Origin of the sequence: Phaeobacter sp. B1627, assembly GCF_006265095.1 — a bacterium.
Lineage (GTDB): Bacteria > Pseudomonadota > Alphaproteobacteria > Rhodobacterales > Rhodobacteraceae > Epibacterium.
Map to the genome: position 1 here is coordinate 57,213 of NZ_VCNK01000025.1, position 57,671 is coordinate 114,883.

General features: G+C 62.9%; 45 protein-coding genes (2 of these 45 cut by a window edge). 30 read left to right on the forward strand and 15 right to left on the reverse strand.

Going from position 1 to position 57,671, the window contains the following annotated elements; translation table 11 throughout:
* A protein-coding gene (gene polA / locus FGE21_RS14205; protein ID WP_139663963.1) for a DNA polymerase I crosses the window boundary here: on the forward strand, positions 1-2,241 show its 3' portion. 579 nt of this gene lie to the left of the window's left edge; 2,241 of the gene's 2,820 nt are visible here — the last part of the coding sequence; the start codon falls outside the window, past its left edge; it ends in the stop codon at positions 2,239-2,241.
* Between the two features lie 145 nt (positions 2,242-2,386).
* Here the strand turns inward: polA and FGE21_RS14210 are convergent, their stop codons facing one another.
* Together FGE21_RS14210 and FGE21_RS14215 are read right to left on the reverse strand one after the other, a co-directional pair.
* Entirely contained in the window at positions 2,387-3,154 is a 768-nt protein-coding gene (locus FGE21_RS14210; protein WP_139663964.1) for a hydroxypyruvate isomerase family protein, read from the reverse strand.
* 262 nt (positions 3,155-3,416) lie between these two features.
* Complete coding sequence (locus FGE21_RS14215) at positions 3,417-3,998, reverse strand: DUF1285 domain-containing protein (protein WP_139664015.1); 582 nt, start codon at positions 3,996-3,998, stop codon at positions 3,417-3,419.
* A gap of 64 nt (positions 3,999-4,062) precedes the next feature.
* On the opposite strand from FGE21_RS14215, the gene FGE21_RS14220 reads away from it, so the two are divergent.
* The 4 genes from FGE21_RS14220 to FGE21_RS14235 are packed head-to-tail and all read left to right on the forward strand — an operon-like array spanning position 4,063 to position 10,830.
* Positions 4,063-5,070 (forward strand): MoxR family ATPase, encoded by a 1,008-nt coding sequence (locus FGE21_RS14220; protein WP_139663965.1) that lies wholly within the window; start codon positions 4,063-4,065, stop codon positions 5,068-5,070.
* A gap of 50 nt (positions 5,071-5,120) precedes the next feature.
* Positions 5,121-5,975, forward strand: coding sequence for a DUF58 domain-containing protein (locus tag FGE21_RS14225; RefSeq protein WP_139663966.1), 855 nt, complete (start codon positions 5,121-5,123; stop codon positions 5,973-5,975).
* Complete coding sequence (locus FGE21_RS14230) at positions 5,972-8,743, forward strand: DUF4159 domain-containing protein (RefSeq protein WP_139663967.1); 2,772 nt, start codon at positions 5,972-5,974, stop codon at positions 8,741-8,743. The genes FGE21_RS14225 and FGE21_RS14230 overlap by 4 nt, the downstream gene beginning before the upstream one ends.
* A 44-nt stretch (positions 8,744-8,787) precedes the next feature.
* Complete coding sequence (locus FGE21_RS14235) at positions 8,788-10,830, forward strand: hypothetical protein (protein WP_139663968.1); 2,043 nt, start codon at positions 8,788-8,790, stop codon at positions 10,828-10,830.
* A gap of 123 nt (positions 10,831-10,953) precedes the next feature.
* Here FGE21_RS14235 and pbpC read toward each other — a convergent pair whose 3' ends face one another.
* Both pbpC and FGE21_RS14245 read right to left on the reverse strand, forming a co-directional pair.
* The gene (gene pbpC, locus FGE21_RS14240) at positions 10,954-13,131 is read right to left on the reverse strand and encodes a penicillin-binding protein 1C (protein ID WP_139663969.1); all 2,178 of its coding nucleotides are present in this window, start codon (positions 13,129-13,131) and stop codon (positions 10,954-10,956) included.
* Positions 13,128-18,593, reverse strand: coding sequence for an alpha-2-macroglobulin family protein (locus FGE21_RS14245; protein WP_176695446.1), 5,466 nt, complete (start codon positions 18,591-18,593; stop codon positions 13,128-13,130). Before FGE21_RS14245 ends, pbpC begins: the two co-directional genes overlap by 4 nt.
* Positions 18,594-18,745: 152 nt before the next feature.
* On the opposite strand from FGE21_RS14245, the gene FGE21_RS14250 reads away from it, so the two are divergent.
* Positions 18,746-21,031: a response regulator gene (locus FGE21_RS14250; RefSeq protein WP_139663970.1), complete on the forward strand. Its 2,286-nt coding sequence runs from the start codon at positions 18,746-18,748 to the stop codon at positions 21,029-21,031.
* Positions 21,032-21,167: 136 nt separating this feature from the next.
* Here the strand turns inward: FGE21_RS14250 and FGE21_RS14255 are convergent, their stop codons facing one another.
* The 3 genes from FGE21_RS14255 to FGE21_RS14265 all read right to left on the reverse strand — a co-directional run bounded on the left by FGE21_RS14255 (position 21,168) and on the right by FGE21_RS14265 (position 24,628).
* Positions 21,168-21,923: a YaaA family protein gene (locus FGE21_RS14255; protein WP_139663971.1), complete on the reverse strand. Its 756-nt coding sequence runs from the start codon at positions 21,921-21,923 to the stop codon at positions 21,168-21,170.
* A gap of 204 nt (positions 21,924-22,127) precedes the next feature.
* Entirely contained in the window at positions 22,128-24,167 is a 2,040-nt protein-coding gene (gene recQ, locus FGE21_RS14260; RefSeq protein WP_139663972.1) for a DNA helicase RecQ, read from the reverse strand.
* A gap of 173 nt (positions 24,168-24,340) precedes the next feature.
* A complete protein-coding gene (locus FGE21_RS14265) occupies positions 24,341-24,628 on the reverse strand; it encodes a YggT family protein (RefSeq protein WP_139663973.1) in 288 nt (95 codons plus the stop codon).
* 132 nt (positions 24,629-24,760) lie between these two features.
* On the opposite strand from FGE21_RS14265, the gene FGE21_RS14270 reads away from it, so the two are divergent.
* From FGE21_RS14270 to FGE21_RS14320, 11 genes are all read left to right on the forward strand, one after another.
* Positions 24,761-25,339, forward strand: a complete 579-nt coding sequence (locus FGE21_RS14270; protein ID WP_139663974.1) for an acyl-CoA thioesterase — start codon at positions 24,761-24,763, stop codon at positions 25,337-25,339.
* 45 nt (positions 25,340-25,384) lie between these two features.
* Positions 25,385-26,767, forward strand: a complete 1,383-nt coding sequence (locus tag FGE21_RS14275; protein WP_139663975.1) for an MFS transporter — start codon at positions 25,385-25,387, stop codon at positions 26,765-26,767.
* A complete protein-coding gene (gene mepA, locus FGE21_RS14280; RefSeq protein WP_139663976.1) occupies positions 26,764-27,684 on the forward strand; it encodes a penicillin-insensitive murein endopeptidase in 921 nt (306 codons plus the stop codon). Before FGE21_RS14275 ends, mepA begins: the two co-directional genes overlap by 4 nt.
* Entirely contained in the window at positions 27,657-28,592 is a 936-nt protein-coding gene (locus FGE21_RS14285) for an esterase-like activity of phytase family protein (protein ID WP_139663977.1), read from the forward strand. Before mepA ends, FGE21_RS14285 begins: the two co-directional genes overlap by 28 nt.
* Before the next feature lie 148 nt (positions 28,593-28,740).
* The gene (locus FGE21_RS14290; protein WP_139663978.1) at positions 28,741-29,373 is read left to right on the forward strand and encodes a queuosine precursor transporter; all 633 of its coding nucleotides are present in this window, start codon (positions 28,741-28,743) and stop codon (positions 29,371-29,373) included.
* Between the two features lie 333 nt (positions 29,374-29,706).
* On the forward strand, positions 29,707-30,126 hold the full coding sequence (gene arfB, locus FGE21_RS14295; RefSeq protein ID WP_139663979.1) for an alternative ribosome rescue aminoacyl-tRNA hydrolase ArfB: 420 nt from the start codon (positions 29,707-29,709) through the stop codon (positions 30,124-30,126).
* Between the two features lie 82 nt (positions 30,127-30,208).
* Positions 30,209-30,955, forward strand: coding sequence for an SDR family oxidoreductase (locus FGE21_RS14300; protein WP_139663980.1), 747 nt, complete (start codon positions 30,209-30,211; stop codon positions 30,953-30,955).
* Between the two features lie 123 nt (positions 30,956-31,078).
* Entirely contained in the window at positions 31,079-32,098 is a 1,020-nt protein-coding gene (locus FGE21_RS14305) for a P1 family peptidase (RefSeq protein WP_139663981.1), read from the forward strand.
* A gap of 204 nt (positions 32,099-32,302) precedes the next feature.
* Positions 32,303-32,752: a cytochrome c family protein gene (locus FGE21_RS14310; protein ID WP_139663982.1), complete on the forward strand. Its 450-nt coding sequence runs from the start codon at positions 32,303-32,305 to the stop codon at positions 32,750-32,752.
* Positions 32,753-32,931: 179 nt separating this feature from the next.
* On the forward strand, positions 32,932-33,486 hold the full coding sequence (gene idi, locus FGE21_RS14315; RefSeq protein ID WP_139663983.1) for an isopentenyl-diphosphate Delta-isomerase: 555 nt from the start codon (positions 32,932-32,934) through the stop codon (positions 33,484-33,486).
* Positions 33,487-33,545: 59 nt separating this feature from the next.
* Positions 33,546-34,802 carry a flavin-dependent oxidoreductase gene (locus FGE21_RS14320; RefSeq protein WP_139663984.1) on the forward strand — a complete coding sequence of 419 codons (1,257 nt, stop codon included), beginning with the start codon at positions 33,546-33,548 and terminating at the stop codon, positions 34,800-34,802.
* A gap of 250 nt (positions 34,803-35,052) precedes the next feature.
* On the opposite strand, the gene glpK is transcribed toward FGE21_RS14320, so the two are convergent.
* From glpK to panB, 3 genes are all read right to left on the reverse strand, one after another.
* Positions 35,053-36,537 carry a glycerol kinase GlpK gene (gene glpK / locus FGE21_RS14325; protein ID WP_139663985.1) on the reverse strand — a complete coding sequence of 495 codons (1,485 nt, stop codon included), beginning with the start codon at positions 36,535-36,537 and terminating at the stop codon, positions 35,053-35,055.
* A gap of 130 nt (positions 36,538-36,667) precedes the next feature.
* Positions 36,668-37,510 (reverse strand): pantoate--beta-alanine ligase, encoded by an 843-nt coding sequence (panC, locus tag FGE21_RS14330; RefSeq protein ID WP_139663986.1) that lies wholly within the window; start codon positions 37,508-37,510, stop codon positions 36,668-36,670.
* Positions 37,511-37,525: 15 nt separating this feature from the next.
* A complete protein-coding gene (gene panB, locus FGE21_RS14335; protein WP_139663987.1) occupies positions 37,526-38,359 on the reverse strand; it encodes a 3-methyl-2-oxobutanoate hydroxymethyltransferase in 834 nt (277 codons plus the stop codon).
* Positions 38,360-38,592: 233 nt separating this feature from the next.
* Here panB and FGE21_RS14340 point away from each other — a divergent pair, with 233 nt between their 5' ends.
* From FGE21_RS14340 to FGE21_RS14365, 6 genes are all read left to right on the forward strand, one after another.
* On the forward strand, positions 38,593-40,071 hold the full coding sequence (locus tag FGE21_RS14340; protein ID WP_139663988.1) for an ABC transporter substrate-binding protein: 1,479 nt from the start codon (positions 38,593-38,595) through the stop codon (positions 40,069-40,071).
* A 240-nt stretch (positions 40,072-40,311) separates the two neighbouring features.
* A complete protein-coding gene (locus FGE21_RS14345) occupies positions 40,312-41,259 on the forward strand; it encodes an ABC transporter permease (RefSeq protein WP_139663989.1) in 948 nt (315 codons plus the stop codon).
* Positions 41,256-42,071, forward strand: a complete 816-nt coding sequence (locus FGE21_RS14350) for an ABC transporter permease (protein WP_139663990.1) — start codon at positions 41,256-41,258, stop codon at positions 42,069-42,071. The genes FGE21_RS14345 and FGE21_RS14350 overlap by 4 nt, the downstream gene beginning before the upstream one ends.
* Positions 42,068-43,705, forward strand: coding sequence for an ABC transporter ATP-binding protein (locus tag FGE21_RS14355; RefSeq protein ID WP_139663991.1), 1,638 nt, complete (start codon positions 42,068-42,070; stop codon positions 43,703-43,705). The genes FGE21_RS14350 and FGE21_RS14355 overlap by 4 nt, the downstream gene beginning before the upstream one ends.
* The gene (locus FGE21_RS14360) at positions 43,702-44,175 is read left to right on the forward strand and encodes a GNAT family N-acetyltransferase (RefSeq protein WP_139663992.1); all 474 of its coding nucleotides are present in this window, start codon (positions 43,702-43,704) and stop codon (positions 44,173-44,175) included. Before FGE21_RS14355 ends, FGE21_RS14360 begins: the two co-directional genes overlap by 4 nt.
* Complete coding sequence (locus FGE21_RS14365; RefSeq protein ID WP_139663993.1) at positions 44,168-45,625, forward strand: aldehyde dehydrogenase family protein; 1,458 nt, start codon at positions 44,168-44,170, stop codon at positions 45,623-45,625. The genes FGE21_RS14360 and FGE21_RS14365 overlap by 8 nt, the downstream gene beginning before the upstream one ends.
* A 132-nt stretch (positions 45,626-45,757) precedes the next feature.
* On the opposite strand, the gene pncB is transcribed toward FGE21_RS14365, so the two are convergent.
* The 3 genes from pncB to pncA all read right to left on the reverse strand — a co-directional run bounded on the left by pncB (position 45,758) and on the right by pncA (position 50,062).
* The gene (gene pncB / locus FGE21_RS14370; protein ID WP_139663994.1) at positions 45,758-47,047 is read right to left on the reverse strand and encodes a nicotinate phosphoribosyltransferase; all 1,290 of its coding nucleotides are present in this window, start codon (positions 47,045-47,047) and stop codon (positions 45,758-45,760) included.
* A 62-nt stretch (positions 47,048-47,109) separates the two neighbouring features.
* The gene (locus FGE21_RS14375; protein ID WP_255731597.1) at positions 47,110-49,308 is read right to left on the reverse strand and encodes an ATP-binding protein; all 2,199 of its coding nucleotides are present in this window, start codon (positions 49,306-49,308) and stop codon (positions 47,110-47,112) included.
* 160 nt (positions 49,309-49,468) lie between these two features.
* The gene (gene pncA, locus FGE21_RS14380; protein ID WP_139663996.1) at positions 49,469-50,062 is read right to left on the reverse strand and encodes a bifunctional nicotinamidase/pyrazinamidase; all 594 of its coding nucleotides are present in this window, start codon (positions 50,060-50,062) and stop codon (positions 49,469-49,471) included.
* Between the two features lie 207 nt (positions 50,063-50,269).
* Here pncA and FGE21_RS14385 point away from each other — a divergent pair, with 207 nt between their 5' ends.
* Positions 50,270-51,163, forward strand: coding sequence for a rhodanese-related sulfurtransferase (locus FGE21_RS14385; RefSeq protein WP_139663998.1), 894 nt, complete (start codon positions 50,270-50,272; stop codon positions 51,161-51,163).
* Between the two features lie 209 nt (positions 51,164-51,372).
* Here FGE21_RS14385 and FGE21_RS14390 read toward each other — a convergent pair whose 3' ends face one another.
* Together FGE21_RS14390 and FGE21_RS14395 are read right to left on the reverse strand one after the other, a co-directional pair.
* Positions 51,373-52,008, reverse strand: a complete 636-nt coding sequence (locus tag FGE21_RS14390) for a ChrR family anti-sigma-E factor (RefSeq protein WP_139663999.1) — start codon at positions 52,006-52,008, stop codon at positions 51,373-51,375.
* A gap of 1 nt (position 52,009) precedes the next feature.
* Positions 52,010-52,525, reverse strand: coding sequence for a sigma-70 family RNA polymerase sigma factor (locus FGE21_RS14395; protein WP_255731598.1), 516 nt, complete (start codon positions 52,523-52,525; stop codon positions 52,010-52,012).
* Positions 52,526-52,735: 210 nt separating this feature from the next.
* On the opposite strand from FGE21_RS14395, the gene FGE21_RS14400 reads away from it, so the two are divergent.
* The 6 genes in view from FGE21_RS14400 to FGE21_RS14425 are tightly spaced (each overlapping or abutting the next) and all read left to right on the forward strand, a layout consistent with a single transcriptional unit that may run on beyond the window.
* Entirely contained in the window at positions 52,736-54,016 is a 1,281-nt protein-coding gene (locus tag FGE21_RS14400) for an NAD(P)/FAD-dependent oxidoreductase (protein ID WP_139664002.1), read from the forward strand.
* On the forward strand, positions 54,013-54,768 hold the full coding sequence (locus tag FGE21_RS14405) for a DUF1365 domain-containing protein (RefSeq protein WP_139664004.1): 756 nt from the start codon (positions 54,013-54,015) through the stop codon (positions 54,766-54,768). Before FGE21_RS14400 ends, FGE21_RS14405 begins: the two co-directional genes overlap by 4 nt.
* The gene (locus tag FGE21_RS14410) at positions 54,768-55,925 is read left to right on the forward strand and encodes a cyclopropane-fatty-acyl-phospholipid synthase family protein (RefSeq protein WP_139664006.1); all 1,158 of its coding nucleotides are present in this window, start codon (positions 54,768-54,770) and stop codon (positions 55,923-55,925) included. The genes FGE21_RS14405 and FGE21_RS14410 overlap by 1 nt, the downstream gene beginning before the upstream one ends.
* Positions 55,918-56,655, forward strand: coding sequence for an SDR family oxidoreductase (locus FGE21_RS14415; protein WP_139664007.1), 738 nt, complete (start codon positions 55,918-55,920; stop codon positions 56,653-56,655). Before FGE21_RS14410 ends, FGE21_RS14415 begins: the two co-directional genes overlap by 8 nt.
* The gene (locus tag FGE21_RS14420) at positions 56,652-57,374 is read left to right on the forward strand and encodes a hypothetical protein (protein WP_139664009.1); all 723 of its coding nucleotides are present in this window, start codon (positions 56,652-56,654) and stop codon (positions 57,372-57,374) included. The genes FGE21_RS14415 and FGE21_RS14420 overlap by 4 nt, the downstream gene beginning before the upstream one ends.
* Positions 57,371-57,671, forward strand: partial view of a DUF2177 family protein gene (locus tag FGE21_RS14425; RefSeq protein ID WP_139664010.1) — the 5' portion only. Its footprint extends 107 nt past the window's final position; 301 of the gene's 408 nt are visible here — the first part of the coding sequence; its start codon is at positions 57,371-57,373; its stop codon lies off the right edge, out of view. The genes FGE21_RS14420 and FGE21_RS14425 overlap by 4 nt, the downstream gene beginning before the upstream one ends.

Here is a 57,671-nt window from a genome sequence, read left to right on the forward strand (position 1 = left end):
CTGGCAGGGGACAGCGTCGACAATGTCCCCGGCGCGCCCGGGATCGGGATCAAAACTGCGGCCTTGTTGATCAATGAATTCGGCAGTCTCGAAGAGCTGTTGGACCGGGCCGGGGAAATCAAGCAACCCAAGCGGCGACAGACGCTGATTGAAAAACGCGACCAGATCGAAATGTCCAAGACTCTGGTTCAGCTTGACTGCGACATGGCGCTGGATTTCTCGATCGAGGAACTGGCGGTTCAGGATCCCGATCCTGATACATTGTTGGGTTTTCTATCTGAAATGGAGTTTCGTACCCTGTCCAAACGGCTGGCCACCCAGCTCGGGGTGGAGGCACCGGCAATTCCTGAAGCCCCCGCGCAAAGCCCGGCCGCTCCGGCGATGCCGGAGGCGCCGGGCTTCGATACGGCCACCTATACGACCGTCCGCGACGCCGAAACGCTGCAGCAATGGATCGACCAGATCCGCGAGTATGGCTATGTCGCGGTGGACACCGAGACAACAGGACTCGACGAGATGGTCGCGGATCTGGTGGGGATTTCGCTCTGTGTTTTGCCGGGCCAGGCCTGCTACGTGCCGCTCACCCACAAGGCCGGCAGTTCAGACGACCTGTTCGGGTCCGACGACTTGGCCGAGGGGCAGATGCCCCTCGCGCAAGCGCTGGAGATGCTGAAGCCGGTGCTTGAGGATGATGCCATCCTCAAGATCGGACAGAACATGAAATACGATGCCAAGATTTTCATCCGCAATGGCATCGAAGTGGCTCCCATAGATGACACGATGTTGTTGTCTTACGCCCTCAATGGGGGGCGTCACGGACATGGGATGGACACCCTGTCGGAGCGCTATCTTGACCATCAGCCGATCCCGATCAAATCCCTGCTGGGGAGCGGCAAATCAGCGATCACTTTCGACCGGGTGCCGGTTGCGGACGCAACCCCCTATGCTGCGGAAGATGCCGACATCACGCTGCGGCTCTGGCAGCACTTCAAACCGCAACTGCATCAGAAACAGGTCACCACGGTCTACGAGACGCTGGAGCGGCCATTGGTGCCGGTGCTGGCGCAGATGGAGCGGCACGGGATCAAGGTTGACCGCGACACGCTCAGCCGCATGTCAAATGCGTTTTCACAGAAAATGGCCGCGTTGGAAGATGAAATCCACAGCCTCGCGGGCGAGAGCTTCAACGTCGGCTCACCAAAGCAGCTGGGCGAGATCCTGTTTGACAAAATGTCCCTGCCCGGCGGCAAGAAAGGCAAGACCGGCGCCTATGCCACCGGCGCCGATATCCTCGAGGATCTTGCAACCGAACATGAACTGCCGGCACGGGTCCTCGACTGGCGGCAATTGTCGAAACTGAAATCGACCTATACCGACGCATTGCAGGATCACATCAATCCCGACACCGGCCGCGTCCATACATCCTATTTGCAGACTGGCGCCAATACGGGCCGGATGGCCTCCTCCGACCCCAATCTGCAGAACATCCCCGTCCGCAGCGAGGAAGGCCGCCGTATTCGCGAGGCCTTTGTCGCGGAAGAGGGCAATGTGCTGCTGTCGCTTGACTATTCACAGATCGAGCTGCGGATTCTGGCGCATGTGGCGGGGATCGACGCGCTGAAGCAGGCCTTTGCCGATGGCCATGACATTCACGCCATGACGGCCTCTGAGGTGTTCGACGTGCCGCTGGACGAGATGACACCGGATATCCGGCGCAAGGCAAAGGCGATCAACTTCGGTGTGATCTACGGCATCTCGGGTTTTGGGCTGGCCCGCAACCTTCGCATTCCGCGCAGCGAGGCACAGGGGTTCATTGACCGCTATTTCGAACGGTTCCCCGGCATTCGTCAGTATATGGATGACACGGTTGCCTTCGCCAAGGACCACGGTTTTGTACAGACTTTGTTTGGCCGCAAGATCCACACGCCTGAAATCGCAGCCAAAGGCCCCCGCGCGAGCTTTGCCAAACGGGCGGCGATCAACGCGCCGATCCAGGGTACGGCCGCCGATGTGATCCGGCGTGCCATGGTGCGGATGCCCGAGGCCATCGCACATCTGCCGGTCCGGATGTTGTTGCAGGTTCACGACGAATTGCTGTTCGAGGTGCCGGAAGGCCACGTCGAAGAGACGATCGAAACCGCACGCAAGATCATGGAAGGGGCCGCCGATCCCGCCGTTCATATGGATGTGCCTTTGGTGGTCGAGGCGGGACAGGGCAAGAACTGGGCCGAGGCTCACTGACGCTACCCGGTGCACGGGCGTCATATGCGCGAGGCCAATGCGGCCATCGCCTGTCAGCGCCAGTGCCAAGGCCAGTCCGCGCTTGCGTCAAGGTCCGCGCCTGCCGCGACCTGCGCGGTCGCGGCCTGTACTGCTCACAGGCGACCTACGCGGCCTGAAGCGCGCGCATCCATCGCAGGCTGTCCTCGGTCCGCGGGGTGCTGGGCGTGTATTCTGCACTGACCCAGCCGCTGTATCCGCTGGCATCGATTGCTGCAAACAGCTCGCTGAAATCCAGCGGCCCGCGCCCCGGTTCACAACGCGACGGCGCGGCTGCAAACTGCACGTGAGCGGCGCGGTGGCCGAATGCCTCCCAGACCTTGAGCGCATCCCCATGAATCAATTGGGCGTGATAGGCATCAAACTGAAGAGCGACATTATTGCACCCGACCTCGTCCAGGATGTCGACCGCAAGATTGTAGTCATCAAGGAAGTAACCGGGGAAATCGCCGGAATTCAGGGGCTCGATGGTGAATTTCTGATAGGGAGCCGATTCCGCCGCAGCCTTGAGGTTGCGCACAAAGGTCCTGCGCGCCTCCGCGCCCTTGGCAGGCCCCGCCATCACATGGATATGACCCGCCTTCAGCGCCTCTGCATAGCGCAACACCCGGCGAATATCGCGCTGAAAGCGGTCTGCCAGCTCAGGCACCGCCGCATATCCCGGATCACCGCCGGTATAGTTCGGCGGTGGCGCATTGATCAGAACCAGCTCCAGCCCGTTGGCAAGCAGCGCGCGCTGCGTTTCCTTTGCTGCGAATTCATAGGGAAACAACACCTCCACCGCCTCGAAACCAGCCTTGGCCGCAGCCGAAAACCGGTCCAGAAAAGGCAGCTCCGCAAAGAGCATGGTTAGATTCGCCGCGAACCTTGGCATTCACACCTCCTGTTGCGCGTGCAGTCCCTGCGTGGCACCTTACCACAGGCAGCCAGCCGCTGCGGCAAGGTTTACTTTAACTTTGAACTGCACCAGTTGTCTGGTCAAAGGATATGGCCCTGTTGCAGGCAAAAGAAAATGCCCGCGATTTGCGCAATTTTAACGGCCGCGCTCATTCCTGCCGTTGGCCGCGCCTGCGGTCCCAAAAGACTGGCCCCTGCACTGGAAACAGGCACAGGCACAGGCAAGCGATTTGACGCACTCAGGTAAGATCCAGCTCGTTTTCCGGGATCATGCGGAAAAACTGCCCCCCTGACCAAAGCCCAAACCAACCGTCGACGCTCTCACCAAGCTCGACCAGGCGATAGAAACTCTTGCGGTCTATCAATGCCTCAAGGTCGGCGCGCACATGCACATAAGGGGCGGGTTCGCCTGTAGCGGCATCGCGCTCCACCCGGATCGGATGGTCCGGTCCTGCCGAGACACGATCACCGACATGGGTATGGAAGGTCAAAACCTGCGCTGCGCCTGTGTCAGTCACGTCGAAATCCACAGCGACAAAAGGGGCATCATCGACGGTGATTCCGACCTTTTCCACCGGGGTGACGAGGAAATATTTGCCGTCTTCCTTTTTCAGGATCGATGAAAACAGCTTTACCAGTTCAAAGCGACCAATCGGCGTGCCAAGGTAAAACCAGGTGCCATCACGGGCAATGCGCATGTCCAGATCGCCGCAGAAAGGCGGATTCCACAGGTGCACCGGCGGTAATCCGCCTTTTCCGGCGGCCTTTGCACTCGCCACAAGGGCATCAGCGGTCGGGGTCACGGCTTTTTGTCCATTCATTGCTTTTGCCATTTCATCTCTGCGCGGTACACTCAAACCATATAAGCCCAGGGGAAGGGAAGTCATGAGCGAGCCACAGGATCTTTTGTCCGACATCGAGACGCTGGAAATCAAGCTTCAGGAGGCGCGCCAGTCGATCACCCGCCGGTTCATCGGTCAGGAGCGGGTCGTGGACCTGACCCTCGCGACCCTGCTGTGTGGGGGCCATGGGCTGTTGATCGGCCTGCCCGGTCTGGGCAAGACGCGGCTTGTAGATGCCCTGTCGACGGTGATGGGGCTGAAGGGCAACCGGGTGCAGTTCACTCCGGATCTGATGCCTGCGGATATCCTCGGCTCCGAGGTGCTGGACACCGCGCCGGATGGCACCCGGGCGTTCCGCTTTGTCGAGGGACCTATTTTCTGTCAACTTCTGATGGCAGATGAAATCAACCGGGCCAGCCCCCGAACCCAATCCGCCCTGCTGCAGGCGATGCAGGAAAAAACCGTGACCGTCGCGGGCGAAGACCGGCCACTGGACGCCCCCTTCCATGTGCTGGCAACCCAGAACCCGATCGAGCAGGAAGGCACCTATCCGTTGCCAGAAGCCCAGCTGGACCGGTTTCTTCTGCAGATCGACGTCAATTACCCTGACCGCGAAACAGAGCGCGCGATCCTGCTGGCGACAACCGGTGCCGAAGAAGAAGAGGCTCATCAGGTCTTCACCACACAAGAGCTGATCGCGGCGCAGACCCTTTTGCGCCGTATGCCCGTCGGCGAATCCGTGGTGGAGCTGATCCTGGATCTGGTCCGCGCCTTTCGGCCCGATGAACCGGGCGTATCGGAGCGGGTGGCACAGACCGTGGCCTGGGGGCCGGGACCGCGCGCGGCGCAGGCGCTGATGCTGGCGGTCCGGGCTCGGGCGCTTTTGCAGGGTCGGCTGGCCCCCAATCCGGAGGATGTCATCGATATGGCCCGGCCTGTGCTGAGCCACCGCATGCAGCTCAACTTTGCGGCCCGGGCACGGGGCGACAGCCTGGCCAGCCTGATTGATGACACCGCGGCGCAGCTGGTCCGGGCCGAGGCCGCCGCGTGAGTCTGGCCTCGACCTCCAGGTCACTGGCCGCACGCGGCCCTGCCGGCCAGATGAGATCGCGCGCCGAAGAGGCCGCAAGCGTCCTGCCGCCGTTGTTGGTGCAGGCACAACAATTGGCCGGGGCCGTCCTGTTGGGGGACCACGGTCGTCGGCGCGCGGGCGTGGGCGATGATTTCTGGCAATACCGCCCGGTTCAGCAAGGCGACAGCCGCCGTATGATTGACCACCGCCGCTCCGCCAGAGGCGATCAGCAATTCGTCCGCGAGCGGGAATGGCAAATCGCTCAGACCGTTCATCTCTGGGTCGATCAGGGTCAATCCATGCGCTTTGCCTCTGACGGGGGCCTGCCGCAGAAAATCGAACGGGCGCGACTTTTGGCGCTGGCGGCGGCGGTGCTGATGGTCCGTGGCGGCGAAAGGGTGGGTCTGACCGGCGGTGTGTTGCCACCGCGGCGCGGCAATGCCCAGATCCTGCGCATTGCAGAGCATTTCACCACCGACGACACCGCGGCCTATGCGCCGCCCGAACACCGTGGCCTGATCCCGCATGCACGGGCGCTGTTCGTTTCCGACTTTCTCGGTCCGTTCGGGGAGCTGGAAATCGCCTTGACCAAGGCCGCCGATCGCGGGCTGCGCGGCGTGCTGCTGCAGGTGCTGGACCCGAGCGAAGAGCAGTTTCCCTTTGCCGGCCGCACCCGGTTTGAGAGTATGTCCGCAGATGTCCGTCATGAAACGCTGAAGGCCTCGGCCCTGCGGGATCGCTATCTGGAGCGGCTGGCAGAGCGACGGGATGCGCTCAACGCCCTCTGCAGATCGGCCGGCTGGACCCTGGGCCTGCATCACAGCGGCGACAGTGCCCAATCCGGGTTGCTGTGGCTCTATCACGCATTGGAGCGCCGCCCATGACCCTGATCGCGGGCATCGGTTTCACCAGTCCCTGGCTCCTGTTGGGGTTGCTGGTGCTGCCCCTGCTGTGGTTGCTGCTGCGCGCCATTCCCCCTGCGCCGAAACGCCAGCCCTTTCCGGCGGTGACCTTGCTGCTCGGGCTGCGCGATGACGAAAGCCTGTCGGACCGCACGCCCTGGTGGTTGCTGCTGCTCCGGATGCTGGCGGTCGCCGCCGCGATCATCGGCCTGTCCGGTCCGGTTCTGAACCCGGCTCAGGACTACGGAGGTCGCGGCCCTTTGCTGATTGTTCTGGATTCCAGCTGGGCCGGCGCGCCGAGATGGGATCAGAACCGCGCCCAGATCGAAGCAGAGCTGGCCGAGGCCGGGCGCGCCGGTCGCCCCGTGGCCCTGCTGCGTCTGACCGCGCCGGAGCCGTTGCAGTTCCTCTCCGCCCCGCAGTGGACCCGCCAGCTCGCCGGGATGGCGCCGCAGCCCTGGACGCCCGGCCCGGCTCAGCTCACACTCGCCCAAGACATGATTGCGGCAACCGAAGGGGGCTTTGATACGCTCTGGCTCAGCGATGGGCTGGCGATGGAAGGGCGCGCAGACCTGGTTGCCGCCCTGTCCGATCACGGTGAGATCGAGGTCTATGAAAGTGCCACACCGACGCTCGGCCTGCTGCCTGCCACCTACGAAGACGGGGCGATTGTCCTGCGCGCCCAGCGCAGCGCGTCCGGACTGCCACAGGACATCACCGTGCAGGCGATCGGCCCCGATCCGGGCGGCGCAGAACGCGCCCTGGCCGCCGCCACACTGGCCTTTGAGGCAAACTCGACCCACGCCGAGGGCAGGCTCACCCTGCCGATGGAACTGCGCGCACGGATCAACCGCTTTGAGATCCTGAACAGCCGCTCCGCCGGGGCCGTGTCGCTGACCGACGACCGCCTGCGCCGACGCGAAGTCGCCCTGATCTCTGCCCAGAGCAGCAACGAAGGTCTCGCCTTGCTGTCGCCGTTGCACTACCTGCGGCAGGCCCTGATGCCCTCCACAGAGCTGCTGGAAGGTGCCTTGATCGACCTTTTGCCGGCCAATCCGGATGTGGTTATCCTCGCCGATGTGGCGCGGCTGGCGCCGGATCAGGAGACCGCTCTGGTGGACTGGGTCGAACAGGGCGGGTTGTTGTTGCGGTTCGCCGGTCCCCGTCTGGCAGCCAGCGATACCGCCCGCGACACCGAGGAACCCCTGATGCCGGTTCGCCTGCGGATCGGCGGCCGCAGCATCGGCGGCGCCATGAGCTGGGGAGAGCCCAAATCGCTGGCCCCCTTCGCCGAAGGCACCCCGTTTTATGGCCTGACCATTCCCGATGAAGTCACCATCGGGTCTCAGGTCATGGCGCAGCCGGATCCGGAACTGGCAAATCGTGTGGTGGCCGAGCTGAACGACGGGACGCCCCTGGTCACCCGCAAGGCGCTTGGACAGGGGCAGGTGATCCTGTTCCACGTCACCGCCAATGCGGAATGGAGCACCCTCCCCCTCTCCGGGCTTTTTGTGGAGATGCTGGAGCGGCTTGCCATCTCTTCCGTCGCCAAACCACCCGAAGCGGAAGACCTGGACGGCACCACATGGCAGGCCGCGGCAGTGCTTGACGGCTTCGGCCGCCTTGTGGACGCCGATACCCTTGCCGGTGTGGCCGGACCGGACCTGATCGCAGGCCCGGCGGGGCCCGACCTGCAACCCGGGCTCTATACCAGCGGCAAACGCGCCTATGCCCGGAACGTGCTGCGCGACGGTGATGAGCTGCTGTCGGCACGCTGGCCTGCCACGGTTCCGGTGCAGATGTACGAAGCGGCAAAGGAACGCCCCTTGGCCGGCGCATTGATCGGGCTGGCCCTGCTGTTGATGGCGGTGGATGTTGTGGCGGCTCTGTTGGTGTCGGGTCTCTGGTCTCCGGCAAGGGGCGCAAGCCTGGCGCTGGCATGCGCGCTCGGACTGGCCATCGGTGGCGCCCCGCAAAGCGGACAGGCGCAACCGACGCGGACGGCAACAGAGCTGACCGCCAACCTGACCCTCGCCTATGTAAAAACCGGACAGGCCGACACGGATCGCATCGCCGAAGAAGGATTGCGTGGCCTCGGAAATGTGCTCCGCTTGCGGACCTCGGTGGAGCCGGCAGCCCCCTATGGCGTTGATCTGGAAACCGACGAGTTGTCGTTTTTTCCCTTTCTCTATTGGCCTGTAACCGACGCGCAGCCGATGCCCTCATCCGATGCCTATGCCCGCCTCAACGACTATCTGCGCACTGGCGGGATGATCCTGTTTGACACCCGCGATGCGGATCTTGCGCTGGCCGGGGCCACCAGCAGCGCGGCCCGGCGGTTGCAACAACTGGCGTTGCCCCTCGATATTCCACCCCTGGAACCGATGCCCGCCGACCATGTTCTGACCCGCGCCTTCTATCTGTTGCAGGATTTTCCCGGCCGTTTTCCGCGCGGACAAATCTGGGTTGAGGCTGCGCCGCCCGATGCCGAACAGGTTGAGGGTTTGCCCTTTCGCAACCTCAACGACGGCGTCACGCCGGTGGTCATCGGCGGCAACGATTGGGCGGCCGCCTGGGCGGTCGACGCAGACAATGTCCCGCTCTACCCGGTCGGGCGCGGATTTTCGGGCGAGCGGCAACGAGAGTTGGCCCGCCGGTTCGGGGTCAACCTTCTGATGCATGTGCTGACCGGCAACTACAAATCCGATCAGGTGCATGTGCCGGCCCTGCTTGACCGGCTGGGGCAATAGCTCATGGCTGACCGACCAACCCCGCAGCAAGGAGCGCCATCGCGATGACGCAAACGATCCTTTTTGATCCCCTGGTGCCCTGGCCGGTTCTGGCTGCCCTGACCGGGATCAGCCTTGTCGCGCTCGGACTGGCGCTCTGGCGTCGTCTGCGGGGATGGGGGCTGCGGGCGGGGGCAACGCTCGTTTTGCTGGCCGCCCTGTGCGGCCCTGTGATCCAACAGGAAGACCGCAGCCCCCTGAGCGATATTGTCATCGTTGCCGAAGATCACACCGCCAGCCAGCGCCTCTCTGACCGGCCGGATCAAATGGCACAGGCGAGGGCGGAACTGGAAGACGCCCTGGCCGACCGACCGAATACCGAAGTGCGCTGGGTGAGCGTCGATGACGGTGCCGACGATGGCGGCACCATGTTGCTCGATACAATTTCACGGGCGCTTGCAGACGAGCCACGGGCGCGGGTTGCGGGCATCATCGCCCTGTCGGACGGACAGGTTCACGACATCGAGCGCTCGCCGGATCTGCCTGCGCCCCTGCATCTGTTGCTGACCGGTCGTCCCGATGACTGGGATCGCCGCCTGATCGTCCGGAACGCCCCGTCATTCGGGATTATCGGCGAGCCGATCACCCTCACACTCCGGGTCGAGGATCAGGGCGCGGTCCCTGTCGGTCAACGGCTGACGGATTTGCAGATCTCCGTCGATGGTGGCGCGGCGCAGAGTTTCCGCCTTCCTGTCGGCGTTGATTTCGACTTGCCGCTGACCCTGCCCCATGGCGGGCGCAACGTGATCGAATTCCGCGTTCCCGAAGCCGAAGGTGAACTGACCCCGCGCAACAATGCGGCCCTCCTGCAGATCAACGGCGTTCGCGACCGTCTGCGGGTGCTTCTGGTGTCCGGCGCGCCCCATCCGGGAGGGCGCACATGGCGCAACCTGCTGAAATCCGACAGCGCCGTGGATCTTGTGCATTTCACCATTTTGCGCCCGCCCGAGAAACAGGACGGCGTGCCGGTCGATGAATTGTCGCTGATTGCGTTTCCAACGCGCGAGCTTTTCCTCGAAAAGATCGAGGATTTCGATCTGATCATCTTTGATCGCTACAAACGGCGTGGCATCCTGCCTTCGGTCTACCTCGACAATGTGGCCAACTATGTCCGGTCCGGCGGCGCAGTCCTGGTCGCAGCCGGACCGGATTTCGCCAGCGCGGACAGTATATTCCGCACCCCCCTCGCCGAGGTTTTGCCCGCGCGCCCCTCCGCCCGCGTGATCGAAGAGCCCTACCGCCCGGCGCTCAGCGCGATTGGTCTGCAGCATCCTGTGACGGCGGAATTGACCGGGGCCGCAGATTGGGGCCGCTGGATGCGCCAGATCGAACTGGAACCCACCAGCGGCTCCATCCTGATGGAGGGGGTCGATCAGCGCCCGCTGCTTCTCTTGGACCGCGTCGGTGAGGGCCGCGTGGCACTTCTCGCCTCCGACCACGCCTGGCTCTGGAGCCGGGGCTACGAAGGCGGCGGACCGCAGCTTGAATTGCTGCGGCGACTGGCCCATTGGATGATGAAAGAGCCCGAACTGGAAGAAGAGGTGCTGACAGCCGACGCCACCGGCACACGCATCCACATCAGGCGGCGCACGCTGGGCGAGGAGGTAGGCACCGTCACCGTAACCGCGCCGGATGGCACCCTGGCAAATGTCACCCTGTCAGAGACGGGCCCCGGCCTCTGGGAAGGGCAGTATGAAAGCGATCAGATCGGTCTCTATCGTCTTGAGGAGGGCAGCGAGACAGCCGTGATCGGCCTCGGCCCCGCCGCGCCGCGCGAATTCGAACAGACCATCGCGACCGCCCAGGTGATGGAGCCCGTGGTCCGCGCCCTGCGCGGGGGCGCAATGGCATTGGAACAGGGCCTGCCGGTGCTGCGCAATATCCGGCAGGGCCGACCCGCCGCAGGCAGGGGCTGGATTGGTCTGGTGCCCCGCAACGCCTATGAAACAACCGCCGTCACGCAGACCGCGCTGATGCCGCCCTGGCTGATCCTGCTGCTGGCCATTGCTCTGCTGATCACGGCCTGGCTCCGCGAAGGCCGCAGCTAGAGCCGCCTCCCCCTCCAGGAGCCCTTGCTTCGGCACGCAGGATAGCGGCCTGCCCCGGTTCCGTCCCCCACTCCCCTCCCGGCCCGTGGTTGCGCCCCCTCTGGCGGCGGCGCAGGGCCCTTCCTAGCCCGCCTCGTCAATCTCCACGGTGACAGAGGCCGACCGGCCCTCTTTGTCGACCACCACAAGCGTGACATGGCCCGGCCCGGGGCTCGGGAGGTTGATACTCCGGGACCGCAGACCCCGGGCCACCGGCACCCCATTCGCAAGCACAGTAAAAGGCGAACGACCGCCACGCAGTTTCAACGCCAACTGCCCCTCCTGCAGCGCCAATTTCGCCATATCAGGTGGAAAGACCACCTCCGGCGCCGTCGGCGCCCCCCCCAGGAACGCGGTGTCGCGCCCCCGAAAACGCTGAAGCGGCAGTGGCAATTCTGCCGACCCCAGGATCAGCGCATTCGCAGGCGGCGGCTGCAACGGATCCAACTCTGGCTTCAGAACCGCAAAAGCCTCGAACAACAGGGGCGCGGCAAGATCCGCCCCGAAGACGCCCGGCACCGGGGTGCCATCCGCGCGCCCGAGCCATACCCCGATCACATGCCGCCCGTCCCACCCCACGGCCCAGGCATCCCTGTGGCCATAGGACGTGCCGGTCTTATAGGGCAAGACGCCAGGGCGGCCCCCCTGCGGCACGGGCAGGTCGCGCAGAATGTCGCTCAGATACCACGCGGCCACCGGAGAGATCACACGATCAGTTTCGCCGCGTGTTTCAAGTGAGGTCCTCAGGACAGGCCCCGTTCCCCCTGCCGCCAACACCGCGTAGAGCTGAACCAGATCGCGCAGGCTGACCCCGACGCCCCCAAGGCTGACCGCCAGCCCCGCCTTGCCACCGGGCAGGACAGGTTGCATCCCCGCCCGCCGCATGGCCCCCATCAACCGCGACGGACCGAGCGCATCGGTCAGCGCCACAACCGGCGTGTTCAGCGACATCTGCAAGGCGTCACGCACCCGCACATCCCCCCGGAACCGACCGTCGAAATTCTGCGGCGCATATCCGCCAAAGGACATGGGAGCGTCCGACATCAGCGTATCCGGGTGTACCAGACCTTCGTCAAACGCCAGCCCATAGATCAGCGGCTTGAGGGTCGACCCCGGCGAGCGATATGCGGTGGACATATCTATGAACCCACGCCGCGCCGTATTGGTATAATCCGGTGCGCCAAGCGCCGCGAGGATCTCTCCGTTCCGGTAGTCTGCCACGATCATCGCGGCCCCCAATCGGGCCTCAGCGGCCTGCGTTCTGCGCTTCAGGACAGCTTGCAGCCGGATCTGAAGGTCGCGATCCAAAGTCACATCAAACTGGCCTTGCGTGGGGGCGACAGCACGAAGATGGTCCCCAAGATGCGGCGCCAGAAGCGGGAATGGCCGCCGCGTGGTCGGGAGCGGGGCCCGCTTGGCCCGAAGCACGACCTCCTGCGGGAGCAGACCGGCGGATTGGCTCCGCGCCAGAACCCGGTTGCGCGCGGATCGCGCCTCCCCTACCGAAAGGTCAGGCCGACGCCGCTCGGGGGATTGCGGCAACGCCACGAGCAGGGCGCTTTCGGCCGCCGTCAACCGGTGCGGCTCCTTTCCGAACCACGCATAGCTGGCCGCACGGACCCCTTCGAGATTGCCCCCGAACGGAGCATGCGTGAGGTAGAGCGCAAGGATCTCCTCCTTGCTCAACCGCCGCTCCAATGCCAGCGCCACACGCATCTGACGCAGTTTTCCGGCAAGCCGCCCCGTGGTCCCATTCTCCAGCAGCCGAGCGACCTGCATCGTCAGGGTCGACCCCCCGGACCGCGTCCGCTGATCACGCAGCGCCTGTCCAAGGACCCGCAGCATCGCCAGTGGATCAATGCCGCTGTGCGAGTAGAACCGCTTGTCCTCATAGGCGATCAGCATCCGCAGGTAGGCAGGATCCACATCCGCAAGCCCGGTGCGGAGCCGCCACCGGCCGTCCTCCACCGGATAGGCCCGCAGCAGCCGTCCCTCCCGGTCCCGGACCTCGACGGAGGTTGCCGCAAGCGTCTGTGGCAGAACGGTCACCTCGACCCAATGGTTGGCGACTTTGCTCGCCAGGACCAGCAGTATCAAAACGAACAATATCCATGCGCGCGCCCCGATCAGACTGCCCCCATCGGAGCGCCTCGCGCTCCGGCCCGACCCTACGGTCGGGCAGCGCCCGGTCCCGGCAGGGGCCGGGCGCCCGCGCGCAGACCATCTCCCTTGACGCGAGGCAAACGGCAGATATCTGGTCATTGAACCTGCAATCGACCGGCCGCTGTATTCGCGCGATAGGCTGGACGATACATGTCCTCCACGGACGCGGCGGGGTGATGAAATGTGCCCGGGCTGACGGCGCGGACCATATAGGCGAGCGTGATTGTTTCATCGCCCGTGCTGGTCACCGCCGCCAAAAACCGATCCGAACGGAACTCCGTGTGATCCGCGTCCCAAAGGGACAACCAATCCAGATCCCGCAAATCCCCCGAGCGCAACAGGGTCGGATTATCAATCTCCAGCCCCGCCGGCAGCGGGTCATTCACCATCAGCCGCGCCCCGATATCCTCGGCCGGATGCACGCGCAAGACGGCCACCAGACGCGTTCCGACAGCCACCGAAGCCAGATCCACCGGCTCTCCCTCCGGCGTGTAATATTCCCGGGTCAGCGAAAAGCCATAGCCCCGGGCCGAGGGCGGAACCACCGGTACGCCGATCCGCGTCAGGGTGATGTCCGTCCGGCCACCGGCCCGGGCAGTTATGGACAAGTCACGCGCATGGCCACCCTCCGTCACCTCGACAAAGGCGCCGCCAACCGGCTGACCATTGACCAGGAGGCCGGAGTCTTCCGGGTGGCTCACCAAGGCCTGCGCCGCCATCAAACTCCAGGCCGCCTCCTGGGTCGAGCGGAGGCCCTCCGACGCGCTCAGCCGGGCCCCTAGCGCATCACGGTCGACAGCCAGGCTGCCCGCCTCGGTGGCCAATGCCAGGACGGCGGCGCTATCGCGCAATTCCGTGCCGTAGTCCACCCGCAGGACCGCTGTTTCGTTCGCCTGCCCCGGCTCTGCTTCCGCTGCGGCAATCATCCGCGCTGCGCGATCAAACAACTCGTCAGCCCGGCGCTGATCGCCATAGGCCGCGAGCGCTGCGCCCAGTTGCGCAGCCGCCATGGGGGTGGAGAACGCATCGGCCTTCACATCGGCATAATAGCGCAAATCTCCCATTGCGGCGGCCCCCTCGCGCGCCAGAACGAACAGGGCATAGGCGATCTCCTCGCCGCCACTGTCAAAGTCGGGGGCATAGTTCAGCCGGTTTCGCAGATTGTCCATCGCGCGGGCAAAGGCCTGATCCGGCACGCCGTAGCCCTGCGTCCGCGCCCGGCTCAGGAAATCCGACACATAGGCATCCAACCACAGGTCACCGCTCTCGGCGCGCCAGAGCCCAAAGGCTCCGTTGGCCGCTTGCCGGGTGAGCACCTTGCGAATGGCGTCATCGATCCGCGCATCGACCCGGGGACCGTCGCCCAAGCCCGCGGCCTCTGCCACTGATGACAGATACAGGAGCGGCAGCGCCCTGGACGTGATCTGCTCGGTGCAGCCATAGGGGTAGCCGTCAAGCTGGCTGAGCAGCCCCGGCACGTCAAACTGCGCCAGCGGACCAGCCGATATTACAGCCCGCGCACTGCCGGGGCGCAGCCCGTCAAACACATCCGCGCCAAAGTGAAAGCTGTCCCCGCCAGCAAGCGAAAAGCGTCGCGTCTCCGACACTTCCGGATCGTTGGCCCGCACCGGCAGGCGCAGGATCTGCTGCAGCGCCGCCCCCCCCGGTGGCGTTATCGTCAGCCGCACCTCCGGATCGCCCAGCAGGGTTGCGCTGACCGGAAGATCCAGCATCACACGGCCCTGCTCCGCGAGGGTCACCGAAGCCGGAAGCTCGCCCAGCACGAGGCCCGCACCGAGAACCTCGGCCAGCAGGTCGACCTCTCCCGCCGGACCATCGGCGTGGGTGATATCCAACCGGATCCGGCTGCGGTCTCCCGGCGCCATAAAGCGTGGCAGCGACGCGGTCACCACAACCGGATCGCGTACAATCATATCGGCCTCCGCTTGCCCTACCGATCGGTCAGACCACGCGACAGCCATCAGCCGAACAGTTCCGTTGAACTCCGGCAAGGCAACCGGCAAGGCCGCACGCCCCTGCGCATCCAGCCGCACAGGACCATGAAACACCGACATCAGATCCTGCGTTGGGGGCGGTGACTGGAACTGCGCGGTCTGCCCGGCATCGCCACCGGAGCGCAGTCGGCCAAGGGCACCATTGCCCGGATCAATCAGGCGCCCGTAGAGGTCGCGCAACTCCATACCCAACTGTCGCTGCCCATGAAAATAGCCTGCGGGGTCAGGGCTTCGGAAGCCGGTGAGGTTCAAAATACCGACATCCACAGCCGCAAGGGTCACCCAGACCTCCTCACCCGGCCGCGCTCCGCTGACCTGCACGACGGCATCTATGGTCTGACGCGGGCGCGTGACCTCCGGCACATCAATGGCAACGGTCAACTCCTGCCCCGGTTGCACCACTGAAGCATGGGCAATGCCCAGCGCGCGTACAGGCGTCCGCGCCTCGCGATTGGCGGCCGGCTGAATGACGGAGGCCGCGACATAGGCGCCGCTGCCCCAATCGGGACTGACGGTCAGCGGGATCACGTTTTCCCCTGCCGTGACCTCCACCGCCTGCCGCTCGATCAGTTCGCTGCCGATGACCGAGATCAACGCAGTGCCCGGTGCCTGCGCCACGATCCGCAACCGCACCGTGTCACCGGGACCGTAGGTATCGGCATCCAACGACAGCTCAAGCCGGTCCGGCGTTGCCGCGTCAGAAGCAGGCATGTACCAGCCCGCATAGAAATCCTGTGCCGCCGTCACATAGTCCCCGCCGACCCGTTCGACCACCAGTTCATACCGTCCCCAGTCCACAGGCGCGGCAACAGATACCGGATCCTGACCCAGGAGCGCCTGCCCGCTGGCAATACGTTCGCGGCGCGTGATCGGCTCCCACTCCCAGTTGCCATAGAGCTGATACCACTGGTAGCGGGTCTCTATGCGGTTCAGCACCCATTGCACCTGCATCGGGGTCGCTGTCAGATCCGCGTCGAGCGCGATCAGATCGAACCCCGCTTCGGTGCCTTCGGCCACCACATCCTCCGCAAAATGCGTCTTTATGCCAATCACGGGAGTGGCCGGGCGCATCGGGACCGTCATCTCACGTTCGACCGGGCGGGCAGATCCATCGGACAGCCGACTGCGCAGCCGTGCCTCCAGCGGCAGGCCTTCCGCCTCGGTGTCAGGGAGCTCGCCAACCGCCAGCACCTGGCCTGTTGCATCGGTATCTTCGGCGCTGAAGAACCGGGTCTGACGCGTGACCTCGGCGTCATAGCGGCCAAAGCGATAGCCCGGCCAATCCGCAAGCTGGCGCACCGGCTGCAGCGAGATGTCACCTTCGACCGACAACCCGGCGCCGGGCGCGCCGAACAAAAAGCGCGCCTGAATGTCGACAAGCATCTGACCGCCCGGGCGCAAGCCGGCTGCGTCGCGGATGTGCTGTTCGAAATCAATCCGCTCCGGCAGGAAATCCTCAACCAGTACGGTTTCCCGGCTCACCGGGTCAGAGGTGGGGTCGGCGTAGATTTCCACGGCCCAGGCGCCACGCGGCGCAGTCTCGCCCACCGGCAATGCAAAGACATGCCCCCCAGCCTGACCGCCGTCCGAGACGTGGCGCGAATATTCCACGCCATCGGGCCGTTTCAAAATCGCAGTCAGCGGCAGCGCGTCGATAGCCTGCGCCTGCGGGTCGCGCGCAAGGGCTGTGGCGTGGATGGTTTCGCCCGCGCGATAGGCGCCGCGGTCCGTCGTCAGGAAGACATCCACCGGCCCGGGTGCCGCGCGGCCTTCGACGCCGCGATCGGACAGGTCAAAGCCGGCATCGCGCAGCGACAAAAAGGCAAAGTCCGCCTCTCCGGCGCGCGCCACGATCATCGCCGGTGCAGCGCTGCCCCGGCCCCGGGTCAACCCCGGCGCGAAATGCGCATAGCCCGTGTCATCGGTCACCGACCGGGAGATCACCGCATTGGCCTCGGATATCAGCTCCACTGTGATACCGGCCCGCGCCCCGGCGTCAGACAGCCCCATGACCTGCACATGCAGCCCATCGGCACCGGCCATGGAACTCAATCCCAGATCCGTCAGCACGAACCACTGCATCGCCGCCGGATCATCATAGGGGTCGGCGCCGGGAATTGCGGCGCTCAGGGCATAGATCCCGACAGGTTGATCCCGCAGCACCTCGCCGAGCGGCAAGCGCGTGGTCACATCGCGATTGAGATCCTGCACCACCTCGGCGGTTCCGGACCACAGGTTTTCTGCCATCGTTTCATCAAAGCTCTCGCTCTGCCAATAGCTGAGCGGGCGGGCGAAATAGTCCTCCTGCATGCTGCGCAGCAAATTGCGGTCGCTGATACGGAACAGCTCCAGATCGAGCGCCGTGGTGTTGACCGTTTCCACCGGCAGCGCCGTAGTCGCGCTCCGTGCCAGAACATAGGCCCGGCCGGGGAACCGCACCGACGGGCGGCGGTCGCGGATATAATGGCTGAGCGTCACATCCTTGGACAGGGTTTCCCCACTGGCCGCAGGCAGCCCCCGGCGCAGGGTCAGACGCAGATGCTGACCATGATCCAGCCCGGACAGGCACAGTTCACGCCCGTTGGCTTCTGTCGCCAGCCCGGTGGCATCCGATTTCAGATAATCGCCATAGGTGACATCCCTGCGCGCCAGATCTTCGGAAAACGCGATGCAGAGCCGGGGATCGGCGCCATCTGCCTCAACCCGCGTGTCGCTGACGCGAAAACCGTATTTCGCGATGGCATCCTCCAACATCACAGAGATCTCGTGACGAGGGGCAATCTCCTCTGCCCGCCGCAAGAGGGATATCATGTCGCGGCCCCGGCCCAGCCTTTCCAGAAGCGGCGCGGCTTCGACAAGTGCGGTCACCTGCAAGCCCGGCGCATCTGCCCGCAGGTATCCATTCAATGACGCCGCGAGCGCCTCGGCGATATTGCGTCGGGTTTCGCTGGCGGAAGAGGCTGGAAGTGCCGCAATGAAGCGCGCGTATTCCACCCAGAGATCAGGCGCATCGCTCAGCGCTACCGCCTCGCCCATCCATCTGGCGGCCAGGGTTGCGTTGCCACTGGCGGACAGTTTCCGCGCCTCATCAATCAATACCCCGAGGCGGCGGCCGCTCAGCGGATAGCGGCGACCGATGCCGAGCGCCAGGGAACGTGCCGCTTCAATATCCGGCGGGTTGATACCCTCCAGACGCCCGGCGCGTTCATTCGCCCGCAAAGCAAGCTGCGGGTCCTGCTTCAGTTTGCGCAGCGTCAGCGCACCAGAGAATGGCGAGGGTTCCCGCAGCTCGGATTTTGGAAAACACGCATTGGATTTTAGGTTGTAGACCAAACCGACACAGGCCGCCTGAGTGCTGCAGGCCCGCTGACAGGCCTGCAGCGAGGTATCGAAAATCGCCTGCAGGTCTGCCCCGAAATGGTCAGTATCCGGTTGAGTGACAAAGCGCGCATCCGGCAGTACCTGCGGCGTGTCACCGGCTGCGCTCACCAGATGAGCGGAAATAAATGCAAGAATAAATGTGAATGAAATCAACAGTCGCCGCATGGAATCCTCCCTGTCGCTACGGAAAGGCTGACATGCACTTAACCTCATAGCAAGGACCAGCATCGTAACAGCGACGCTAAAGGCAAATTAAGAATTGCATGCGAGGATGTGCCTGCAGGTGTGGATGACGAAGAAAGCTGGAGTTGGCGCGAATGTCGCTTGCTGAAAAACTGGCACAGGAGCGCAGGGCCCGGCTGGCGGCAGAGCGACTTCTGGAGCTGAAACAAGCAGAGTTGACCGATGCGAACCGCAAGCTCGGTCGGCATGCGCTTGCGCTGACCAGACGCATTGGCGCCACGCAGGCCGAGATCGCAACGTTCCGGCATGAAAATGAACGGGTCAAAAGCGACCTGAATACCGCGAACGAAAAGGTCGAACAGGCCGAGCGGCGGCTGTGGCATTCGATACAGGCCTTTCAGGACGGATTTGCGTTTTTCGACAGCAACAGCAAACTGATCGGGGCCAATACCGCCTATCTGAATATCTTCGAAGGGGTCGAAGAGGTCTCTCCGGGGGTGTCCTATGTCCGCATTCTTCAGATCCTCACAGACGAAGGGCTGATCGACACCGAAGAGCTGTCTGCCGATGCCTGGCGCGCGATGATGACCGAACGCTGGATGTCACCCGCCCCCGAAGCCACGGTGGTCAGACTGTGGAACGACCGCTACGTGAAGCTGATCGACCAACGCGGTTTTGACGGCGATATCGTCAGCCTGGCGCTCGATATCACCGCAACTGTCCACTATGAGGAAGAGCTGCGCACCGCCCGCGAGCGCGCCGAAGCCGCGAACCGCGCAAAGTCGGCCTTTCTCGCCAATATGAGCCATGAGATCCGCACCCCGATGAACGGCGTCGTCGGCATGGCCGAACTTTTGAACGATACCCCGCTGACCGAAGAACAGCGCCTCTACGCCGGCACCATCAAGAACTCGGGCGAAGCACTGTTGGTGATCATCAATGATGTGCTCGACTATTCCAAGATCGAGGCGGAAAAACTGGTTCTGAACCCGGAACCTTTCGACCTCGAAGCCTGCATGCATGAGGTGATCATGCTGCTGCAGGCGAACGCCCGTGACAAGGGGCTGACACTGTTGGTGGACTATGATCTTTTCATGCCGACCAATTTTGTCGGCGACCCGGGGCGCATACGCCAGATCCTGACCAACCTGATCGGAAACGCGGTCAAATTCACCAACCATGGCCACGTAACGGCTCGCGTGACCGGCGTGCCGCATCCCGAGGACAACACTGTGATGCTTCATATTTCCATCGAAGATACCGGAATTGGTATCCCGAAGGAAAAGATCAACCACATCTTTGGCGAGTTCAATCAGGTTGAAGACGCCACCAACCGGGAGTTTGAAGGCACTGGCCTTGGTCTCGCGATCACCGAACGGCTGATCAAGATGATGGATGGGGAGATCTGGGTCGAAAGCGATTTCGGTGTCGGATCCTGTTTTGGTTTCCGGTTGCCCCTGGTGGTTGCAGACGGCAGCAAGGTCAATGCGCCTGACATGCCGCAGAATCTGCACCATGTGATGATTGTGGACGATATGCAGATCAACCGCGAAATTCTGAACCGTCAATTGCAGCGGCTCGGGCTGCAGGTAACGCCGGTCTCCAGCGGTGCGGAAGCTCTCGAAAAAATGTCGAAAGACATCGATCTGGTGGTCACCGACCGGAACCTGCCTGGTATGGACGGTGTGAAACTCGCGCGCAGCCTGCGCCATGACTGGCAAGATGTGCCGGTGTTGCTGCTCACGTCGGACCCGGCCGATATTCGCGACCTGTCGATTCAGGATATCTTTGCCGGTGTGCTGCAAAAACCTCTGCCACGCGGTGCCCTGTTCACTGCTCTCTCCTCGCTGGACACACCCAAACTTCCCAGCCCGCCCCGCTGTCCTAGCCTCGGCGACATGGACGATGTAACGCCTGAGGTATCATCCGAAACATCATCTGAGCCATCGTCCGAATGCGCAGATTCGGCGCATCCGGACGGCGCGGATTTGCCGCGCATGCGGGTCATGGCGGCAGAGGACAACCGCACCAACCAGCTCGTATTCCGCAAGATGGTAAAAGACCTGAACATTGACCTGCAGTTTGCAAATAACGGTCAGGAGGCGGTAGACCTCTACCAGAGCTTTGCACCCGATCTGATATTCATGGATATTTCCATGCCCAAGATGGACGGAAAAGAAGCCACTCAAGTTATTCGCGAACTGGAAAAGACCTCGTCCTCTCGCGTGCAGATCGTCGCCCTGACGGCACATGCCATGGACGGGGACTCCGAGGGGATCCTCGCAGCGGGCCTGGATGACTATCTGACCAAGCCCCTGCGCAAAGGCCTCATTCACGAGCGTATCATGAACAATGTGCCGTCTGGTGTCGCGCCGCTGATCACAGAACGCAAAAACGGAGATCTGCGCGCAACCGCCTGACCCGCAGAGCAGAACACTCGCGGATCGGGCTGGGCATGAACCTATAGTACGGCCACTGGCCGCCGCGCGAACCGCGGCGACGTCGCATTGAATACACCCCCTGCAAACCGTCCTGCTCGCCACCGGCTGACTGGTGTCAGGATCGGACAAATACCGGCTGCTCCGGGGTCGAGGATGCGGCATCAAAGGCATAGCCTCCGACATTGAAAGCCTCAATGTCGGAGGGGGATGTGACGCCGGTTTCAAGGACCCAGCGCGCCATCGCGCCCCGTGCGCGCTTTGCGGCGATCCCAATCACACGCCGTACGCCTCCACGATCCTCTTCAAAGCGCGGACTGACCATCGACAGCCCGCCCAAAGCGTCCCGGTTCACGGCTTTGCCATATTCCTCGGAAGCGAGATTAAGCACCCTGTCGGTGTCCACTGCGGCAGCGTCCTGCACGATGGCCTCTGCGATCCGGGAGCCCCAGAATTTGTAGAGAGTGCCCGCTGCATGGCCCGGGCATTTTCGTCCCATCTCAAGGCGATACGCGCAAACCCCATCAGTCGGGCGAAGCAGACCGTAGAGACCCGACAGCAGGCGCAGCCGTCGGGGCGCATCGCTGCGCGCCACATCGTTCAGCGTTGCAAACTCAAGTTCCTTATAGACATCACCGTCGAACATCAGCCCGGCCGCGCAGTCTCCGTCCCGCCGCCAGGCCCGAAAGCGGGCACGGTTCAATTCGGCAATCGCGGGGGAGACTTTCATGATCGCGCTGATTTCAGCCTCGGACCACTGGCGCGCGACGGTCACCAGCTCTTCGGCCTGATCGAGAAACCGCGGCACTGTCGTCGCCTGCCCCGCAGCCCGTTGCTCGTTCACATTCTTGGCGGGCGAAAGCAAAATGATCACCGGGAGGTCTCCGTATGTTTTGTGCGGTTCGGAAAAACTGGTCGCTTTCCGGGGAATACAGGCGGACTAGCCTCTTTTGCATCGACAAGGCAACAGCCCAGAGCGGTTTCCAACGCGACCCATAGCCCAGGATATGGTCAATGATCAGCCCTGACCCAACAGGATATGGCAGGCGGCTGACTGGTATATGACAGCAGACCCGAGCTATCCTGCGCCGCGCAGGACATCCAGAAACGCCATCGCGAAACGTTCGGCGCGGCGCTCCCCCAGCAGACGCTCCAGCCCGGTCCGGTCGTCACTGCGCATCTGAGCCACCTTTGCCAGCATCGAGGCCGAGCACGTCAACGGCTTCTGCGTTCCACAATCGCCGCGTTGCAACTGCGCCTGAACCTCAAGAAGCGTGTCATAAATCGACCCTTGTTCGCGGCCCGCCAGCTTGCGCCGCGCCGGGTGCAGCGCGGCGGCCTCTCCGGTGATGACGTTCAGAAAGTCATCGCCATATCGGTCCAGCTTCTTGGCCCCTACTCCGCTGATCCGCGCCATCTCATCAAGCGTTTGCGGCCGCTGCTCCGCCATTTCGATCAAGGTCCGGTCCGGGAAGATCACATAGGCCGGCACTTTCTGCGACTCCGCGAGCGCCCTGCGTTTTGCCTTGAGGGCCGACATCAGCGGGGCGTCCTCTTCCGAGACCAATTCCCTGACGGCCGGGCGGCGCGTGGCGGATTTCACCGTGTCCTTGCGCAAAGTTATCTCTGCTTCGCCCCGCAGGATCGGCAGAGCCGGTTCGGTCATTCGCAGCGCCCCGTGACGTTCGGGATCGGGACGCACCAGATCACGGCCCATCATCTGCCGGAAGATCGCCTGCCATTGCGGTTTGCTATGTTCCTTGCCACAGGCAAAGACTGACAGATCGTCGTGCTTTTTCTGCCGCACCCGGTCCGTGGCGTTGCCGACCAGTATATCGATCAGATGCCCGGCGCCGTAGGTCTCATCGGTGCGCAACATCGCCGACAAGGCCTTGCGCACGGCCACGGTGCCGTCAAATGTCGCCACCGGCGTATCGCAGAGGTCGCAATTGCCGCATGGACCGGCCTCTTCGCCAAAATACCCCAGCAACGTCTGGCGGCGACAGGTCATCGCCTCGGCGAGCCCAAGCAGCGCATTCAGCCGGGCATGATCCGCCGTACGTCGTTCCGGTGGTGCCAGCCCTTCGTCGATCTGCGTCCGGCGCAGCCGTATATCTTCGGGACCGAACAGCGTCATCGTCTCGGCCGGCGCCCCATCGCGCCCACCCCGCCCGATCTCCTGGTAATAAGCCTCGATCGATTTCGGCAGATCAGCATGGGCCACCCAACGGATGTCCGGCTTGTCAATGCCCATGCCGAAGGCCACGGTTGCCACCACAATCAACCCGTCCTCGCGGGCAAAGCGGGTCTCGACCCTGCGTCGGTCCCCGGCGTCCATGCCACCATGGTAGTGACACGCCACGTGGCCGGACGCGTCCAGCGCCCGCGCGATATCTTCGGTCTTGGCGCGGGTGCCGCAATAGACGATGCCTGACTGGCCACGCCGGGCAGCGGCAAAATCGAGGATCTGCTTGCGCGGGCTGTCCTTGGCGGCAAAGGCGAGGTGGATATTTGGACGGTCAAACCCACGCAGGAAGGCCCGTGGCGGCTCCCCATCGAACAGTTTCCGGACGATTTCTTCCTGCGTTTCCTGATCTGCTGTCGCGGTAAAAGCCGCCAGTGGCACGCCCAGCGTGCGACGCAGCTCCCCTATCCGCAGATAGTCGGGACGGAAATCATGCCCCCATTGGCTGACGCAATGGGCCTCATCCACCGCGATCAGGGACACGCCGATGCGCCGCAACATCCCCATTGCACTGCCGGCCGCCAGCCGCTCCGGTGCCATATAGAGCAGCTTCAACTCGCCGGCTTCGATAGCATTCCAAACGGCTTCTGTTTCTTCATCCGTGTTGCCGGAGGTCAGCGCCCCGGCACAAACGCCCGCCTCCTGCAGCGCCCGGACTTGATCGCGCATCAGGGCGATCAACGGTGAAATCACCACCGTGACCCCCTCACGGAGCAACGCGGGGAGCTGAAAGCACAAGGATTTACCACCCCCCGTCGGCATAATCGCCAGAACGTTTTCGCCCGCGGTCACAGCATCGACGATCTCTTCCTGACCGGGACGAAAGCCGTCGAAGCCGAAGAGTTCGCGCAACAGAGGGATTGCGTCGGTCATGCTGGGTGGCCTGTGGGTTTGGTGCTCATGATTTGGGCGGCACAATCCCACAGGTCGAATCGGCGCACAAGGGCAACCGCTTCAGATCCCGCAATGAGCAACGCAGCGCGCCGCACACACGGCCGGGCGCAGAGGCGCAGGCCAGCCACCCCTGCGGGATCCGCGCAATCGTGTCAGTAGAATGCAGCTGCGTTGTTGGTCAGGATGATGCGCAGCGCGTAGACCGCGATCAACACCACCAGCGGTGCCAGATCCACGCCCTGCATATTGGGCATGAGGCGGCGCACCGGCGCGTAAATCGGCTCCAGAATGCGGTTCAGACCATACCAGATCTGCGCCACGAACTGTTGATTGAGGTTCAGGACCTGAAAGTTGATCAACCAGCTCATGATGACATGGGCAATAATAAAGAACCAGACAACGTCCAGAACCAGCATCAGGATTTGAAACAGTGACTGCATCTTGCGAACTTCCTTTTTCGGACGTGTAACAGGTAGGCAGGAGATGCCGATTTCGCAACCCTTCCGCAAGGTCCCTGGTTGACGCTATGTGAACAGGTGGCATCTAGGAGACAAGTAAACCGGAGCGTTCAGATGTACCCGATTGTCCGCCTGCTGAAAGACGCAGCCCTCGCCAGCCGCCAATCGCCTCTGGCGCCGCTCGATACCCATGTGTCCCGCCATCGCTGCTGGCCCTGGGACATCGACATCTGGATGGAACTGAACAACGGCCGCACGCTGACGCTCTACGATATCGGGCGCACCATGCTGACCCTGCGCACGGGCCTCGCCACTGTATTGAAGCGTGAAAAATGGGCAGTGGCCGTCGCGGGCACCTCCATTCGCTACCGCCGCCGCATCAAGGCGTTTGAAACCTTCGAGATGAAAAGCCGCGCCATCGGCTGGGACGACCGGTTTATCTATGTCGAACAGGGCATGTGGAAGGCGAATGGCGAATGTGCCAATCACGCCCTGTTGCGGACGGTCGTGACCGACAGCGCAGGCATCGTGCCGCCCGTCCGCGTGATCCAGGCCTGGGGCGCCAAAATAGACAGTCCAAAGTTGCCGGACTGGGTCCTCGCCTGGTGCGCGGCAGAGGACAAACGCCCCTGGCCGCCGATGCACGAAGCACCCCAAAGCCCGGAGGATGTAACGCTTGCCAGCGCCTCCTGACGCCTGCCATACCTTGGCCTGATCAGAATGGTCCCGGGGGCAGACATGGCGGAACTCAGCACGGCACACAGGTCCCTGCGCAAACGCATCTGGGGATGGTGGTTTTTCGATTGGGCCAGCCAGCCGTATCACACCTTGCTGGTCACCTTCGTGTTCGGCCCCTTCTTTGCAGCAACCGCAACGCAGTATTTCCTCGGCACCGGCCTCGACGCAGAGGCCGCCCGCGCACAGGCCCAATCGAGCTGGTCGCTCTGCCTCACGATCACCGGCCTGATCATCGGTCTCTCGGCGCCCTTCCTCGGAGCTCTGGCGGACCTTGCCGGCCGCAAGCTGCCCTGGATCGTCGGATTTTCAATCGCCTACGTGCTGGGTTCTGCGGGGCTTTGGTTCATGGATCCAGGCGGCAGCAATCTGTGGTGGATGTTGATCAGCTTTGGCATCGGCTTTATCGGGGCGGAGTTCGCGCTGGTTTTTGTCAATGCACAACTGCCCTCCCTCGGCACCAAGGAAGAGCTGGGGCAGGTCTCGGGCTCCGGCTTTGCCTTCGGATACCTCGGCGGCGTCATCTCGCTGTTCATCATGCTTTTGCTGTTTGTCGAACAGGAGAGCGGCAAGACATTGATCGGCCTTGATCCGCTGCTGGGGCTGGACGCCAGCCAAAAGCAAGGCACCCGCGCCGTCGGGCCCTTTGTGGCGATTTGGTTTGCGGTTTTCATGGTGCCCTATTTCCTGTGGGTGCGCGAGCCGCGAACCACCAAACGCGGCGGCGCAAACCTGCGGCAGGCGATCGCCATGGTCGTCGCCTCGGTCAAAGGGCTGGCACATCGCAAAAGCATGGCAAACTACCTTGTCTCTTCCATGCTGTACCGCGATGCGCTGAACGGTCTTTATGGTTTTGGCGGCGTCTATGCCGGATTGATACTGGACTGGTCGATCACCCAGATCGGCATCTTCGGCATCATCGCGGCGATTTCGGCGGCGGCCTTCAGCTGGGTCGGCGGGCTGCTGGATCGGCGGCTGGGTCCCAAACCGGTGATCATCGCGGCGATTCTGGTGCTCAGTTTCGTCTGTCTGATTGTGGTCAGCATGTCCCGGGTTCAGATCTTCGGGATCGCTTTTGCACCGGGCTCCGGCCTGCCGGACCAGATCTTCTTTGCCTGCGGCGTGCTGATTGGAGGGTTCGGCGGAATCCTGCAGGCCACCAGCCGCACCTTGATGGTGCGTCATACCTCGCCGGAAACTGAGACCGAAGCCTTTGGTCTTTATGGGCTTTCCGGACGCGCCACCGCCTTTCTCGCGCCTGCGCTGATTGGCTTGATGACAACAGTGACGGGAAATGCACGCCTCGGGATCACACCGGTGATTGCACTCTTTGCCCTGGGTCTGCTTTTATTGGCATGGGTGGATGGCGAAGGAGATCAGGATTGAGGTTCATGCGACATATCACCCTCGCGGCACTGCTTCTTGCGGCCTGTGCTCCTGCGCAGGACAGCCAGCGGACGACCCCTGCGGCCTTTGCGAATAAAGCCGCGTCTTCGGTTCCCGCGAAACAGCTGTTCGGGGTCAAGCGGAGCGCCTCTGCCCAGCGCCCGGCGCCTTTCGGATCCTACGCCAAGGGATGTGTCGCCGGTGCCGCGCAACTGCCGGAGACAGGTCCGACCTGGCAGGCCATGCGCCTCAGCCGGAATCGCAATTGGGGACACCCGGAAACCATCGACTTTATCCGTGACCTGAGCCGCTCCGCCGCCCGCATGCCCGGCTGGCAGGGCCTTTATGTGGGCGACATCAGTCAACCCAGAGGCGGGCCGATGTTGTCAGGCCACCGCAGTCACCAGATCGGGCTGGATGCCGACATCTGGATGCTGCCGCCCGAGCGGCTTGATCTCAGCCGACAGGAGCGGGAGAATATTTCATCGATTTCGCTACGGCGCGCCAACGGGGCCTATGTCAACAGCAACTGGAGCGCCCAGCACCACGCCCTACTCAAGGCTGCTGCCGAAGATCCCCGCGTGGCGCGGATCTTTGTTTTCCCCGGCGCCAAGGTCAAAATGTGCGAGACAGAAACCGGTGATCGCAGCTATCTGCGCAAGATCCGGCCCTGGTGGGGGCACCACTACCATTTCCACGTCCGGCTGAACTGCCCGCGCGGGGCGCGAGGCTGCGTTGAACAGGCGCCTCCCCCACCTGGAGACGGCTGCGCAGATGCGCGCCAGTGGGTGGCCGACATCCTTGATCCGCCGCCACCGAAACCCGTCGATCCGAATGCGCCAAAGCCGAAACCCCGCCGGGACTACACACTCACGGATCTTCCTCAGCAATGCGCAGCCGTCCTCTCTTCCGACTGATTTCGCTCGCCATTGCGGCATTGTTGATGTTCTACGCCGTGCCTTGGGCCGCGACGGCAGTCTGGAACGTCAGCAGAGCAGCGACAAACACCGCGGACTTCATCGGCAGCTACAGATGGAGTATATCCGCGCCATGGTTTGGCGGTTTCTCCGGCATCGAAGTCACTGAGGACGGCACCGGCTTCACTGCGATCACCGACCGGGCTCATATCGTCGAAGGCATATTCCTGCGCCGGGGTGATACCATCCACGACATTCAAATCACGCGGGATGAGCGGCTCGCAGACCACGACACCCAGGAGATCCGCGGCCGCAAGGAAGACAGCGAAGGCCTGGCAATTGCAGCAAACGGGACCCGCTATGTCTCGTTTGAAAATCCTAACCGGGTGGTGGAATATACGGAAAACGGCACGCGCGAACTCCCGCGTCCCGCCGGTTTCAACACGTTCCGGTTCAACAAATCATTTGAATCCCTGGCGGTGAACCCGGCAGTGAACGGAGCGGAACAATTGCTCCTGATCGCGGAAAAGCCTTCCTCGCAGCCAGATGTATCGCAAGTCTGGGTCTGGCGGGACACAACCGGGTGGGAAGCATTGGGCGCCTACCCCGAACATGACGGGTTTTTACCGGTGGGCGCTGATTTCGGACCGGATGGATTTCTGTATGTGCTGGAACGGAAATTCGTCTCTGTCGGGTTTCGGACGCGCCTCCGACGCTTTTCTCTCTCTGGTGATGGCCTGACCGGGGGTGATATTCTGCTGAACACAGCGCTCGCACAGCATGACAATCTTGAAGGCGTGAGTATCTGGCGGGATGCAGCAGGTGCCCTCCGGGCCACGATGATATCGGACGACAACTTCCTCTGGATACAGAGGACGGAAATCACGGAATACCGCCTGCCAGAGTGACAGAGTGACAGAGTGACAGAGTGACAGAGCCCCGCCAGATGGCGAATCACTTGCAATTTTACCAGTGGGCCACTAGACGCAACGATCATTTGCGCCCGATCACGGGTGCACAAGTCTCCGCGACCTTGTCTAAAAAACGGATCCAAATATGACCCGCACTTATCTTCCTGGCATTCTTGCCATGGCCGCCGTCGTTGTGGCCTCCAATATCCTGGTTCAGTTTCTCTTCGGCAACTGGCTCACTTGGGGGGCCTTCACCTACCCGGTCGCCTTCCTCGTCACCGATGTCATGAACCGCGTCTACGGGGCAACCGCCGCCCGCCGCGTCGTTCTGGCAGGCTTTGCCGTTGGCGTGATCTGCTCGCTTGTCGGCACTCAGATCATGGGCGAATTCGGCCCCCTTGTGACCCTGCGCATTGCCATCGGCTCCGGCGTGGCGTTCCTCGTTGCACAACTGTCAGACGTGGCAATCTTCTCCGCCCTGCGTGGCGGCAAATGGTGGCGCGCACCACTGGCCTCGACATTGGTCGGCTCCACGCTGGACACCGCCATCTTCTTTACGGTCGCCTTCTCCGGCGCCCTGACCGCGCTGGAACCGGGCAATGATGTCTCCTGGGCAGGCGAAATGCTGCCGCTTCTGGGATCTGGTCCGATAGCCCCGCTTTGGGTGTCACTGGCCGTGGCCGACTGGGGCGTGAAACTCTCGCTGGCGCTGGTCGCCCTGGTTCCATTCCGCCTCATCGTTGCCCGTCTCACCGGCAATCAGGCCACCACAGCCTGATTTCGCGTGAATTTCATTTGGTGATCCTTCGCATCCGTGCCAGTCTCAGGACTATCGGAAACAATGAGCAAAGGAGGTGATCCAGTGTCAAGAAAGGTATTGGAACAAGGCGCAGCAACAACCGGAGCAGCCCACCCCTGAGGCAGCCCTCGTTGGCAGAGGCCGCACCGGCCGGGTTGTAAAGCCCTCACCTGCCTTTGTTCTCAACAGACCTTCGGAAGGGCCGTTCCAGATCGGGGCGGCCCTTTTCCTGTCCCGAGGCGGGGTCAATAGATCGATCCCGTCTGCGGTTCTGGCTTTGCCCTGTGGCAACAACGCCCTATTGTCCGCCTCATGCTGCAGATTAGCGATGATATAACCCTTCAGGACTGGGAACTGACCGAGAGCTTCATGCGCGCGTCCGGGCCCGGCGGGCAGAACGTCAACAAGGTCTCCTCCGCCGTCGAGCTGCGGTTCGAGGCAGAACGGTCCCCGCATTTGCCCGGCCCGGTAAAGACCCGCCTGCGCCGAATCGCCGGTCGCCGCTGGACCAAGGACGGCGCGGTCATCCTGCAATGTGATGAAACCCGCTCGCAGGTCCGCAACCGCGAAATCATCCGGGAACGGCTGGCCGATCTGATCCGGCAGGCATTGGTCAAACCGAAACGCCGCATTGCCACCAAACCCACCCGTGGCAGTGTCGAACGCCGCATCAAGGCGAAAAAAACACGCGCCAGTGTCAAATCCCTACGCGGCCGCGTCGACGGGGAATAATCTGCCGACTGCAGGCCCCTTGCACCGGACGCATCCCCGCGTCATCCTCCCGCAAAAGACGATTTGAAAGAGAGGACATGCAATGCGGCTCAGCGGAAAAACGGCCATTGTGACGGGCGGGGCATCGGGTTTCGGCAAAGGCATCGTCGAGGCCTTTCTGCGCGAAGGGGCCCATGTGATGATTGCGGATATCAACGGCCCGGCCGCCGCGGATCTGGCACAGTCCGCCGGAGACGCAGCCCATGCACAGACCGTCGATGTCAGCAACCGCGCCTCGGTGCAGGAGATGGCAGACGCCGCGTTTTCGCGTTTCTGCCACGTCGATATCCTGGTCAATAACGCAGGCGTCACCCACCTGCCGACGCCGCTGGATCAGGTCTCCGAAGATGATTTTGACCGCGTTGTGAACGTCAATATGAAATCGGTCTACCTCACCGCCCAAGCCTTTGTGCCCCATATGAAACACCGCGGAACAGGTGCCATCCTGAACGTCGCCTCCACCGCCGGGGTCTCGCCGCGCCCGAACCTCAACTGGTACAATGCCTCCAAGGGCTGGATGATCACCGCCACCCGAACCATGGCCGTGGAGCTCGCTCCCTCGGGCGTGCGCGTCAATGCGCTCAACCCGGTGGCAGGCGATACCCCCCTGTTGAAATCCTTCATGGGTGAGGACACACCGGAGATGCGGGCAAAATTCCTGTCAACCATTCCGATCGGCCGCTTCTCGACTCCTGAGGACATGGGCAACGCAGCGCTGTATCTCTGTTCGGACGAGGCCAGCATGGTCACCGGCGTCTGCATGGAGATCGATGGCGGGCGTTGCATCTGACGACAGCCGCCACAGAATGCCAAACGGCGCGCCAGCGCTGACCCTGCGCGGCCCGGCACGGGCCGCACCGCCGGACAACCAGCACCGGACAACCAGCACCCGCGCCCTAAAAGGATTGCCCTCATGAAGCCTGGCCCCAGGAACCTGATCACCGACGTCACTGGCCTGCGGGTGGGAAACGCTGCCGATGCCGGGCTCAAATCAGGCACCACGGTCCTCACGGCCGATCACCCCTTCACGGCGGCGGTTCACATCATGGGCGGTGCCCCCGGCACCCGGGAAACCGACCTTCTCGCGCCGGACAAAACGGTACAGGCGGTGGATGCATTGGTGCTGTCCGGAGGCTCCGCCTATGGGCTTGACGCCTGTTCCGGCGTTGTGGCGGGACTGCGTGCCATGGGGCGCGGCTTTCGCCTCGGGCCGGCCATCGTGCCGATCGTCCCCGGAGCGATCATCTTCGACCTCCTGAACGGCGGCAACAAGGACTGGCAGGAAAACCCCTATCCGGCGCTCGGACGCGCAGCACTGGATGCTGCCTCCGAGACCTTTGCCCTTGGCTCCACCGGCGCGGGCACCGGCGCCCTGACCGGCATGCAAAAGGGCGGACTTGGCTCCGCATCTCTGGTGCTGGACAGCGGCCACACTGTCGGCGCGCTGGTGGTGGCCAATCCGATCGGCTCCGTCACTACACCCGGCGAACGACATTTCTGGGCCGCCCCCTTTGAAATCGACGGAGAGTTCGGGGGGCTGGGCCCTGACCCCGCCGCCGGGCTGGGCCGCAGCCTGCGCAGTCGCAAGCTCGCCGCCATGGCAGACCTCGCCGGGCAACAGATTTCGTCAGAGGGATCCAATACCACCATCGCAATCGTCGCAACTGATGCGATCCTCACCAAGGCCGAGGCGCAGCGCATGGCGACCGCCGCTCATGACGGTATGGCCCGGGCCATCGTCCCCTCGCATGGGCCGCACGATGGCGATCTTGTGTTCACCGCCGCCACCGGTGCCCGACCGCTTGCGGATCCGGCATCCGAGATGCTGGGCCTGTGCCACGCAGCATCGCTCTGCCTTGCGCGGGCCATTGCCCGTGCCGTTTTCGCCGCCCGTCCCGCCGAAGGCGATATCCTGCCCTGCTGGACTTCCTGATCCGCCAGACGTCCGGTTTCACCAGACTTCCTATTCCGCCCGGCTGCCTGCCCTGCTGGACTGCCGGATCTGCAAGTCTTTTGGCAGGGTCTGCAATCGATATCCGATATTGCGCAGGCCAGCTGTCTGTTATGTCGCGTTGACTTCGCTTCGGGATAACTCCGAAGCTGAAACCAGCCACAAGACCATACAGGAGCCAGTTTCATGACCCGTTTTTCAGCTGCCGCAGTGCTCGCCTGCCTTGCGAGCCCCGCTCTGGCAGAAGGTGACGCCGCCGATGGCGAAAAAGCCTTCAACAAGTGCAAGTCCTGCCACCAGATCGTCTCTGACGCGGGCGAAACCATCGTCAAGGGCGGCAAAACCGGCCCCAACCTTTTTGGCATCACCGGGCGCATCGCCGGCACGGCTGAGGGATTTCGCTACGGGAACGACCTCATTGCCGCAGGCGAGGCCGGTCTGCACTGGAGCGAAGCACAGTTTGTCGCCTACCTTGAGGACCCGCGCGGGTTCCTGAAAACCTATCTCGACGACAGCAGCGCCAAGTCCAAAATGTCCTTTCGCCTGAAACAGGGAGGAGCAGACGTCTACGCCTATCTCTCTCAATTCGGCGCAACCCAAGAGCGCGAAGACGACGAAGAGACCGCCACCGACTAGCCCCTGCCGCACGGGCTGACGGCCCGCCTCTATCCCATGCACGCCGCGCTGTCATGATCGCGGCGTGCATGCTGCATTGTCCGTGGACTTGAGTTCCGCCCTGTTTTGCCCTAGATGACCGCATTTCCGCGCCGCCTTGAGCCACTCTGAAGGGTGCCCGACATGCAAACAGGATCGTCATGCCAGACCGTCTCGCCACTCTGATCCCCGCCTGGGTCAATGGGGAGCTGACTCCCGTGGACAAGTTGCACGCCCACAGAGAGGGCCTGCGACACAAGGCGGTCTCTGTTTTCGTGCTGCGCGGTCGCGAGATCCTGCTGCAACGGCGTGCAATGGGAAAATACCACACACCCGGCCTCTGGGCGAACACCTGTTGCACCCACCCGATGTGGCAGGAGGCCTCTGACCTCTGCGCCCTGCGACGGCTGCAGGAAGAGCTCGGCCTCACCGGTCTGCAACCGCAATACCGTCACACGCTGGAATATCGCGCCGATGTGGGCAACGGGCTGACCGAGCATGAGGTGGTCGATGTCTATCTCGCCGAGATGCACAGCCCGCTGGATCTGTCGCCGAACCCTGATGAAGTGATGGAGACCCGCTGGGTGGACTATCAGGAGCTGCTGGCGGATGTCGCCCGCGATCCGGATCGCTTCACCCCCTGGCTGAAGATCTACCTGGCCGATCATGCGGATGTCATTTTTGACCTGGATCTGATTGCGGCCGCAGACGGCTGAGCCACGCTTGCCTTTCCTGCGCAGAGCATGATTTGATACCGCGCGGGAGGACAGACATCATGACAGTATTGATTGCAGGCGGCGGCATCGCGGGCCTCACCCTCGGGTTGACGTTGCATCAGATCGGGGTCCCGTTTCGTGTCTTTGAGGCCACGCAAACGCTGAAGCCCATGGGCGTGGGCATCAACCTGCAGCCCAACGCGGTGCGAGAGCTGTTCGATCTTGGGCTGGAGGCAGATCTGGACGCCATCGGCGTGCGCACCCGCAGTCTCGGCTTCTATTCCAAACTCGGCCATACCATCTGGGAGGAGCCGCGCGGTATGGCTGCAGGCTATGCCTGGCCGCAGTTCTCCGTTCATCGGGGCGCGTTGCAGATGCTGCTCTACGAGACCCTGATCGCGCGCGCCGGTGCGGATGTGATTGAGACGGATGCCCGCGCCACCGGTTGCGAAGAGGCCGGGAACCGGGCCATCCTGCACCTTGAAGGGGGGCGTCAGGAGACAGGCACTCTTCTGCTCGCCGCCGATGGCATTCACTCCGCCCTGCGCGCGCAGTTCTTTCCCCAGGAAGGCCCGCCGATCTGGGATGGCCGCATCCTGTGGCGCGCAACCACCCGGGCGCCCTTGGTCCGCGGCGAGGGCGCCATGATGATGATTGGCCACGACTCCTTGCGGTTTGTGTCCTATCCGATTTCCGCAGCGGACGAACAGGGCATCGCGACCCTCAACTGGATCGCCGAAAAGCGTTTCGATCCCGACAGCGACTTCCAGCGCGAGGATTGGAACCGGGCGGTCGAGGTTGAGCGTTTTATCGGGGATTTTTCCGAGTGGCGTTTCGACTGGATCGACGTGCCCGCCCTGATCCGCGGCGCCGGACGCATCTTCGAATATCCGATGGTCGACCGCGACCCCCTGCCTCAATGGACCTTCGGACGCTGCTCGTTGATGGGGGATGCGGCGCATCCGACCTACCCGATTGGCTCCAACGGTGCGAGCCAGGCGATCCTCGACGCCCGCGTCATCGGCGCGCGATTGCTCGAACATGGGATCACCAAAGCCGCGCTGGACGCCTACGAAGGCGACATGCGCCCGGCGGCGACCCGCATCGGCTTTGCGAACCGCTCCGGCAATGGACCGGACGCCGTGCTGCAACAGGTGGAAACCCTCTGCGGCGGCGATTTCGAGGAGATCGACAGCGTCATCCCAAGGGCTGAGCTTGCCGCCCATGCGGCGAAATACAAGGCGATCTCCGGCTTCTCCATCGAAGAGCTGAATGCCCAGCCCCCCACGATTGCGGAGGGAATGCGCCTGCGCTGATACCTTTCCCCCATGCGACCCCCGGTCCCATCTCCGGCCCTGTTTCCGGACCCGTTGATGGCCGTCCCCGCCGCGCCAGCGGCGCCCGGCCCAACGGGCGCGATTGCATTTCAATGCAAACGCGCCGGGCGGGAGCGCTCCTCCCGTCGCGTTTGGCGTCCAACTCGCTCCGCAGTTCACGCCACAGGTCGTTCCGGAGCTCTGTCCGGGCGCCCCCCTTGGCCACCGGGCGCTCGATCATGGCCGGTCGTCAGACCCCGATCACCGCCTGCACCGCACGTTTCCAACGGGCATAGGCGGCGTCCCGCCGTGCCTCTTCCAGCATTGGCTTGAACTCCCGGTCCAGCGCCCAGGTGGCGGCAAACCCCGCCTGATCAGGATAGACACCCGCCTTCATCCCCGCCAGCCAGGCTGCACCCAGCGCGGTGGTTTCCTGCATCACCGGCCGATCCACTTCGGCGCCCAGAATGTCTGCCAGGCTCTGCATCGCCCAGTCGCTGGCACTCATGCCGCCATCCACCCGCAGGGTGACATGGCTGTCGCCGTCCCAATCCGCCCGCATTGCCTCCCAGAGATCGCGGGTCTGATAGGCGACGCTCTGCAAGGCCGCCCGGGCAAATTCTGCCGGACCGGAGTTCCGGGTGAGGCCAAACATGCCGCCGCGACATTCAGGCTCCCAGTAGGGGGCGCCAAGGCCGGTAAAGGCGGGCACCAAAATCACATCCTGAGCAGGATCCGCCTTGTCCGCCAACACACCGGACTCGCTGGCCTTTCCTATGATCCCAAGACCATCACGCAGCCATTGCACCGCAGCACCCGCGATGAAGATCGACCCCTCCAGCGCATAGGTCGGCACCCCGTCCAGCTGATAGGCGACCGTCGTCAGCATGCGGTTTTTCGACAAAACCGGCGTAGCCCCGGTATTCAGCAGCGCGAAGCACCCCGTCCCATAGGTGGATTTCATCATACCCGGCTGGAAACATGTCTGCCCCACCGTCGCCGCCTGCTGGTCGCCCGCGACACCCAGGATCGGCACAGCCCCGCCGAGCACTTCATCCGTCGTGACCCCGAAATCAGCAGCACAATCGCGCACCTCAGGCAACATCGATTGCGGCACCCCAAGCATCTCGCAGATCTCGGCACTCCATTCCCCGGCGCGGATGTCGTACATCAGGGTACGCGCCGCATTGGTCGCATCGGTCACATGTGCGGCGCCGCCGGTCAGCCGCCAGATCAGGAAACTGTCGACGGTGCCGAACAGCAACTCACCGGCCTGAGCCTGCCCGCGGGCCCCCTCGACACTCTCCAGAATCCACTTCACTTTGGTGCCGGAGAAATACGGGTCAAGCAGCAGGCCGGTGGTCTCGCGCACCATCTCCTCCTGCCCCTCGTCGCGCAGGGACTCGCAAATCTGCGCGGTACGGCGATCCTGCCAGACGATGGCATTATGGATCGCCTTCCCGGTCGATTTTTCCCAGACAACCGTGGTTTCGCGCTGGTTGGTGATGCCGATGCCCGCGATCTCAGACGCGGTGACACCTTTGTCCGCCAGCACCTTTCGACAGGTGGAAACCGTTGTGGACCACAGATCCTCGGGATCATGTTCGACCCATCCGGCTTGCGGATAGTGCTGGGGAAACTCCTCCTGCGCGACCGCTGCGACCTTCATATCGGCATCAAACAGAATTGCGCGGGTCGAGGTCGTCCCCTGATCAATCGCAAGAATATATGTCATCGGCTCGCCTCCAAATCTTCCGTTGGGGCGGAGAGTAGACATAAATTTACGAGCGCGGCCAGACCTGAGTCCAGACCAGAGTATTGTTCTGATCGGCCAGAGGCTTCGGAGAGGCCGCAGGGGAGTCCGCTCAGACCGCGATATTGTCGATCAGTCGGACCCCATCGAGCCAGGCCGCCACGAACATCCGCGCCGGAGCGGTGAGCGCAGACAGCGCAGAAAGATCATCCGAGCGGCGCAAATCGATATACTCGACCTCCGAAAACCCCAGCTCGGTCAGTGCAGCACCGAGCTCCGCCTGCAGGGGGCCCCAGGCCTCGCCCGCACGCAGCCGGGTCGCCGCCGCCTCCATCAGCGGATTGAGGTGCCCCGCGACCGTCACCCCCGCCGGTGACAGGCGCGCATTGCGTGACGACAGCGCCAGACCAGATGCATCCCGCACCGTCGGGCAGCCGACCACCTCGATCGGAATGTCCAGATCGCGCGCCATCCGTTTGACCACCATCAACTGCTGGTAATCCTTCTCGCCGAAGAACGCCGCCTCCGCACCGGATTGCAGGAACAGCTTGGCGACCACCGTGGCGACACCTTCGAAATGACCGGGGCGATTGGGGCCGTCCATCACATCCGTCAGCCCCGCCAGACTGACGGTCGTCGCAAATCCCGGCGGGTAGATCTGGTCCGGATCCGGCACATAGATCGCATCGACCCCATAGGGGGCAAGTTTCTCCGCATCCTCCTGCTCAGTGCGCGGATATTTGGCCAGATCGTCCGGATTGTTGAACTGCTTCGGGTTCACAAAGATCGTCACGATCACCCGGTCACAGGCGGCTTTGGCAGCCTCGACCAGTGACAGGTGACCCGAATGCAGCGCCCCCATCGTCGGCACCAGGCCGAGGGTCTCCCCCGCGCGGGTCCAGGTCCGGCGCAGGGCTCGCAAATCATCCAGATGGCGCAGGATTGGCGTCGTCATGTGGTGAAGCTCCCTTCAGTCGGCCTTGGGTGGTAGCGTGTCGGCAAAGGTGTGCTCGGGCGCGGGAAACTGCCGCGCGCGGACCTCGGCGGCGTAGTCCGCGATCGCCGCCTCCGCCGCTGCGCCGAGATCCGCGTAGCGTTTTACGAATTTCGGTTTGAACGCCGTAAAGAAGCCCAGCATGTCATCGACCACCAGCACCTGCCCATCACAGCCCGCAGAGGCTCCGATGCCGATTGTCGGGATCGGCACAATTTCCGTCACCTGATCAGCAAGCGTCGCGGGCACTTTCTCCAGAACCACGGCAAAGGCACCCGCCTCCGAGACCGCGCGCGCGTCGGCGATCAGCGGGGCTGCGGCTTCGTTGCGGCCCTGCACCTTGTATCCGCCCAGCGCGTGCACCGATTGCGGCGTCAAACCGACATGCGCCATCACCGGAATGCCGCGTCCCACAAGAAAGCGAATGGTCTCGGCCATCTCCACCCCGCCCTCCAGCTTGACGGCGGCAGCGCCGGTCTCCGCCATCAGGCGCGCGGCATTGCTGAACGCCTGCGCGGGGCTTTCCTCGTAGGTTCCGAAGGGCATGTCGATGACCATCATCGCTTTGGACAGCCCACGCGCGACAGCGGCCCCGTGCAGCACCATCATGTCCAGGGTCACCCCCAGCGTTGACGGCAGACCGTGCAGCACCATGCCGACACTGTCCCCGACCAGGACGAAATCGCAATGCGGGTCCATCAATCGCGCCATCGGCGTGGTATATGCAGTCAGGCTCACGATGGGACGCTGGCCTTTCAAGGCACGGATATCCCCGGCGGTGAGGGCGGTTTTGCGGGCGGTGGCGCTCATGTGTCGGCTCCCTGGCTGGACCGGTCGCTGCGGCCAGACGCAGTGCGGCCGCGGGCAAAGTTGCGTGTCTTTATCAACAGACACGCCCGCATACCAGCCGTGCGGCAGTGCAGCAAAGCTTGATTACGTGACGAAAAAGACCGACGCTGCCCGCAATCGCCCCGCAGACGTGGGCGTCATGATCCCGTCGGGCCGCAAGTCGCACGCCCGGCGCCAGTGGAGGACCTGAGACGATGAACTTCAAAATTCCTGTTGTGGCGGCGATTTCCGCCCTGACCCTGATGACCGGCGCCGCCTGGAGCAAGGACAGCGTGATCTATGCGACCAGCCTTGAGCCACCCCATCTGGACCCCACGGCTGGCGCCGCTCAGGCGATTGATGCAGTGGTGCATTTCAACATATTCGAAGGCCTGACCCGGTTCACGCCCGAGGGGGCCGTGGTGCCGCTGCTGGCGAAATCCTGGGACATCTCTGCAGATGGTCTGACCTACACCTTCACTCTGCAGGATGGCGTGACCTTTCACGACGGCAGCACATTTGACGCCGAAGACGTGAAATTCTCGCTCGACCGGGCACGGGCCGACGACAGCACCAACGCCCAGAAGGCCCTGTTCTCCGCCATTTCCGATGTTTCGGTTGCGGGCCCGCAGACCGTTGTTGTCACCCTGACCGAGCCAAACGGCAACCTGTTGTTCAACCTCGCCTGGGGGGATGCGGTCATCGTCGCGCCCGAGACCGCCGCGACGCTGAAGACCGCGCCAACCGGCACCGGCCCCTACCGGTTCGCGGAATGGGTGCAGGGGGATCGGGTCGAAATGACCCGCAACCCCGACTACTGGGGCGCGGCTCCGGCCCTTTCGGCCGCAACGATCAAGTTCATTTCCGACCCCACCGCCGCCTTCGCCGCAATGATGGCCGAGGATATCGACGCCTTCGACAACTTCCCGGCGCCGGAGAACGTCGTCCAGTTCGAAGCTGACCCGCGCTTTCAGGTGCTTGTCGGCTCGACCGAGGGCGAGACAATCCTGTCCACCAACAATGCCCAACCGCCCTTTGACAATCCCAAGGTCCGCGAGGCGCTGGCCCATGCGATCGACCGGCAGGCGATCATTGACGGCGCCATGTTCGGCTATGGCACCCCGATCGGCACCCATTTTGCGCCGCATAACCCCGCCTATGTGGATCTGACCGGTCACTCTGATTTTGACCCGGACAAGGCCCGCGCCCTTCTGGCCGAGGCGGGGATGGCGAACGGGTTCACCACCACCCTGCATCTGCCGCCTCCCTCCTATGCCCGCCGCGGTGGAGAGATCATTGCCGCACAGCTGGCGCAGGTCGGAATTACGGCCGAGATCATCAATGTTGAATGGGCTCAATGGCTGGAGACGGTGTTCAAGGGCAAAACCTACGGGCTCACGATTGTCAGCCACACAGAGCCGATGGATATCGGTATCTACGCGCGTCCCGGCTACTACTTTCAGTATGACAACCCCGACCTGCAGGGGTTGATGAACCGTCTGAACGCAACCACCGACCCGGACAAGCGGACCGAGATGCTGCAGGACGCCCAGAGGGTGATCGCCGATGATTACGTCAATGGCTACCTGTTCCAGCTTGCCAAAATCGGCATCGCCAAAGCCGATCTTCAGGGACTGTGGGTGAACGCGCCCACCGCTGCGATCGAGATCGGCGCCCTCAGCTGGGCGGAGTGATCCGCCGCGCCAGAAGGACACGAAGGAACACGGCGCGACAAAGAGAAACAGGCGGGCGGATCTTTCTGCCCGCTGCAGATCCATGTGATGCGCATCCACGCGAGATGCCCCGATCCCGCAGGCACCTCATGGGCAAAAAGCACGCGCAATAGCGCCAAAGCGCCGGACCTCCGGTATTGCAAAGCGGTTTTGTGAAGCTCCCTCTGGACCGCAGAGGTCTCGCCGCCTAACGTGCCGCCAATGCTGCACTATCTCACCAGACGTCTGCTCTCTCTCCTGCTGAGCCTCGCCATCGCTTCGATGGTGATTTTTGCCGTGATCGAAGTCGCCCCGGGTGATCCCGCCTCTTTCATGCTCGGCACCGGCGCACAGGAAGACACGGTGGCCGCCCTGCGCCACGAGCTGGGGTTGGATCAGGGCAAAGTCAGCCGCTATCTGACCTGGGTCAGTGGCATGCTGACCGGCGATTTCGGAACCTCCTATACATATAGAACCCCGGTGGCAAAAATGGTGGGCGAACGGCTCTGGGTCTCGTTGCCGCTGGCGATATATGCGCTGATCCTGTCGACGCTGATTGCCCTCCCTGCAGGGGTCTATGCCGCATCGCGCCGGGGCAAGGCCGGCGATATGGCGGTGATGGGGGCCACGCAGTTCGGGATGGCGGTGCCCAATTTCTGGTTTGCAATGCTGCTGGTGCTCGTGTTCGCGATCAACCTGCGCTGGTTTTCCGCCGGAGGGTTTGTCGGCTGGGACAAGGGGATCTGGGCGGGGTTGCATGCGCTGACCCTGCCCGCCATCGCGCTGGCCCTGCCGCAGGCGGCCATTCTGGCCCGCGTCATGCGCTCCTCCCTGCTTGAGGTCCTGGGCGAGGATTTCATGCGCTCCGCCCGCGCCAAGGGCCTGACCCAAGGGCAGGCCATCCGCCGACACGGGGTACGCAACGCATTGATCCCCGTGCTGACGATCATCGGGTTGCAGTTTTCCTTTCTGCTCGCGGGGGCCATCATAATCGAACAGGTATTCTACCTGCCGGGCCTTGGACGGCTGGTGTTTCAGGCCATCTCCGCCCGGGATCTGATCGTGGTCGAAAGCGTCGTCATGCTTCTGGTCTTTGCGGTGATCCTGGTGAATTTCATCGTCGATCTCACCTATGCGGTGGTCGACCCGCGCTTGCGGAGGGCAGCGTGAACCGTAGTCTGATCCTAGGCGGCGCCCTCAGCGCCATCATGCTGTTTCTGGCGATATCTTCCTTCGTCTGGACGCCGTATGACCATACGCTCATGGACATCCCGAACAAACTGCAGCCTCCGAATGCCGTCCATTGGCTGGGCACCGATCATTTCGGCCGGGATATCCTGTCCATGATCATGGTCGGCGCGCGCACCTCGCTTGCGGTGGCGCTGCTGGCCGTCGGCATCGGCATGGGGCTGGGTGTCCCGCTCGGTCTGGCCGCCGCCGCCACCCGGGGCTCCTGGCTGGATGAGCTCATCATGCGCGGCAACGATCTGGTCTTTGCCTTCCCCTCGCTGGTGATCGCGATCCTCATCACCGCCGTCTTCGGGCCGGGCGCCGCCAATGCCATCGTGGCCATCGGCATCTTCAACATCCCGGTCTTTGCCCGGGTGGCGCGGGGCGGCAGCCTCAGTCTCTGGGCGCGGGAGTTCATCCTTGCCGCCCGCGTTGCCGGCAAGACACGGGCGCGGATTTCGGCGGAACACATCCTGCCCAACATTGCCAACCTGTTGATTGTCCAGGGCACCATCCAGTTCTCGCTGGGTATTCTGGCCGAAGCAGGCCTGTCCTACGTCGGTCTCGGCGCGCAGCCGCCAACGCCAAGCTGGGGCCGCATGCTGGCAGAGGCGCAGACAATGGTCAGCCTGGCACCACACCTGGCCATCGTTCCGGGTCTGGCCATCATCGTGACTGTCGTCGGGCTCAACCTCCTCGGCGACGGGCTGCGCGACCGGTTCGACCCCCGTCTGCTGGAGGGCCGCTCATGAGCCTTCTGGATATCTCCGGCCTGTCGCTGTCGATCGGAGCCTTGCCGATCCTGCGGGACGTGACCCTGTCGATCGCCGCCGGTGAAATCCTGGCCGTGACCGGCGAGAGCGGCTCCGGCAAGTCGATGACCGCCCTTGCGGTGATGCGCCTGCTGCCGCAGGCGGCGGTGAGCAAGGGTGCCATCTACCTTGACGGCACCGACATCTGCACCCTCAGTGAACAGGACATGTGCCACCGGCGCGGGCGCGACATCGGCATGGTGTTTCAGGAACCGATGACCGCGCTGAACCCGGTCATGACCATCGGCGCGCAGGTGGCAGAGACAATCCTCATCCACGAAACCCTGTCCCGTGCCGAGGCCGACGCCGAAGCCGCCCGCGTTCTGACCCGCGTCGGCCTGCCCCCGGACCGCTTCCCGCCGGAGCGCTATCCGCATGAACTCTCGGGCGGCCAACGTCAGCGGGTGGTGATTGCAATGGCCATTGCCCTGCGTCCGAAACTGCTGATTGCCGATGAACCGACCACCGCGCTGGATGTAACGACCCAGGCGCAGATCCTCGATCTGCTGAAGGACCTCGTCCGCGAATATGGCATGGGGTTGATGATCATCACCCATGACCTCGCGGTTGTTGCAGGGCTTGCGGATCGCCTCGTGGTGATGCGTCAGGGCGAAGTGGTGGAGCGCGGCCCGACCCGGAATGTACTGACCCATCAGCGGCACCCCTATACGCGCATGCTGTTTGAGGCCTCGGCCCATGTGGTCGACCTGCCTGCCGCGCCCGCATCACCCGCACCGCTGCTGGAGATCCGGGGCGCGGTGCGTGACTACCCCACCGCCCGCAAGGGAATCTTTGGCCGCCCCGGGACATTCCGCGCGGTGAAAAACCTGAGTTTTACCCTGCACCGGGGGGAACGCCTCGGTCTCGTGGGTGAATCAGGCTGCGGAAAATCGACCCTGACACGGGCCATTCTCGGGCTGGAACTGCTGCAGAGCGGGGAAATCCTGCTGAACGGTCAGCCCCTCAGCCCCCGGCGCACACCAGCTGAACGGCGCGCTATGCAGGTGGTGTTTCAGGATCCCTTCGGCAGTTTCAATCCCCGTCACCGGGTCAGGCGGCTGATCACCGAACCCTTTCACCTCGCAGACCAGCTGACGGACGGGGGCCCGCGCGGCCGACAGCGGGAAGATGTGGTTTCACAGGTGCTTGAGGATGTCGGCCTCAAGGCGTCGGATGCAGACAAATACATTCATCAGTTCTCGGGCGGGCAGCGGCAGCGCATTGCCATTGCCCGGGCCCTGATCACCCGGCCCGAGCTGATCATTTTCGACGAGGCCGTCTCGGCGCTGGATGTTTCGGTCCGCGCCCGTATCCTGGATCTGATCGCGGATCTGTGCCGCGCCTATGGTCTGACCTATTTGTTCATCAGTCACGATCTGAACGTGGTGCGCAGCATATGCGACAGGGTCATGGTGATGCAGAACGGCGAAATCGTCGAAGCGGGCCCCGCCGAACAGGTGTTCAGCACCCCGCAACACGCCTATACGCGGACACTGCTGGCGGCCGCACCGCAACTGCCAAGCTACGCCCCCACCGAAGCGAGCCCTGATCTGGCGACCGAGACCCCGGTATGAGCGTCTCGCTCTCGCTGATCCTCCCGCGCGAGCGGGGGCGTCTCTCCAGCCTGCTGGCCCCCTATTTTGCCGACGTCTCCCCCAATGCGGATATTGACCCGCTGCAGCGGGCCGAACAGATGCTGAACCGCAAGGACGTCACTGCTTTCTGGATCCACGCGGGGGACCTCCGCACCGGCTTTGCCATTGTGCTGAACCTGCCGGACGACCGGCGGGAGTTGTCTGAATTCATGATCCTGCCCAATTACCGCCGACGCGGGCTGGGAACCGCGGCAGCAGCCCTGATTCTGAACGAGTTTCCCGGCTTTTGGCGCATGGGTATCTCGCGCCACTCCCGGATGGCCGCAGCCTTCTGGGGGACATGTCTCAGCCTGCTGCCCAACGTGAGCGGCCTGCGCGAAGGCGCCCCGTTCACCGACCAGCAAATCAAAAGCTTCACGTTTGAGATCGAAGGACCGCACCATGGCTGACTCCGCCCCCCTCTGGTTTGACCCCAGTCTGTGTTTCATTGGTGGCGTATGGCAACCCGCGACCCGGGGCCGGACGCTGCCGCTTGTGAACCCCTCGGACGGCGCGGAAATCTGCCGGATCGCCCGCGGCGAGGCCGAAGACATTGACGCCGCCGTTGCAGCCGCACAGGCCGCCCAAGACGGGGAATGGGGGAAGATGAGCGCCACCGAACGGGGACGCATCCTGTCCCGGCTCGGGCAGATCGTGTCTGACAATGTGGCCGCGCTCACCGCGCTGGAGGTCATGGATGTCGGCAAACCGCTCTCGCAGGCCCGCGCGGATGCGGTCGCACTGGCGCGCTATTGCGAATTCTACGGCGGCGCTGCGGACAAGGTAATGGGGGAGACCATCCCCTATATGAACGGCTACACGGTCTATACCCTGCGCGAACCCTTCGGCGTCACGGGCCATATCGTGCCGTGGAACTACCCGATGCAGATCATCGGACGCTCCGTGGGCGCGGCCCTCGCGATGGGCAATTCCTGCGTTTTGAAACCCGCCGAAGAAGCCTGCCTCACGGCACTGGCTTTTGCCCATCTCGCCGAACAGGCGGGCCTGCCGCCCGGCGCGCTGAACGTGGTGCCCGGCATCGGAGCAGAGGCCGGGGCCGCTCTTTCGGGACATCCCGGCGTCCAGCATATCTCCTTCACCGGCTCTGTGGCGACCGGTGCCGCGGTCCAGGCCGCCGCCGCAGGAAATGTGGTGCCGGTCACGCTGGAACTGGGCGGAAAATCCCCCCAGCTCGTGTTTGCCGATGCTGATCTGGATGCCGCGCTGCCTTTTTTGGTGAATGCGGGGATCCAGAACGGAGGCCAGACCTGTTCGGCGGCCTCCCGCATTCTGGTGCAGCGCCCCGTCTACGCCGAGGTCAAAGCCCGCATGGCCGATGCCTATAGCGAACTCACCGTCGGCCCGGCCGCCGAGGACCTGCGGCTGGGTCCCCTGATTTCGGCCCGTCAGCGCGATATTGTCGAACAGTTTCTGGCCCAGGGCGACGATCTGGTCATCGCCGGTCAAGGCCGGATCGTGGAGCATGCCCCCCCGGCAGGTGCCTATGTGCGCCCGACCCTGTTTGCCGATGTCCCCGCAGATCATGTTCTGGCGCAGCAGGAGATTTTCGGCCCGGTCCAGGTCCTGATCCCCTTCGACACCGAAGAGGACGCGGTCAGAATCGCCAATTCCACCGACTTTGGCCTCGTGGCCGCCCTCTGGACCCGGGACGGAGCCCGCCAGTTCCGTCTGGCCAAGCGCCTGAAAGCGGGACAGGTTTTCCTCAACACATATGGGGCGGGCGGCGGCGTCGAGCTGCCGTTTGGCGGTGTTGGAAAATCAGGCCACGGACGGGAGAAGGGCTTTGACGCCCTCTATGGATTTTCCCAGCTCAAGACGGTGGCCGCTCAACACGGCTGATCCGGTCTCCCGCCGGATCCCCACCGGAAGGACGCCCAAGGAAGGCTTTGAGCCACCGGTGTGGTCCTACCTGAGCGGCGCGGCTCGGCGGAGGGGGCGGACCTCTCAGGCCAGGACCTGGCCGCGTGACCGTCAGACGATCACCTCCATACTGTCCTGCGCGCCGACACCGAACACCCGTTTGTAGCGTGCGATTTCTTCTGCGGGACCCATCGCCTTTTCCGGGTTATCCGACAGTTTCACCGTCGGCTGCCCATTCGCGGACACGGCCTTGCACACCAAGGAGAAGGGCGCCAGCCCGTCCTCCGGCACCAGCCCGCGGAAATCATTGGTCAGCAAGGTCCCCCAGCCGAAGGATGCCTTCACCCGCCCCGCGAATTGGCGGTGCAGCTCCGCAATCTTGTCGACATCCAGCCCATCAGAGAAAATCACCCGTTTTTCGCGCGGATCTTCGCCGCGATCCTGCCACCAGCGGATCGCGATCTCTGCGGCCGAGGCCGGGTCGCCACTGTCGATCCTCACACCGGTCCAGCCCGCCAGCCAATCCGGCGCCCGATCCAGAAATCCCTGGGTGCCGTAGGTGTCCGGCAGAATGATGCGCAGATTGCCTTCGTGTTCCTCGTGCCAGTCCGACAACACATCATAGGGCGCCTGCGCCAATGCAGCGTCATCCCGGGCCAGGGCAGAATAGACCATCGGCAGCTCATGCGCGTTGGTTCCGATCGCCTCCAGCTCTCGCCGCATCGCGATCAGACAGTTCGAGGTGCCGGTGAACGAGCCGCCCAAGCCCTCGCGCATGGCCTGCGCGCACCAGTCCTGCCAGAGGAAACTATGTCGTCTCCGGGTGCCGAAGTCCGCAATCGAGAGGCCTTCAACGCCCCGCAAACGCTCGATCTTTTCCCAGACCCGCGTCATGGCACGGGCGTAGAGAACCTGCAGCTCAAACCGCCCCATATCATTGAGAACTGCCCGCGACCGCAGCTCCATCAGCACCGCCAGCGCCGGCACCTCCCACAGCATGACCTCGGGCCAGGACCCTTCGAATGTCAGCTCGTACTGATCGCCCTTGCGTTCCAGATGGTAGGGCGGCAGACGCAGCCCTTCGAACCATTCCATGAAATCCGGGCGGAACATCTGGCGCTTGCCGTAAAACGTGTTGCCGCGCAGCCAGGTGCTCTCGCCCCGGCTGAGGGACAGGGACCGGATGTGATCGAGCTGTTCGCGCAGTTCGCCCTCGTCAATCAGCCGCGCCAGCGGCACGTCTGACGAGCGGTTGATCAGCGAAAAAACCACATGGGTGTCGGGCTTGTTCCGAAACACCGACTGGCACATCAACAGCTTGTAGAAATCCGTATCGATCAGGGACCGGATGATGGGGTCGATCTTCCACTTGTGATTGTAGACGCGGGTTGCAATGTCCAAAGGTCGGCCCCTTCCGGTTGTTCACGGATTGATAGGACAGGGGGCCCCTGTCGGCAAGCTGTTCAACTGCTTTCGCTTTCCCGCACGGATTCGGAAAACCGGATCAGGAGCGTCAGCAGCTCTTGCCGGGACAGCGGCTTGCTGAGAAACGCGTCCATTCCCGCATCCAGACAGGCCTGACGGCTGGTATCATCGACATTGGCGGTCAGCGCCGCAATATAGGGTTGCGGAATATCGAGCCGCCGGATTGCCTGGGTGGCCTCCAGCCCGTTAACTTCGGGCATCGACATATCCATCAGGATCACCTGCGGCCTGTAGCGATGCGCCAGGGCCTCCGCCTCGGCCCCGTCGGTCGCGAAATACAACTGAAGCGGCGTGTCGGCCAGGAATTTGCTGATCAGCAACCGGTTGACCCGGTTGTCCTCGGCCACCAGCAACTTGAGCCCGGCCAGCCCGGTCAACTCCACCGGCTCCGGATGGTCCTGCGGGATATGAGACCGCTGATCGGCCTTGCACACCGGCTCCAGATCGATGCACAGCGTAAAACAGGACCCTTCCCCCAATCGCGACGCCACGCTGATATCCCCGCCCATGGCCCGCGCCAGCCCGCGCGAAATCGACAAGCCCAGACCGGTGCCGCCATAGCGGCGCGAAATCGCCGTATCCGCCTGTGAAAACCGCTCGAAGATATGGTCCAGCTTGTCCTCCGCAATGCCGATCCCACTGTCTCTGACTGCAACGGACAAAGACAGCGTGCCGACCCCGGTGGTCGCAGAGACCCGGATTTCGACACCTCCATTGCTGGTGAATTTCAACGCGTTTCCGACCAGGTTGATCAGGATCTGCCGCAAGCGCCTGTCATCGCCGATGACCCATTCCGGCACATCCTCTTCGATCACCATCTCCAGCATCAGGCCTTTGTCCGCGGCCTGCCGGCTCATCAGCAGGGTGGTATCGCGGATACAGGCGTGCAGATCAAATTCGACCTTATGGAGCGACACACCCGCCGCTGTCATCCGCGACAGGTCCAGCACGTCGTTGATCAAGGCCAGCAACGCGCGGGACGAACTGAGGATGGTATCGGTATAAAGTCGCTGATCCTCGCTGAGATCGGTGGCGAGCAGCATCTGGGCCATCCCGATGACCCCGTTCATCGGGGTGCGGAACTCATGACTCATTGTGGCCAGGAATTCCTCCTTGGTCCGGGCGCCCTCCTCGGCAGCCAACCGCGCCTCCTGCAGTTGTTTTTCGTGGCTTTTGGCCGCGGTCACATCGCGTTCCACTGATATGTAAATCTCAACCCGCCCGGCTTCGTCAAAGACGGGCACCTGGTTGGTTTCGATCCAGATATCCTTGCCGTCCTTGCGCCGGTTGATCAGCTCGGTTCGGAATGCCTTGCCGGCCGCGCGTCCCTCTTCAATCTCACGCAGAGCGGCGGGATCGGTCTTGCTGCTGTTCAGAATCTCCCCCGCATTTCCGCCAACGAGTTCATCGAAGGAAAACCCGGTCATGCGGGTGAAACCGTCGTTGACCCAATGAATACGGCCCTCCCCGTCAATCAGCATGACCCCATCGTTCGCGTGTTCGGCAATCATCGCCAGGCGGCGGGCCTCCTGCTTTTGGTCAAACAGCCGCATGTAGGCATCTTCGAGTGCCTGCCGTTGCAGCGCCTGTGACCTCAGGGCACGGCGCACGTTTCGGTGTCGCCTTTGCGCCAGGATCAGGAACCAGATCTGCGCCATGAAGTAGCCCAGCAGCCCCGCAAGGAGCAGTTCCACATCCACCGTCCGGGCCCGTCCCGAAAAAATGGTGAGCGCCATGAGACCGACCGGCAGCGCAGAGAACACAGCCAGGCGCATGATCCCGGCAAGCGCATTGTAGCGATAGTCCAGAGACGCCGCGAGAGCCGGTCCGAGAATCGCACAAATGGCAAAGAACAGCTCTGCGATGAGACTCTGGCCGCCCTGAAATGCGTCGGCGCCAAAAACAGGGATAACCGCAAATGCACAAATGCACAAAGAGGTCAGCGTGGCGTATATCGCGGAAATAACGCGCGCCCGGGCAAGGGATATCCCCGCGTCCATTCGTTTCGGCAGATCAAGCAGGAACCAGGTTTCGGCCCCGTCGATACTGACGTAGGCCAGAAACACCGCTGTAGGCCACACGGGTCCCAAAATGACTGCCAGCAGCAGCGCGGCGCAGAAGGAAATCCCGATACGGGTCTGAAACAGCTTTCCCCGGTTGGCGGCATAGCGCAGCATCAACCCCCTGGGGCTGAACTGCGCATCATGCAAAGCCAAAGGACCTTCAGCAGTCCGGTTTGATTGCTCCATTGCCCGCCAACCCGATTACATCCGGCCCTTCATGCCGAAACTTGTTACATTCACTACGGGTTCGAGATTAACAAATTGCCTCGAGTAATTACGCAAATATTACGCCGCGTTGACGCATATTCTCAATTTGCGTGGCTAAAGAGCCGTCAAGATCAATGAAACGGCAGGATTTTTGCGCAACTTTTACTGAGAAGCCCAAACGTCTTGCATCAATTGCCGAAAATGCGACACAAAAATCCAAGGCCAGACCAACCAATGTCAAATCCGAAATGCCACGGCTGCGCAAATAGCCTTCCAATCCGGTGGGCGTAATCTGATCATTTTCAAAAAATGCTGAATAGCTGTCGATCTCCGGGCGAAAGCCCTTTCTGATAATCAAATCACCATCGCTGCGCAAATCCCGGTGGAATTCCGCGCCTGTTGTGCCCTGCACGCAATGATCCGGCCACAGAACCTGTTGGCCATAGCTCATTTCCGTGGTGTCAAACGGACCGTGGCCGGGATGCGCGCTGGCAAAGGAGGAATGCCCCGCGGGGTGCCAGTCCTGCGTCAGAATCACCGCATCGAAATCGCCCATCATGGCATTGATCGGTGCCACCACCGCATCTCCATCCGGAACGGCCAGGGCGCCGCCTGGGCAAAAATCGTTCTGGACATCAATTACAATCAGAGCGTTGGTCATGGGGTGTTCCTTTGCAGCGGTGGTGTCCACACAGGACCCCGCAGCATCGGAACACGCAACCCCATTTGTCGCCGGCCCGTGCGCCTCACCTCTAAACTGTCGCGTCCCGGGCACCATATCCTATATTTCCATCACATGTTTTTCGGCGCCGTTCCGCATGTCTTCGCGACTTGCAAACGCGCCCGCTTCGTTTTACTGGCCCATATTATGTACACCATTGCCGCGCTCTATCAGTTCACTCGTTTCGACGATCCCGCCGCCTTGCAACCGGGGCTATTGGCCCTGTGCGAGCAACATGACGTTCAGGGGTCCCTCCTGCTGGCCCAAGAAGGCATTAACGGCACGATAGCCGGGCCGCGCGCAGGAATTGACGCGGTCATTGCGCATATCAGAACGTTGCCCGGTTGCGCCGGGCTGGACTGGAAAGAAGCCACAAGCGACCATGCGCCCTTTGGCAAGATGAAAGTCCGGCTCAAGAAAGAGATCGTCACGATGGGCCAGCCCGACGTCGATCCCCGCGCCACCGTCGGCAATTACGTGGAACCCGAGGACTGGAACGATCTGATCCGGTCTGACGATGTGGTGGTGATCGACACACGCAACGATTATGAGGTGGCGATAGGCACCTTCGAAGGGGCGGTTGATCCAAAGACCGCCAGCTTTCGGGATTTTCCGCAGTGGTGGGAGCAGAACAAGGACCGGTTCCACAACAAGCGGGTGGCGATGTTCTGCACCGGCGGCATTCGGTGTGAAAAATCCACGAATTTCCTGCTCGGTCAGGGCGTCGAGGATGTCTACCATCTGAAAGGCGGCATTCTGCGCTATCTTGAGGAAATGCCCGCGGAACAGAGCACCTGGCAGGGCGAATGTTTCGTTTTTGACAACCGGGTTTCGGTGGGACACGGATTGCGGGAAGGGCCACATTTTCTGTGCCACGGCTGCCGCCGCCCGATTCTGCCCTCGGATCAGGCGCGTCCCGAATACGAAGCTGGCGTCTCTTGCCATCACTGCATTGACGAAACCTCTGAATATGACAAAGAGCGGTTTCGCGAGCGACAAAAGCAAATTCGTCTGGCCCGGGAGCGAGGCGAGCTGACCTGATGGTCAGTGAGGCCGCTCACCATCCCCGATGCAGACCGCTCCGCGCTTGCCGATCAACTCCGCATGGCAGGGCGCGAGGCGGACGCTGCGCCGGGGCGGGGCGGGAACTCACGATCCGAAATCCGGGACAATCTCTAGATAACATCAGGAAATACAGCGAAATTATTTGGCGCCCCTGCGGGTGAAGATAGCCAATTCGGACCCCCGCATCAGATCCGGAAAAGCGGCTGCAACAAGCGCGGAACCAGCGTCCTGAACCGCAGCGGAGCGTCGGTCGCCGCCAAACAGATGCAGGGTGCCCCCACATCCGCGACAGGTGTATGCTCCAGGTGTTCGTCCGCGACCTCCATGTCACCAACCCCGAAGCGTCCCGTTTCATCGCTAAAGCTGCCCTGCAGGACCAGCGTCAGTTCCAGCCCATTGTGGCTGTGGTCCGGCACGGCCTGTCCGGGCGGGATAAACAGCAGACGCACCGATCCCTCACCCGTCGCTGACAGGATGCTCTGACGCACGCCCCCGCCAACCGTTCTCCAACGTGGTGGTTTGCCTTTCAGAACTTCCATCACCGGACCCGGAAACACGCCTGAGCGCTGAAACACCGGTTCAGGCGCGACAGGGGCATCAAGCTGTTCCAGAACGCGGGCTTTCACGCCGTTGGACAGGTGCGCGCGCTCAGCCGTGTCCAACACTGCCCCTCCGGCCGCCTGATGCGCGTCAAACGTCGCGCGGCAGTCGAGACACAGAGAGATATGGCTGGCCACAACCAGCGCATAGGGCTGCGGCAGGCTCCCCGCCGCATAGGCGGCAAGCAGGGCGTCGGGTATATGGTGGGTGATCGCTGTCATCTTACCGCGCATCCTTCAACTCATGGCGCAAACGTTCCAGGCCCAGCCTGATCCGCGACTTGATCGTGCCAAGCGGCAGACCGGTCTGGGTGCTGATCTCCTGGTGGGTCAGCTCGCCCAGATAGGCCTTTTCGATGATCTCGCGTTGATCAGGCTTCAGCCGCGCAAGCGCGTCTTTCAATTGACCGGCCTCTTGTTCGACAGCCAGGATCTGGCTTGCGTCAGGCTCGTCTGCAGGGGGCGCACCAAGGGCTTCGGGCAGGGGACGGTTTTCTTTGCGGATCACATCGATCTGCCGGTTGCGGGCGATCTGGTAGATCCAGGCCGAGACATTCGCCCGCTGTGGATCAAACATGGAAGCCTTGCGCCAGACGGTCAGCATGACGTCCTGAACAATCTCTTCCGCCTGCCCCGACCCGGTACCGGATCGCATGATGAACCCCTTCAGCCGTGGCGCGAAATAATCAAACAGCCTTGAAAACGCCGCCCGGTCGCGGGCGTCACGAACGGCCAGCATCTGCAATGTCTGCGGCGAAATCTGGCGGGACGGTTTCGTCACCTTCGGGCGGTCCTTTCGCTGCGCCGCAATCTGGCGCCGCTCTGCTTGGTCAATGTCGGGGCTTGCTGCTATCATACTCGCACTACGGGCGCCGCGAGAGGTTGGATCATTTTTGATCCGAATGATTTTTCCGCACGTAGTGACCTCAAACCATCTACAGGAATCTGAATGTCACTTGACGCTCTCGCTCTTCGCCCGCAACGCATCGCTATCATCGGCGGCGGGATTTCCGGGCTGTCCGCCGCCTATCTGCTGGCGCCGTATCACGCCGTGACCCTGTTCGAGGCCGCGCCAAAACTGGGGGGGCACGCGCGTACCGTGATGGCTGGCCGAGCAGGCAACCAGCCGGTCGATACGGGGTTCATCGTTTTCAACTATGCCAACTACCCGCATCTGACACGGATGTTTCAGGATCTCGATGTGCCGGTTGTCAAAAGCGATATGAGCTTTGGGGCTTCGGTCAACAACGGGCAGATCGAATACGGCCTGCGCGATCTGCGGGCCCTGACCGCGCAGCGGCGCAACCTGCTGAGACCCGAATTCGCGCGCATGGTCCGCGATATTCTGCGGTTCAATGCCAAGGCCGAAGCGCTGGCCAAAGACGACAGCGCCACGATTGGCGAACTGATGGATGACCTGCGGCTGGGCGACTGGTTTCAGCGCTACTACCTGATGCCGCTGTGCGGGGCGATCTGGTCGACGCCGCCTGCCGAAATCCGCGCCTTCCCCGCCCGCGCCCTGATCCAGTTCTTTCGCAATCACGCCTTGCTCAGCACCTCGGGGCAACATCAATGGTGGACCGTCGATGGCGGCAGTACCGAGTATGTGCAGCGACTGGAACAGCACCTGCGCGGGCGCGGCGTTGCGATCCGCACCGCCACCCCTGTTCAAAGCGTCACCCGTGACGGCCGACAAAGCCATGTGCGCAGTACGGCAGGGCCGCAGGCTCCGTTCGATCAGGTCATTTTCGCCTGCCACGCCGACCAGGCGCTGCGCCTGATATCCCACCCGACACCCCAGGAACGCGCAGCCCTGTCCGCGATCCGGTTCCAGGACAACCAGATGATCCTCCACAGCGACACCGGCCAGATGCCGCTTCGCCGCGCGGTCTGGTCCAGCTGGGTCTACAAGGCCGACACAACGCGGCCCGAGCCTGCGATTGGCGTCACATATTGGATGAACCGGTTGCAGAACATTCCCGAAGATGACCCGCTGTTCGTTTCTCTCAATCCGTCCGAGCCGGTGCCGGATCACCTGATCTATGACCAGAAGACCTTTCGCCATCCGGTATTCGATGCGCCTGCACTGGCGGCACAAAAACAATTGGCCAGGATACAAGGTCAGAATAACACCTGGTTTGCCGGAGCCTATACACGGCACGGCTTCCACGAGGACGGTTTTGCCAGCGCGGCGCGCATCGCGCGGCTGATGGATCGGCAATTCGCATGAGCCACCCTCCGGAACATATCGCCGGGGTCACCACACACACGCGGCGCGGCGCAATCCGGCACCGGTTTCGCTATGGTGTCGACTATGTGCTGATCGATCCCGAAGCGGACGCCAAAGCACCAGGGCTGTTTTCGCGCAACCGGTTCAATCTGACCTCGGTTCATGACCGTGATCACGGTGGCCCGATAAAGTCGGGAGGGGGAGCGAGTTGGGCTCTCGAAGTGCTCGCGGCGGATGGTCTGAGGGACCCCCGGGTGCAGCTCATGCTCCTGACCCAGCCCCGGTTCCTCGGATATGGCTTCAACCCGGTCAGCTTCTGGCTGGCGATGCAGGACGGCGCATTGGTCGCGGCCATTGCCGAGGTCTCGACCCCTTTCGGGGACCGCCACTCATATCTGTGCCGCCTGCCGGGGTTTGCTCCGATCACCAAAGACTGCCGGATCACCACCCCGAAGTCCCTGCATGTCTCGCCGTTTCAGGAGGTCGCCGGCAGTTATGAGTTCGGCTTTGATATCCGCCCGGATCGAATTGCCATCCACATCCTGCATCGCAACGGAACCGAGGGCGTGGTGGCGACCCTGTCCGGCACCCGTTCGCCCCTGACGAACACCCGCCTGATCAACGCCAGCCTGCGCCGACCCTTCGGGGCCCTGCGCACCATCATCCTGATCCATTGGCAAGCGCTGCGCCTGAAACTGAAAGGCGCCAGATACCGCACACGCCCCATCCCCCCGTCGAAGGAGGTCACCTGATGCTGTTCCTGACACACCGCGTGAAACGCGATTTTCTCGACACTTGCGCCCAAATCCAATGCGGCAGCCTGCGCCTGCACACGCCCGAGGGCGAGATATACAGCTTTGGCCATGGCAACCCGGCTGCCGAAATGCAGATCCACGACTGGTCCGTGGTTACGGCAATCGCGTCCCGCGGCGATATCGGCCTTGGTGAGACATATGTCGCGGGCCTGTGGGACACCCCGTCGATCGAGGATCTGACGTCTGTTGCCCTGAAGAACCTCGATCAATTCAGCGGCTATGCCTATGCGGGTTTCTGGAACAGCGTGAAATTCCGCGTCGTGAACCGTCTGATGCGCGCCAATTCCCAGCGCGGTGCCGCCCGCAATATCCGTGCGCATTACGACGTGGGCAACGAGTTCTATCAGCTCTGGCTGGACGACAGCATGACCTATTCCGCCGCTATGTTCGCCCCCGGCGATGACGATCTCGGCCGCGCACAGACCCGCAAATATGACCGGGTTCTGGACCGGTTGGGGGCGGCGGACAGTCTGCTGGAAATCGGGTGCGGCTGGGGGGGCTTTGCCGAGCGGGCCGCCGATGCCGGTCGCCATGTCACCGGGTTGACCATCTCGCCCAGCCAGAAGGGATACGCGGACGCCAGGCTCGATGGCCGCGCCGAAATCCGCCTGCAGGATTATCGCCAGGTCACCGGCCAATTCGACAGTATTGTGTCGATCGAGATGATCGAGGCCGTTGGTCAGGATTACTGGCCCGCCTATTTCGCAACGCTCAAGGCGCGGCTGGCGCAGAACGGACGGGCCGTGATTCAGGCGATCACCGTGCCCGACAGCTATTTCGATATCTACCGGCGCAGTTCGGATTATATCCGCCACTATACGTTTCCCGGTGGCATGTTGTTGTCCGACAAAGTGATCGCCGATCAGGCCCGGCGGGCCGGCCTCAAGGTCACGGATACTCACGCCTTTGGCGGCGATTATGCCCGCACATGTGCGCTCTGGAACGAGCGGCTGACGCAGAAATCGGACCGCATCCGGCGGCTGGGATATGACGAGTCTTTCCTGCGCAACTGGCAGTTCTACCTCGGGATCTGTGCCGGGTCCTTTGCTGTCGGACAAACCGATGTGGTTCAGGTGGAGCTGGCCCATGCCTGAGGCGGAGACCATCTGGATCATCGGTGCCAGTGACGGCATCGGCGCTGCTCTGGCACGTGCATACGCGCGGCGCGGTGCCCGGTTGATCCTGTCGGCCCGGTCCGGTGAGGCTCTGCAGGATCTCGCAACCACGCTCGGGACCGGTCACATTGCGCTGCCGCTCGACGTGGCCGATCGCGCAACCATTGAGGCCGCAGCGGCCAGGATCGCTCAGATCGGCCCGTTGGACCGGGTGGTGCATCTGGCCGCGCTCTATGATCCGGGCAAAATCTCCGACCTGGCCCCGGACACTGCGACGCAGATCATAGCCGTGAACCTGACCGGCAGCTTTCACATCGCGCAAATCGCGCCCCCATTGTTGCGCAAGGGCGGCCAGCTGGCGCTCTGCGGCTCTGTTGCGGGCTATTTCGGATTGCCGCAGGGCCAGATTTATTCGGCAACCAAGGCAGCTGTGATCAATCTCGTGCAATCGTTGCGCGCCGAGATGGGCGGGCGTTGCGACGTGCGGCTGATCAACCCCGGCTTCGTTGACACCCGCCTGACCCGGCGCAACGACTTTCACATGCCCGCGATGGTCACGCCGCAAGAGGCCGCGCAGGCGATCATCGACGGGCTCAACGGCAAGCGTTTTGAGGTGCATTTCCCACGCCGTCTGACCTGGCCCCTCAAGCTGTTGCGGATCCTGCCCTATTGGGCCTCCCTGCCAATAACCCGGAGATTGACACAATGACATCCTCCCGAAACATGGCCATAGTGGTGTTGATTGCCACCCTCACCTTCGCGGTCTCCCCCATTTTAACCTCCGGATTCAACGGGTTCACGCCTGAACAGTTTCCTGTCGTGCAACTGAATCCGCCTGTTCAACCCGCAGGGTTTGCGTTTGCGATCTGGGGGCTGATCTATCTGTGGTTGATACTCAGCGCGGCCTATGGTGTCTGGCGCGCGGCGGATGCGCCCGGTTGGCGGGCAATGCGGCCACCATTGGCGATCAGCCTGATCATCGGGACGTTCTGGATCGCAGCCGCGAATGCAGCCCCCGTGCTTGCCACAGTCATGATCGTTGCAATGGCCGCCGCAGCAATCCTGTCGATGCTGCGGGCCGGTCATGATCGCCCCTGGCTGCAAGCACGCCCGGTCGCAGTCTTCGCAGGCTGGCTGACCGCAGCATCTGGCGTGGCAATCGGTGTCGTTCTGGGAGGCTATGCCATTTTGTCGGCTCAGACCGCGGCAATCATCTGCTTGCTTGGCGTCCTGTGCATAGCAGTCGCCGTACAGTCCGCACGACCGCGTGAATGGGGCTATTGCGCAGCAGTTTCCTGGGCTTTGTTCGGAGTCATCGTCGCAAATCTGTCGGGTCCGAACCTGCCGGTGATCGCGCTGGCCACCCTGGGAATGGCCACATTGACGCTGCGGGTCTTGCAATCGAACATGAAGGACGCAGACCGTTGAAAATCCTGACCCTCTATACCGTGACCGCTGCGATTTTCTTCATCGCAGATGCGATTGGCTTGCGCTTTCTGATCAAGCCGGTGTTTGAGCGCCATGTGGCGCATCTGTTTGCCGACCCGTTCCGCGCTGGTCCGGCGGCGATCTTTTATCTTGGCTATATTGCCGGCCTGCTTTGGTTTGTGTCGGTTCCGGCATTGCGAACAGCCGAACCCGCGTCTGCGCTGCTTGGCGGCGCGCTCCTTGGGCTCATGGCCTATGGGACGTATGAATTCACCAACTACGCCACACTGCGCGATT

Bases quoted from the DNA above. Each gene is read 5' to 3' on its own strand.
- FGE21_RS14210 (WP_139663964.1), bottom strand. From the start codon at position 3,154: ATGCCAAGGTTCGCGGCGAATCTAACCATGCTCTTTGCGGAGCTGCCT.
- FGE21_RS14215 (WP_139664015.1), bottom strand. From the start codon at position 3,998: ATGAATGGACAAAAAGCCGTGACCCCGACCGCTGATGCCCTTGTGGCG.
- FGE21_RS14220 (WP_139663965.1), top strand. From the start codon at position 4,063: ATGAGCGAGCCACAGGATCTTTTGTCCGACATCGAGACGCTGGAAATC.
- FGE21_RS14225 (WP_139663966.1), top strand. From the start codon at position 5,121: ATGAGATCGCGCGCCGAAGAGGCCGCAAGCGTCCTGCCGCCGTTGTTG.
- FGE21_RS14230 (WP_139663967.1), top strand. From the start codon at position 5,972: ATGACCCTGATCGCGGGCATCGGTTTCACCAGTCCCTGGCTCCTGTTG.
- FGE21_RS14235 (WP_139663968.1), top strand. From the start codon at position 8,788: ATGACGCAAACGATCCTTTTTGATCCCCTGGTGCCCTGGCCGGTTCTG.
- pbpC (WP_139663969.1), bottom strand. From the start codon at position 13,131: ATGACCAGATATCTGCCGTTTGCCTCGCGTCAAGGGAGATGGTCTGCG.
- FGE21_RS14245 (WP_176695446.1), bottom strand. From the start codon at position 18,593: ATGCGGCGACTGTTGATTTCATTCACATTTATTCTTGCATTTATTTCC.
- FGE21_RS14250 (WP_139663970.1), top strand. From the start codon at position 18,746: ATGTCGCTTGCTGAAAAACTGGCACAGGAGCGCAGGGCCCGGCTGGCG.
- recQ (WP_139663972.1), bottom strand. From the start codon at position 24,167: ATGACCGACGCAATCCCTCTGTTGCGCGAACTCTTCGGCTTCGACGGC.
- FGE21_RS14265 (WP_139663973.1), bottom strand. From the start codon at position 24,628: ATGCAGTCACTGTTTCAAATCCTGATGCTGGTTCTGGACGTTGTCTGG.
- FGE21_RS14270 (WP_139663974.1), top strand. From the start codon at position 24,761: ATGTACCCGATTGTCCGCCTGCTGAAAGACGCAGCCCTCGCCAGCCGC.
- FGE21_RS14275 (WP_139663975.1), top strand. From the start codon at position 25,385: ATGGCGGAACTCAGCACGGCACACAGGTCCCTGCGCAAACGCATCTGG.
- FGE21_RS14285 (WP_139663977.1), top strand. From the start codon at position 27,657: ATGCGCAGCCGTCCTCTCTTCCGACTGATTTCGCTCGCCATTGCGGCA.
- FGE21_RS14290 (WP_139663978.1), top strand. From the start codon at position 28,741: ATGACCCGCACTTATCTTCCTGGCATTCTTGCCATGGCCGCCGTCGTT.
- arfB (WP_139663979.1), top strand. From the start codon at position 29,707: ATGCTGCAGATTAGCGATGATATAACCCTTCAGGACTGGGAACTGACC.
- FGE21_RS14300 (WP_139663980.1), top strand. From the start codon at position 30,209: ATGCGGCTCAGCGGAAAAACGGCCATTGTGACGGGCGGGGCATCGGGT.
- FGE21_RS14305 (WP_139663981.1), top strand. From the start codon at position 31,079: ATGAAGCCTGGCCCCAGGAACCTGATCACCGACGTCACTGGCCTGCGG.
- FGE21_RS14310 (WP_139663982.1), top strand. From the start codon at position 32,303: ATGACCCGTTTTTCAGCTGCCGCAGTGCTCGCCTGCCTTGCGAGCCCC.
- idi (WP_139663983.1), top strand. From the start codon at position 32,932: ATGCCAGACCGTCTCGCCACTCTGATCCCCGCCTGGGTCAATGGGGAG.
- FGE21_RS14320 (WP_139663984.1), top strand. From the start codon at position 33,546: ATGACAGTATTGATTGCAGGCGGCGGCATCGCGGGCCTCACCCTCGGG.
- glpK (WP_139663985.1), bottom strand. From the start codon at position 36,537: ATGACATATATTCTTGCGATTGATCAGGGGACGACCTCGACCCGCGCA.
- panC (WP_139663986.1), bottom strand. From the start codon at position 37,510: ATGACGACGCCAATCCTGCGCCATCTGGATGATTTGCGAGCCCTGCGC.
- panB (WP_139663987.1), bottom strand. From the start codon at position 38,359: ATGAGCGCCACCGCCCGCAAAACCGCCCTCACCGCCGGGGATATCCGT.
- FGE21_RS14340 (WP_139663988.1), top strand. From the start codon at position 38,593: ATGAACTTCAAAATTCCTGTTGTGGCGGCGATTTCCGCCCTGACCCTG.
- FGE21_RS14345 (WP_139663989.1), top strand. From the start codon at position 40,312: ATGCTGCACTATCTCACCAGACGTCTGCTCTCTCTCCTGCTGAGCCTC.
- FGE21_RS14355 (WP_139663991.1), top strand. From the start codon at position 42,068: ATGAGCCTTCTGGATATCTCCGGCCTGTCGCTGTCGATCGGAGCCTTG.
- FGE21_RS14360 (WP_139663992.1), top strand. From the start codon at position 43,702: ATGAGCGTCTCGCTCTCGCTGATCCTCCCGCGCGAGCGGGGGCGTCTC.
- FGE21_RS14365 (WP_139663993.1), top strand. From the start codon at position 44,168: ATGGCTGACTCCGCCCCCCTCTGGTTTGACCCCAGTCTGTGTTTCATT.
- FGE21_RS14375 (WP_255731597.1), bottom strand. From the start codon at position 49,308: ATGCTGCGCTATGCCGCCAACCGGGGAAAGCTGTTTCAGACCCGTATC.
- pncA (WP_139663996.1), bottom strand. From the start codon at position 50,062: ATGACCAACGCTCTGATTGTAATTGATGTCCAGAACGATTTTTGCCCA.
- FGE21_RS14385 (WP_139663998.1), top strand. From the start codon at position 50,270: ATGTACACCATTGCCGCGCTCTATCAGTTCACTCGTTTCGACGATCCC.
- FGE21_RS14390 (WP_139663999.1), bottom strand. From the start codon at position 52,008: ATGACAGCGATCACCCACCATATACCCGACGCCCTGCTTGCCGCCTAT.
- FGE21_RS14395 (WP_255731598.1), bottom strand. From the start codon at position 52,525: ATGCTGGCCGTTCGTGACGCCCGCGACCGGGCGGCGTTTTCAAGGCTG.
- FGE21_RS14400 (WP_139664002.1), top strand. From the start codon at position 52,736: ATGTCACTTGACGCTCTCGCTCTTCGCCCGCAACGCATCGCTATCATC.
- FGE21_RS14405 (WP_139664004.1), top strand. From the start codon at position 54,013: ATGAGCCACCCTCCGGAACATATCGCCGGGGTCACCACACACACGCGG.
- FGE21_RS14410 (WP_139664006.1), top strand. From the start codon at position 54,768: ATGCTGTTCCTGACACACCGCGTGAAACGCGATTTTCTCGACACTTGC.
- FGE21_RS14415 (WP_139664007.1), top strand. From the start codon at position 55,918: ATGCCTGAGGCGGAGACCATCTGGATCATCGGTGCCAGTGACGGCATC.
- FGE21_RS14420 (WP_139664009.1), top strand. From the start codon at position 56,652: ATGACATCCTCCCGAAACATGGCCATAGTGGTGTTGATTGCCACCCTC.